This is a genomic window from Microbulbifer regidiadema (SeqCode), assembly GCF_052467605.1.
The window spans coordinates 919,578-977,248 of sequence record NZ_CP174316.1 but is presented as its reverse complement, the minus strand read 5'-3'; the positions used below and the strand labels follow the sequence as shown (position 1 = coordinate 977,248).

Annotated in this window: 47 protein-coding genes and 1 pseudogene (2 of these 48 cut by a window edge); 22 read left to right on the top strand and 26 right to left on the bottom strand. The window is 48.0% G+C overall.

Annotated features, from left to right (window positions below):
• On the bottom strand, positions 1–220 hold the start of the coding sequence (locus tag ACJJIF_RS04930) for a hypothetical protein (RefSeq protein WP_444931132.1). The gene continues 551 nt to the left of window position 1, outside the view; only the first 220 of its 771 coding nucleotides appear in the window; the start codon lies at positions 218–220; the stop codon falls past the left edge of the window.
• Between the two features lie 388 nt (positions 221–608).
• On the opposite strand from ACJJIF_RS04930, the gene ACJJIF_RS04925 reads away from it, so the two are divergent.
• A complete protein-coding gene (locus ACJJIF_RS04925; protein WP_444931131.1) occupies positions 609–1,454 on the top strand; it encodes a hypothetical protein in 846 nt (281 codons plus the stop codon).
• 158 nt (positions 1,455–1,612) lie between these two features.
• Here the strand turns inward: ACJJIF_RS04925 and ACJJIF_RS04920 are convergent, their stop codons facing one another.
• Positions 1,613–2,254 carry a hypothetical protein gene (locus ACJJIF_RS04920; RefSeq protein ID WP_444931130.1) on the bottom strand — a complete coding sequence of 214 codons (642 nt, stop codon included), beginning with the start codon at positions 2,252–2,254 and terminating at the stop codon, positions 1,613–1,615.
• Between the two features lie 291 nt (positions 2,255–2,545).
• The gene (locus ACJJIF_RS04915; protein WP_444931129.1) at positions 2,546–4,435 is read right to left on the bottom strand and encodes a potassium transporter Kup; all 1,890 of its coding nucleotides are present in this window, start codon (positions 4,433–4,435) and stop codon (positions 2,546–2,548) included.
• A 311-nt stretch (positions 4,436–4,746) separates the two neighbouring features.
• On the opposite strand from ACJJIF_RS04915, the gene ACJJIF_RS04910 reads away from it, so the two are divergent.
• Positions 4,747–6,387, top strand: a complete 1,641-nt coding sequence (locus tag ACJJIF_RS04910) for an acetolactate synthase large subunit (RefSeq protein WP_444931128.1) — start codon at positions 4,747–4,749, stop codon at positions 6,385–6,387.
• A 63-nt stretch (positions 6,388–6,450) separates the two neighbouring features.
• On the opposite strand, the gene ACJJIF_RS04905 is transcribed toward ACJJIF_RS04910, so the two are convergent.
• Positions 6,451–6,702 carry a hypothetical protein gene (locus tag ACJJIF_RS04905; protein ID WP_444931127.1) on the bottom strand — a complete coding sequence of 84 codons (252 nt, stop codon included), beginning with the start codon at positions 6,700–6,702 and terminating at the stop codon, positions 6,451–6,453.
• Positions 6,703–6,859: 157 nt separating this feature from the next.
• Between ACJJIF_RS04905 and norR the strand changes: the two genes are divergently transcribed.
• Entirely contained in the window at positions 6,860–8,455 is a 1,596-nt protein-coding gene (gene norR / locus ACJJIF_RS04900; RefSeq protein ID WP_444931126.1) for a nitric oxide reductase transcriptional regulator NorR, read from the top strand.
• Positions 8,456–8,675: 220 nt separating this feature from the next.
• Here norR and ACJJIF_RS04895 read toward each other — a convergent pair whose 3' ends face one another.
• Positions 8,676–10,862: a heavy metal translocating P-type ATPase gene (locus ACJJIF_RS04895; protein WP_444931125.1), complete on the bottom strand. Its 2,187-nt coding sequence runs from the start codon at positions 10,860–10,862 to the stop codon at positions 8,676–8,678.
• Between the two features lie 703 nt (positions 10,863–11,565).
• Between ACJJIF_RS04895 and ACJJIF_RS04890 the strand changes: the two genes are divergently transcribed.
• Positions 11,566–12,252, top strand: coding sequence for a metallophosphoesterase (locus tag ACJJIF_RS04890; RefSeq protein WP_444931124.1), 687 nt, complete (start codon positions 11,566–11,568; stop codon positions 12,250–12,252).
• A gap of 81 nt (positions 12,253–12,333) precedes the next feature.
• Here the strand turns inward: ACJJIF_RS04890 and ACJJIF_RS04885 are convergent, their stop codons facing one another.
• Entirely contained in the window at positions 12,334–13,509 is a 1,176-nt protein-coding gene (locus tag ACJJIF_RS04885) for a thiolase family protein (protein ID WP_444931123.1), read from the bottom strand.
• 363 nt (positions 13,510–13,872) lie between these two features.
• Positions 13,873–15,011 (bottom strand): IS3 family transposase gene (locus tag ACJJIF_RS04880; RefSeq protein WP_444931122.1). Its coding sequence is split into 2 segments (ribosomal slippage): positions 13,873–14,762 and positions 14,762–15,011, totalling 1,140 coding nucleotides; the frame shifts between segments, so codons are not numbered across the junction.
• Here ACJJIF_RS04880 and ACJJIF_RS04875 point away from each other — a divergent pair.
• From ACJJIF_RS04875 to ACJJIF_RS04850, 6 genes are all read left to right on the top strand, one after another.
• Complete coding sequence (locus tag ACJJIF_RS04875; RefSeq protein WP_444931121.1) at positions 14,993–15,229, top strand: LysR family transcriptional regulator; 237 nt, start codon at positions 14,993–14,995, stop codon at positions 15,227–15,229. The two genes, ACJJIF_RS04880 and ACJJIF_RS04875, sit on opposite strands and share 19 nt — an antisense overlap.
• A gap of 624 nt (positions 15,230–15,853) precedes the next feature.
• Positions 15,854–16,996 (top strand): ISAs1 family transposase, encoded by a 1,143-nt coding sequence (locus ACJJIF_RS04870; protein WP_444931120.1) that lies wholly within the window; start codon positions 15,854–15,856, stop codon positions 16,994–16,996.
• A gap of 162 nt (positions 16,997–17,158) precedes the next feature.
• Positions 17,159–18,235, top strand: coding sequence for a hypothetical protein (locus ACJJIF_RS04865; protein WP_444931119.1), 1,077 nt, complete (start codon positions 17,159–17,161; stop codon positions 18,233–18,235).
• Between the two features lie 53 nt (positions 18,236–18,288).
• Entirely contained in the window at positions 18,289–18,903 is a 615-nt protein-coding gene (locus ACJJIF_RS04860; RefSeq protein ID WP_444931118.1) for a hypothetical protein, read from the top strand.
• 110 nt (positions 18,904–19,013) lie between these two features.
• A complete protein-coding gene (locus ACJJIF_RS04855; protein ID WP_444931117.1) occupies positions 19,014–19,961 on the top strand; it encodes a hypothetical protein in 948 nt (315 codons plus the stop codon).
• Between the two features lie 101 nt (positions 19,962–20,062).
• Complete coding sequence (locus ACJJIF_RS04850; protein WP_444931116.1) at positions 20,063–20,479, top strand: hypothetical protein; 417 nt, start codon at positions 20,063–20,065, stop codon at positions 20,477–20,479.
• Positions 20,480–20,825: 346 nt separating this feature from the next.
• On the opposite strand, the gene ACJJIF_RS04845 is transcribed toward ACJJIF_RS04850, so the two are convergent.
• Complete coding sequence (locus ACJJIF_RS04845) at positions 20,826–21,812, bottom strand: transposase (RefSeq protein WP_444931115.1); 987 nt, start codon at positions 21,810–21,812, stop codon at positions 20,826–20,828.
• Between the two features lie 494 nt (positions 21,813–22,306).
• Between ACJJIF_RS04845 and ACJJIF_RS04840 the strand changes: the two genes are divergently transcribed.
• Positions 22,307–22,573: a hypothetical protein gene (locus ACJJIF_RS04840; protein ID WP_444931114.1), complete on the top strand. Its 267-nt coding sequence runs from the start codon at positions 22,307–22,309 to the stop codon at positions 22,571–22,573.
• Positions 22,574–22,644: 71 nt separating this feature from the next.
• On the opposite strand, the gene ACJJIF_RS04835 is transcribed toward ACJJIF_RS04840, so the two are convergent.
• The 3 genes from ACJJIF_RS04835 to ACJJIF_RS04825 are packed head-to-tail and all read right to left on the bottom strand — an operon-like array spanning position 22,645 to position 25,617.
• Entirely contained in the window at positions 22,645–23,991 is a 1,347-nt protein-coding gene (locus ACJJIF_RS04835) for a cytochrome P450 (RefSeq protein ID WP_444931113.1), read from the bottom strand.
• Positions 23,978–25,246, bottom strand: coding sequence for a methyltransferase family protein (locus tag ACJJIF_RS04830; RefSeq protein ID WP_444931112.1), 1,269 nt, complete (start codon positions 25,244–25,246; stop codon positions 23,978–23,980). Before ACJJIF_RS04830 ends, ACJJIF_RS04835 begins: the two co-directional genes overlap by 14 nt.
• Positions 25,243–25,617 carry a hypothetical protein gene (locus ACJJIF_RS04825; protein WP_444931111.1) on the bottom strand — a complete coding sequence of 125 codons (375 nt, stop codon included), beginning with the start codon at positions 25,615–25,617 and terminating at the stop codon, positions 25,243–25,245. The genes ACJJIF_RS04830 and ACJJIF_RS04825 overlap by 4 nt, the downstream gene beginning before the upstream one ends.
• Positions 25,618–26,220: 603 nt before the next feature.
• Between ACJJIF_RS04825 and ACJJIF_RS04820 the strand changes: the two genes are divergently transcribed.
• Positions 26,221–27,930: an alkaline phosphatase D family protein gene (locus ACJJIF_RS04820; protein WP_444931110.1), complete on the top strand. Its 1,710-nt coding sequence runs from the start codon at positions 26,221–26,223 to the stop codon at positions 27,928–27,930.
• Positions 27,931–28,253: 323 nt separating this feature from the next.
• Entirely contained in the window at positions 28,254–29,684 is a 1,431-nt protein-coding gene (locus ACJJIF_RS04815) for an aldehyde dehydrogenase family protein (RefSeq protein ID WP_444931109.1), read from the top strand.
• Positions 29,685–29,902: 218 nt separating this feature from the next.
• Here ACJJIF_RS04815 and ACJJIF_RS04810 read toward each other — a convergent pair whose 3' ends face one another.
• Entirely contained in the window at positions 29,903–30,205 is a 303-nt protein-coding gene (locus ACJJIF_RS04810) for a putative quinol monooxygenase (RefSeq protein ID WP_444931108.1), read from the bottom strand.
• A 108-nt stretch (positions 30,206–30,313) separates the two neighbouring features.
• Between ACJJIF_RS04810 and ACJJIF_RS04805 the strand changes: the two genes are divergently transcribed.
• The 3 genes and pseudogenes from ACJJIF_RS04805 to ACJJIF_RS04795 all read left to right on the top strand — a co-directional run bounded on the left by ACJJIF_RS04805 (position 30,314) and on the right by ACJJIF_RS04795 (position 31,318).
• Positions 30,314–30,643, top strand: a complete 330-nt coding sequence (locus ACJJIF_RS04805) for a type 1 glutamine amidotransferase family protein (protein WP_444931107.1) — start codon at positions 30,314–30,316, stop codon at positions 30,641–30,643.
• Positions 30,644–30,658: 15 nt separating this feature from the next.
• A pseudogene (locus ACJJIF_RS04800) lies at positions 30,659–30,868 on the top strand (type 1 glutamine amidotransferase family protein); the annotation flags it as partial.
• A 12-nt stretch (positions 30,869–30,880) separates the two neighbouring features.
• Positions 30,881–31,318, top strand: coding sequence for a helix-turn-helix domain-containing protein (locus ACJJIF_RS04795; protein ID WP_444932316.1), 438 nt, complete (start codon positions 30,881–30,883; stop codon positions 31,316–31,318).
• 269 nt (positions 31,319–31,587) lie between these two features.
• Here the strand turns inward: ACJJIF_RS04795 and ACJJIF_RS04790 are convergent, their stop codons facing one another.
• Positions 31,588–32,523 (bottom strand): LysR family transcriptional regulator, encoded by a 936-nt coding sequence (locus tag ACJJIF_RS04790; protein ID WP_444931106.1) that lies wholly within the window; start codon positions 32,521–32,523, stop codon positions 31,588–31,590.
• 109 nt (positions 32,524–32,632) lie between these two features.
• Here ACJJIF_RS04790 and ACJJIF_RS04785 point away from each other — a divergent pair, with 109 nt between their 5' ends.
• The 3 genes from ACJJIF_RS04785 to ACJJIF_RS04775 are packed head-to-tail and all read left to right on the top strand — an operon-like array spanning position 32,633 to position 35,530.
• Entirely contained in the window at positions 32,633–33,853 is a 1,221-nt protein-coding gene (locus ACJJIF_RS04785) for an argininosuccinate synthase-related protein (RefSeq protein ID WP_444931105.1), read from the top strand.
• A gap of 10 nt (positions 33,854–33,863) precedes the next feature.
• Positions 33,864–34,616: a 2OG-Fe dioxygenase family protein gene (locus ACJJIF_RS04780; RefSeq protein WP_444931104.1), complete on the top strand. Its 753-nt coding sequence runs from the start codon at positions 33,864–33,866 to the stop codon at positions 34,614–34,616.
• Positions 34,613–35,530: a DMT family transporter gene (locus ACJJIF_RS04775; RefSeq protein WP_444931103.1), complete on the top strand. Its 918-nt coding sequence runs from the start codon at positions 34,613–34,615 to the stop codon at positions 35,528–35,530. Before ACJJIF_RS04780 ends, ACJJIF_RS04775 begins: the two co-directional genes overlap by 4 nt.
• An 87-nt stretch (positions 35,531–35,617) precedes the next feature.
• On the opposite strand, the gene ACJJIF_RS04770 is transcribed toward ACJJIF_RS04775, so the two are convergent.
• The 7 genes from ACJJIF_RS04770 to ACJJIF_RS04740 form a co-directional block, all read right to left on the bottom strand.
• Entirely contained in the window at positions 35,618–35,989 is a 372-nt protein-coding gene (locus ACJJIF_RS04770) for a DJ-1/PfpI family protein (protein ID WP_444932315.1), read from the bottom strand.
• Between the two features lie 457 nt (positions 35,990–36,446).
• Positions 36,447–37,331 carry a homocysteine S-methyltransferase family protein gene (locus ACJJIF_RS04765; protein ID WP_444931102.1) on the bottom strand — a complete coding sequence of 295 codons (885 nt, stop codon included), beginning with the start codon at positions 37,329–37,331 and terminating at the stop codon, positions 36,447–36,449.
• A 720-nt stretch (positions 37,332–38,051) separates the two neighbouring features.
• Positions 38,052–38,477: a hypothetical protein gene (locus ACJJIF_RS04760; protein ID WP_444931101.1), complete on the bottom strand. Its 426-nt coding sequence runs from the start codon at positions 38,475–38,477 to the stop codon at positions 38,052–38,054.
• A gap of 458 nt (positions 38,478–38,935) precedes the next feature.
• Positions 38,936–40,324 carry an ATP-dependent RNA helicase DbpA gene (gene dbpA / locus ACJJIF_RS04755; protein ID WP_444931100.1) on the bottom strand — a complete coding sequence of 463 codons (1,389 nt, stop codon included), beginning with the start codon at positions 40,322–40,324 and terminating at the stop codon, positions 38,936–38,938.
• A 252-nt stretch (positions 40,325–40,576) separates the two neighbouring features.
• On the bottom strand, positions 40,577–43,711 hold the full coding sequence (locus ACJJIF_RS04750) for an efflux RND transporter permease subunit (RefSeq protein WP_444931099.1): 3,135 nt from the start codon (positions 43,709–43,711) through the stop codon (positions 40,577–40,579).
• Positions 43,705–45,243, bottom strand: coding sequence for an efflux RND transporter periplasmic adaptor subunit (locus tag ACJJIF_RS04745; RefSeq protein WP_444931098.1), 1,539 nt, complete (start codon positions 45,241–45,243; stop codon positions 43,705–43,707). Before ACJJIF_RS04745 ends, ACJJIF_RS04750 begins: the two co-directional genes overlap by 7 nt.
• A gap of 186 nt (positions 45,244–45,429) precedes the next feature.
• A complete protein-coding gene (locus tag ACJJIF_RS04740; protein WP_444931097.1) occupies positions 45,430–45,852 on the bottom strand; it encodes a hypothetical protein in 423 nt (140 codons plus the stop codon).
• 697 nt (positions 45,853–46,549) lie between these two features.
• Here ACJJIF_RS04740 and ACJJIF_RS04735 point away from each other — a divergent pair.
• Positions 46,550–47,107 carry a hypothetical protein gene (locus ACJJIF_RS04735; protein WP_444931096.1) on the top strand — a complete coding sequence of 186 codons (558 nt, stop codon included), beginning with the start codon at positions 46,550–46,552 and terminating at the stop codon, positions 47,105–47,107.
• Between the two features lie 225 nt (positions 47,108–47,332).
• On the opposite strand, the gene ACJJIF_RS04730 is transcribed toward ACJJIF_RS04735, so the two are convergent.
• The 4 genes from ACJJIF_RS04730 to ACJJIF_RS04715 form a co-directional block, all read right to left on the bottom strand.
• Positions 47,333–48,319 carry a zinc-dependent alcohol dehydrogenase family protein gene (locus tag ACJJIF_RS04730; protein ID WP_444931095.1) on the bottom strand — a complete coding sequence of 329 codons (987 nt, stop codon included), beginning with the start codon at positions 48,317–48,319 and terminating at the stop codon, positions 47,333–47,335.
• A gap of 101 nt (positions 48,320–48,420) precedes the next feature.
• The gene (locus ACJJIF_RS04725) at positions 48,421–49,266 is read right to left on the bottom strand and encodes an enoyl-CoA hydratase/isomerase family protein (protein WP_444931094.1); all 846 of its coding nucleotides are present in this window, start codon (positions 49,264–49,266) and stop codon (positions 48,421–48,423) included.
• A 63-nt stretch (positions 49,267–49,329) separates the two neighbouring features.
• Positions 49,330–50,151 carry an SDR family NAD(P)-dependent oxidoreductase gene (locus ACJJIF_RS04720; RefSeq protein ID WP_444931093.1) on the bottom strand — a complete coding sequence of 274 codons (822 nt, stop codon included), beginning with the start codon at positions 50,149–50,151 and terminating at the stop codon, positions 49,330–49,332.
• A 3-nt stretch (positions 50,152–50,154) separates the two neighbouring features.
• Positions 50,155–51,123 (bottom strand): LLM class oxidoreductase, encoded by a 969-nt coding sequence (locus ACJJIF_RS04715; RefSeq protein WP_444931092.1) that lies wholly within the window; start codon positions 51,121–51,123, stop codon positions 50,155–50,157.
• Between the two features lie 246 nt (positions 51,124–51,369).
• Between ACJJIF_RS04715 and ACJJIF_RS04710 the strand changes: the two genes are divergently transcribed.
• The gene (locus ACJJIF_RS04710) at positions 51,370–52,278 is read left to right on the top strand and encodes a LysR family transcriptional regulator (protein WP_444931091.1); all 909 of its coding nucleotides are present in this window, start codon (positions 51,370–51,372) and stop codon (positions 52,276–52,278) included.
• A 166-nt stretch (positions 52,279–52,444) separates the two neighbouring features.
• Here the strand turns inward: ACJJIF_RS04710 and ACJJIF_RS04705 are convergent, their stop codons facing one another.
• Together ACJJIF_RS04705 and ACJJIF_RS04700 are read right to left on the bottom strand one after the other, a co-directional pair.
• Complete coding sequence (locus ACJJIF_RS04705) at positions 52,445–55,441, bottom strand: di-heme oxidoredictase family protein (RefSeq protein WP_444931090.1); 2,997 nt, start codon at positions 55,439–55,441, stop codon at positions 52,445–52,447.
• A 343-nt stretch (positions 55,442–55,784) separates the two neighbouring features.
• Complete coding sequence (locus ACJJIF_RS04700) at positions 55,785–56,528, bottom strand: glutathione S-transferase family protein (RefSeq protein ID WP_444931089.1); 744 nt, start codon at positions 56,526–56,528, stop codon at positions 55,785–55,787.
• A 782-nt stretch (positions 56,529–57,310) separates the two neighbouring features.
• Here ACJJIF_RS04700 and ACJJIF_RS04695 point away from each other — a divergent pair.
• Positions 57,311–57,671 carry the 5' portion of an anthrax toxin-like adenylyl cyclase domain-containing protein gene (locus ACJJIF_RS04695; protein ID WP_444931088.1) on the top strand. It continues 890 nt past the right edge of the window, so only the first 361 of its 1,251 coding nucleotides appear in the window; the start codon lies at positions 57,311–57,313; its stop codon lies beyond the right edge, outside the window.

Sequence of the window (57,671 nt, the reverse complement as noted above, 5' to 3'; positions counted from 1 at the left end):
CGACTCCTCCCCAGGTGGTCATCGCTTTTCTGGAATACTTTTCTAGTTTTTCACTGGAAATCTCATGTAGAGGCACGCTAGTAAGAATTTTATTGTCTGCCTCTGAGACGCAACAGGGGCATCCCTCAATATGTGCCAACTGAGAATATCGCGCAAAAGTGTCGTATGCATTCTCGATTGCAGTTTGTAGTGCTAGAGGAAGCTTGCGATTTAAGCTCATAAGTTTTTCCGCTAGAAATCGTTATTTGATCACAGTGTAACGTAAAGTAGAAACAGAAACATACGTATAAGCCTGCGCTTGCATCTAGGGCTGCAATACAGCAATTGTGGCCTTCAGGGTCCGCTCTAGGGGTAAGGTAGAGGAAATGGGGATGACACAAATGATAATCAGGGTGAAAGTGATCAGGGTGATCGTGGTCAGAATAATTGATGTATAAGGGTTGTGAATAAGTTGTGCAAATGGAGGAGGGGGTTCATCAGATAGGGTTTGGAAAAGTCGGCTGGGTAGAGCTTCTTATTTTTAAGAGGTGTGTTACAGGCTAAGCGTTATAGCTGCCCTTGCTGGTAGTTGCCAATATGTTTTTATCATAACGCTGGAGGAATTGAGTATGCCTATTCTTAGTGATGATGTTCTCCTGACATTAGCGGGATATACCCCTACACGCGATGGGTATGATATAGCTGCGACAAATACAGGAACAATTTACGAATATGCCTGCTGGAATTGGACCTTGAGTGGAGGAGTGCTGGCGGTCAATGACCCGAAGAGTGCTCCATCTATCGTTGATGATTTGATTGTCTTTGATTGGCAGAATAATCAGGGCATTTATGCTCGTGGTGTTAATGGTGCACCTGCCGGTAATTATCCGGGCTCTGATCCTGATTTAACCATTATGAGGGATGGACTTGGGGCTGCACAAACTGTACGCGGCGGGCCCAATGTGCCATTCACTCCCGCTCAGAGTACGTTCGCCAGTGCTTTGGTCCGAGTAATGCTGCGTACTAACGGTATCACCCCGTCGGCAGTGGACGATGGACCTTATATCGTGGTCATGAAAAGTTCAGATTGGTGGAACACGGATCACTGGGCTATTGGTGTTAATGTACCGCCGAATAATCGCCGCATATATATTCAGACTGTTCCCAATGTGCCAGTGGCCCATAACTGTAATGTAGTGTGGGATGAAGACTTGCCAGATGTTACTGTCGGGGTTACCGGGCTTCTACAGGCGCATGTTGATGTTCTGAATCAAGTGCCTAAAGCGCCTTGCCGTACTTGTGGAGATATCCACGGGTGGACACCAAGTGTCATCAATAAGTGGCATCAGTGTACTCGATGCGGAGCTATCTATTGCCCTCAGCATGGAGCCGCTCTTGCAGGTAAAACGAGTACGTTAGATGAAACTCGCTCCTGTGGAGTGGAGGGGTGCGGGGGGCGTACTCGTCTTTGGTAAAAGGTAATTTAAGGCACTCAGTGTGTCGGGGTAAATTGACAAAAGGTAGGAGATGAAGCTCCTTTTATGCCGCCCTTATAAAGAGGGATGCTTTCAGCTGGAAGGGCAGGGAATTATATCGTTGGATAGGTCGCGATTACGGCGACCTATCCGTTTTTTTATTCTTCTATATGTATAGGATCTACACCCTTGTTCGCCAAAAGAGTCTGTAGGCGAGCATCCGGGAACTTCTCAGTTGGGGCATTCTCTGTGAAGTGTCCGGCTCCCCATAGCATCAAGCGGCCTGTCTCAACGTTGGTGCCAACTTTCAAGTAATTGGATATGGTGTCAGATGCAAATTCATCTCTTATTTCTATAGCGGTAGGTGAGGCAAGGGATAAGGCGCCACAATTCTTTTTGTTTAACTCCTCCTGAGTGTCCTGGTAGTCTTTGTCGCAGGCCAAGACTTGTACCCCCATTCCTATTGCTCTAGCGGTCAATTCCTTTAGGGAAGGTTCTGAATCTGTCGAGTTTAATAGTCTAAAGTAGCCACCTGTGTTTAAAATCTCTAATGCTTTTTCATAGGAAACTTTAAGGTCGAGCATTTCAGAGATTGCTGCATTTAGCTTTGCTCCGTACTCATTGGCAATGGCTCCATTATTTGAGTCGGCGCTGAACTGGTATTCAATAAAGAATATTTTCACTAGCCCACTATTAATGAGTTCCCGGGCATCTTCGCGAGCATTAGCTTGAGTATGGGTGTCTGCCAGTGCCACCAAGCAATTGGTTTGCAGCTTTTCTTTTAAGTCTGCTATTGACATTTTCTACCGGTTCTCCGTTGATATATGCAAAGTTATTAGACTACCTGAGGTTTATAAAACTCGTGAAATCAATATGATTTTGAGCGGATCGTGAAAGTAAAAACAGCCTTCCCTTCAGTGATCGCAGGCAATGAAAGCAAAAACTCCTGAGTATAATCATCATGAAAAATCTCCCCCGGTTTAGCGAGGGTGTAGCTTATAGGGCGCGCAGGGGTGAAAGTGGTGGAGATGTAAAGGGATGGGGTGCAAATTTTTTCAGAGGATTTTCAAAAACCAAGGTGGCGCGTGGCGTTAAATTTCTATGTTCTCCTGCACCTCGACCGTCCGATGAGCTGGGATGCGATAATAATTAATTGTACTGCTTGCATTTCGCACCATAGCGGCAAAAATGCGCTCTCGCCAATTTGCCATCTCACTATAGCCACGTTTAACGGGGAATATATTGTAGCGGCAAGTGAAAAAGGAGGCTTTATTGGGGTCTATATCTAACAAGTGCACCTTTTTAAGTTTGTTTAATGTTTTTTCAATATTGGGGCTTTCCATATAGCCATACCGCAATATCAACCTGAGGCACCCACCTCCCAAGTCACTCATAATTACACGATTTTTTAGCATGACTTTTGGTGTGTTAGCTGCTGTAACGGTAAGAAAAAGGTTGTTTTCATGTAGAACACTGTTGTGCCTTAAGTTATAAATCAAGGCGTGGGGAACATATAGCTGATTGGAACTGACAAAAATCGCTGTTCCCGGTACTCGCAGGGGAGGGTTTTCAAGTAGTGAGTGTAGGTAGGGTTCTAATTTGTAGTTTTTGCTTTCCATATAGCGGCCAATGGCTTTTTTGCCGTCGCGCCAGGTTACGATCAGCAAGGTAATAAACCCGGCAAGGCTAATAGAAAACCAACCGCCATGGCCTATCTTGGCCAAGTTGGAGAGCACAAAGGCAAAGTCAATAAGGGCGAAGCAAGATCCCGCGATAAGACAAATGGCCAGGTTGTATTTGAGGTGATGGCGATACACAACCGCAGCCATGCAGGAGGTGATGAGCATGGTACCACTGACTGAGACGCCATAGGCGCCGGCCAAGTGTGTGGAGCTGCCGAAGAGAACCGCTACGAGAATGACCGCTGACATTAACAAGTAGTTGACGCCAGGCATATAAACTTGCCCCGCTAGCGATGATGAGGTGTGGCGAACTGCGAAGCGGGGCATCATACCAAGCTGAGTGCCCTGTTTTACCAGAGAGAAAGTCCCGGAGATGCACGCCTGAGAGGCGATGCAGGTGGCTGCGGTTGCGAGAACAATCATCGGGTAGAGGGCCCACTCCGGGTACATCCGATAGAAGGGGTTATCTACCGCTGAAGTATCGCTTATCAGCAGTGCGCCCTGTCCCATGTAGTTCAGTACCAGGGCGGGGAATACTAGCCCTATCCAAACTATGCGTATAGGTGTGCGGCCGAAGTGGCCCATGTCGGTATACAGGGCCTCGCCCCCGGTAAATACGAGCAGTACGGCACCCAGAATCCAGAATGAGGCCATGCCGTGGTCACTGAGGAATCTCACGGCATGTAGGGGATTAATCGAGAGGAGGATAATGGGATTCTGTATCACCCAAAAAAGCCCTGTGATCAGTAAAATTAAAAACCAAATGGCGGTGATGGGGCCAAATAGTTTTCCCACGGTTTCGGTGCCAAAGCGCTGTACAAAAAACAATCCAAAGAGTACGCCGATAGAGATAGGAAGGATGAACGGTTTAAGTGTCCCGTTGACGATTTCCAGGCCTTCAATTGCGGAGAGAACGGAGATGGCCGGGGTAATAACCGCATCGCCAAAAAAAAGTGCGGCACCACAGATTCCGCTACCGATAATGAGCTTTCTCAGTGATTTCCGCCCCTCTGTTGCTTCGAGGGCTAGCGTCATCAGCGCCATGATTCCGCCTTCCCCCCGGTTGTCCAGGCGCATTACCAATATCACGTACTTAATAGTGACGATAAGGGTAAGTGCCCAGAACACCGCAGATACTCCACCGATAATGGTCTCGCTGTTGTGGGGGATTCCATATCTGGGGTGGAAGATCAGCTTGAAGGCATAGAGTGGACTGGTGCCGATATCACCAAAAACAACTCCGAGAGCCGCAAGTGAAAGAACCCAGTGTTTTTCAGCGCCTTCTGAGCGAGATTTCATTTGCAACTCTTATCATCCGGTGTCATACAACAGAGGCAGTGATTCACGGCTTACAAGGGCGCTCGCTGTCACGAAGTGAATAGGGGGTAGCGGTGCGCAAGCGATTGAATTTCCCTGAGGCTGATCTTAGCAATCCATAGCCAAGCCACCCTGTGAGCGGCGCTCCAGGGTGCAAACTGGCAGGCCTATAAGCTGGGTTGTGCGATAGAGGTGTCCGGGTAATTGAGCTTATAGCGCAAAGTCGTTACTAGAGCTGCGCTTTTAGCGCTAATCTGCACGCCAGAGGCGCGGAACTACAGGAACCTTTCCCCATGAAAGCATCAGACCTTTTTATTCGCGCCCTTGAGAGAGAGGGAGTGGAGTATATCTTCGCAATTCCGGGGGAGGAAAACCTGGATCTGTTGGAGTCTTTACGTGGTTCAAAAATTCAGTTGATAGTCACGCGCCATGAACAGGGTGCAGGCTTTATGGCTGCAACCTATGGCCGTCTTACCGGCAAGCCGGGTGTATGTATGTCGACACTGGGTCCCGGTGCCACGAACCTGGTGACCGCTGCGGCCTATGCCCAGCTCGGCGGCATGCCGATGGTGATGATTACCGGTCAAAAACCGATTAAGAGTTCCAAGCAGGGGCAGTTTCAGATTATTGATATCGTCGATATGATGCGACCGCTGACCAAATTTACCAAGACGATCGTGGGCGGTGATTATGTGCCAGCTCAGGTTCGCGAGGCCTTCCGACAATCGGAAGAGGAGCGGCCGGGAGCTACCCACTTGGAGTTCCCCGAGGATATTGCCCGCGAACAATCCAGTATGCCGGTATTGGAGCCCAGTTATATACGCCGACCGGTCGCAGAGGAAAAGGCGGTGCGCAAAGCCGCAGGGGCTATCGCCGCCGCGCGCAAGCCGCTGCTGTTGGTGGGAGCCGGTGCAAATCGCAAACTGACCGCTACGATGTTGCGCAAGTTTGTCGATAAGCTCGCTATTCCAGTAGTGACAACTCAGATGGGGAAGGGGGTGATTGATGAATCAGGCTCGCACTTTATCGGCAATACCGCACTTTCCGATGGGGACTTTGTACATCGGGCGATTGAGCAGGCCGATCTGATTATTAATGTGGGCCACGATGTTGTTGAAAAGCCCCCTTTCTTTATGCGCCCTGGTGGTCCGGAGGTTGTACATATCAACTTTAATTCCGCGCAGGTAGACCCGGTCTATTTTCCACAGATTGAGGTCGTGGGGGATATCGCCAACAGCTTATGGCAGCTCGACCAGCATCTGGAGCCCCAGGAACATTGGAGCTTTACCGACGCACGTCGCATCCGCACGGCACTTCAAAACCATATCCAGGAGAGTTCAAAGGACGCCACTTTCCCGATTTGCCCGCAGCGACTGGTGAAGGACTTGCGCGAGGTAATGCCGGAGAAGGGGATTATTGCCTTGGATAATGGCATGTTCAAAATATGGTTTGCCCGCAATTATCCCGCGTTGGCACCGAATACCGTACTGCTCGACAATGCTCTGGCAACTATGGGGGCGGGTTTGCCCTCGGCGATGGCCGCTAAGCTGGTGTATCCAGATCGGCGCGTTGTCGCTATTTGCGGGGATGGGGGCTTTATGATGAATTCCCAGGAGATTGAGACGGCGGTTCGTCTACAGCTCGATCTTATCGTACTTATTTTGCGCGATGATGCCTATGGAATGATCAAATGGAAGCAGGCGATGATGGAGTTTAATGATTTTGGCCTGGATTTTGGTAATCCCGATTTTGTCGATTATGCAAAATCCTATGGTGCCCATGGCCATAGGATCGCGGCCACCGACGAATTAAAACCGGTGATTGAAATGTGTTGCCGGACGGGGGGTGTCCACCTGGTCGATATCCCTATGGATTACAGTCAAAACGACCGTATTCTGAATCATGAAATCCGCGAGCTGTCGAGCAAGCTTTAAAGGTGTGAATTGAGACCGCAAGGCCCACAATTCACACGGTTAGCCAGAAGGGGAGGCGGTTGGTCAGCGAACCTCTAAATTGAGATTGTATTGCGCGACCACACGGCCTATATAGCCCAGCTTTAAAAATGTCGCACTGATTACCATAAAGATATGACCTGCGACCTGTATGGGAATGGAAAATAGGTGTGATAGTGGGTAGCAAATTACGATCGTTAGAATCAACAGCGGGACTGACAGCAGCAGGGTAAAGTTTCCGGCTTTTAGCAATAACTTGAAGCGCTTATGCAGGAGGGGATTTTCTGTATTCAGCATATCGGTCTCTAGTAGCAAACGGCGTCAAACTAACTAGAGCAACTGTTATGCCAACTATAAAAATCAATAAAAACAAAGGGTTATAAGCTGTTTGTAAGAATTGTATGTCAAATTGACCTATTTTTTATTCGTGTCATAATGACACAAAAAGAACTTTTTGACTGATACAGTTATGGTCGATACTAACGCAACTCTCTTACTTGAAGTGGCCCTGGATTTGGCCAACAGCCTTAACAACAGCGATCGCTTTGAGCGTTTGCTATCTACTATCCGCAAGGCGATCAAATGTGATGCGGTTGCCCTGCTCGGTCTCAACGGCGATACACTTAGCCCCCTTGCGGTACAGGGGCTTGCCCGGCGAACACTGGGGCGGCGGTTTGTGATTGAGGAGCACCCGCGACTTGCGCAGATTTGTGCCTCGGAACACCCCGTACGTTTCCCTTCAGACTGCCAGCTGCCAGACCCCTTTGACGGCCTGCTTTTAGATCGGGAGGGCGATCTTCCTGTGCACTCCTGCATGGGGCTGCCGCTCTATTCGGACAATCACCTGATTGGACTGGTAACAGTGGACAGTATGTCAGCAGATGCCTATGCCCGAATCAGTGATCGAACCCTGGAGTTAATAGCCGCATTGTCTGCGGCCACTTTGCGTACTGCCCTCGAACTCAAAGCGCTGTCGCACTCCGCTGAGCATGCTGAACAATTGGTGAGAGACCTAACCCAGCAGGCGCTGGAGCGCGATGGGGGTGAGTTGATTGGGGAGAGCACGGAAATGCAGGCGCTGCGCAGTGAAATAGAACTGGTCGCGGGGTCGGATTATAACGTGCTGATTCTCGGCGAGACGGGGGTGGGAAAGGAGTTGGTGGCCCGCACGGTTCACCGTTTATCGGCTCGTAAGGAAAAGCCGTTAGTCTATTTAAATTGCGCCTCCCTCACTGAAACCCTGGCGGAGGCGGAGCTCTTTGGCCATTCAAAAGGCGCCTTCACCGGTGCCGATCGCGAAAGGCCCGGTAAATTTTTACTGGCGAATGGGGGCACTATTTTCCTGGATGAGGTTGGTGAGCTGCCGCTTGTCGTACAGAGTAAATTGTTGCGGGTATTGCAAAGTGGTGAGATTCAGCCGGTGGGTAAGGATACGGTGCAACATGTGGATGTACGTATTGTAGCAGCGACCAATCGGGACCTGCGCAAGGGGATTGAAGGGGGGACTTTCCGCGCTGATCTTTACCACCGGCTCTCCGTATATCCTTTAGAGGTTCCGCCCCTGTGTCGCAGGGACAATGATGTTCTGCTGCTGGCCGATTATTTTTTGGAGCGCTCGCGCAGAAAACTGGGCTTTCGCCAGTTGCGCCTCAGTACAGAGGCCACCAACAAGCTAAAGCGGTACGCTTGGCCGGGTAATGTTCGCGAGCTGGAGCATATTATCAGCCGCGCAGCTCTTCGGGCCCGAAAAGGGAGTTCCCCAGAAGCTATCGTTGCAATTACCGCAACGCAAATTGAAATTCCGGATGATCAAGTTGTTCAAGTGGCGGCGAAAAAACCGGTAGCATTGCTGTCCGAGGCTATTGATCTCAGGGCGGAAACTGACAACTATCAGCGTGAACTTATTGGGCAAGCCCTGGCTGAGACCGATGGCAACTGGAGTAGAGCGGCAAAATTATTGTCAGCGGACCGGGGGAACCTGGTGCGTCTCGCCAAAAGGTTGGGAATTTACATTAAGAAAGAAGTTATTCGGGGCAAGCGGTCTATTTGAAGCAAGGAATGCAGTTTACACTCTAATTAGAGGGTTGTGCCCCTGGGCTACATCCATTCTATAACCCAAATGTTCTCATCGAGCTAAACGGGCAAGGTGGGCAGGTAAGAGCGATTTATATCGGAGATAATCAACCGGCAGAATTTATTAGTGCTGTGAATGATGCTGAGGATAGCTTGGCGACACCGCTCAGCAGCACTAATTAATACGTTGGGGTTAATTATTTTCTCATCACCCGGAGCCCATTAAAGACGACTAATAAACTGGTGCCCATATCGGCAAAAACAGCCATCCACATAGTTGCCTCCCCGGCAAAGGCAAGTGCGAGAAAGGCGGCTTTAATCCCCAGTGCCAGGATAATGTTTTGCCATAGGATATGAGCGGTGGAGCGGGATAGCTGAATAAAGGTGGCAATCTTGCCCAGATTGTCATCCATCAAGGCGACATCGGCGGTTTCTATTGCCGTATCGGTTCCTGTCGCGCCCATGGCAAAACCGATATCGGCGCGGGCTAGGGCGGGGGCATCGTTAATACCATCACCCACCATTCCAACCCGGCCCCTCCCTGCCAGAGCTTCGATTTCACGCAGTTTATCCTCCGGTAGTAGGTTGCCTTGGGCACGGTCGATGCCGACTTGCCCGGCAATAGCATCTGCGGTGTGCTGGTTGTCTCCGGTGAGCATCAGTGTTTTTACGCCCAGTCTGTGTAGGCTATCGATGGCCTGCCGGCTCGAGTCCTTTACGGTATCTGCAACGGCAAACATTGCCAGTACGGTGTGCTCTTGGATCAGCATTACGACCGTTTTTCCCTCTGCTTCGAGGGCTCGCAGCTGCTGTTCCAGATCAGCGGAGCAGGCGCCCAGCTCTTCAACAAGGCGGTGATTGCCCAGGTAGCAGGGCTCCCCGTGAATCCGACCCCTAACGCCGCGCCCGGCCAGGGCTTCAAAAGCCTCTATCTCCGCTAAGCGGTCGTGGGGGATCTGGGCGAACTCCAGCACGGCCTTGGATACCGGGTGATCTGAGCGCTCGGCGAGGCTGGCGGCTAATATTTGCACCTCCTCCGCAGGCATCGGCGCTATCATTTTGAAGTCTGTAACGGTAGGCCGGCCCTGAGTGAGGGTGCCGGTTTTATCTAGTGCCAGCCAGCGAAGGTGGCGTCCCTGCTCGAGATAGGCTCCGCCTTTTATCAAGATACCGTGGCGGGTTGCGGAGGCCAAGCCGCTGACAATGGTGACAGGTGTTGCGATCACCAGTGCGCAGGGGCAGGCGATAACCAGTAGTACGAGCGCGCGATAGACCCACTCCATCCAACTGCCGGCGAAAAACAGTGGTGGTATTAGCGCCGTTGCCAGGGCAACAGCAAATACCAGAGGCGTATACCAGCGGGCGAACTGATCGACAAAGCGCTGGGTGGGTGCGCGGCTGCCCTGTGCGGCCTCTACAGCGTGAATAATTCGGGCGAGTAGGGCATCGTTGGCTGCGGCGGTAGATTGGTACTCAAGTGCTCCGGACTCGTTGATACTGCCAGCGAAGAGTTCATCCCCGGGGCCTTTGTCGACGGGGAGGCTCTCCCCGGTAATTGGAGCTTGATTGACGGCTGAATTCCCGCGAGTGACCCTCCCATCCAAGGCGATTCGCTCCCCGGGGCGCACTCGGATCATTGCACCGAGGGGAACGGACTTGGCGGACATGGAAACCCACTCGCCATCTGGCCCCTGCACTGTGGCAGTCTCAGGGGCCAGGTTCATCAGTTCACGAATGGCATTGCGGGCGCGATCCAGGGATTTGGCTTCAATTAACTCCGCCAAAGTGAATAGCACCATCACCATTGCCGCTTCGGGCCAGTGGCCGATGAGGAGGGCGCCGGTAACCGCGATGGACATCAGCGCATTCATATTTAGGTTGCGATTGCTGAGTGCAATCCAGCCTTTTTTATAAGTCGTGAGTCCGCCGCCTGCGATAGCGGCCAAGGCCAGAACCATCACTAGCCAGTTGTGGCTCCCCAACAGCCAGGATGTGATCTCTGAAGCAATCGCTGCCAAGCCAGCGCCGCCCAGTAGCCACCAGTTCGCCTGGGTGCTGGGAGGGGCAGAATCTATATCTTTCTCGGTGGCCAGGCGCGCATCTAGATCTAGGGGACCAAGGGTGTTTAGGATTTTGCTTTCCAAGCCGGGGGCGTGGCGCACCTGTAAGATTCTCTGGACCAGATTAAAGTCCAGCTGGTAAATGCCCTGCATGCCGGAGAGCTTGGCGCGTATCAAGCCCTCTTCGGTGGGGCAGTCCATCTTGCTGATGGAGAACAGGGATAGATCCCCTTTGTCGCTGTTATTATTGATATTGTGAACCGGTGTTGTGGCTGCGGTTTGGGTAGCTCCGCCGCAGCCGCAACTGGAATCGCGCTTGACCATGATTCATTCTCGGATAGATCAGTCGGTGAGCCAGTATTACAGTCCCTACCTATAGTAACTATAGAGTCAAGTAGCCTCAATGTGAGAGCTGTGTCTTTATTGAGGCTCACTTTGGAGCGGGGTTCACACTCTGCGCGGCAAGGAGAGTATGGCTTGCAAAACTGATGAAATTGCCGGGATGCTCGCCTATAAGAATAGGTGGGGCTCCCTCTCAAACCTATCTGCCCTAAGAACAATTTTCGATTTTATTCCGGTACACCTCTAGAGCAGTTCCATGCTATTTGCCCGTGATATTCTTGCCTGCTGTAATCAAAGGAGCTCCTCGAAAACCACACAGATATCAATTGAAGACTTGATAAGTAGATCAAGCGGATAGACACGTAGTTGGAATCTCTAAAGTCATTGCGACAAAGCCTGCGATATTTCGCGAGCACTTATGGTTTTCTACTGTCATAATTGCCGCACAAACAGATGAAAATTACTAGAAACGCCCTGAGTAATTCTGTAATTATTCGGGGCCTTCCTAGCAGAGGTGGCTGTGGTAGCGTTAACAAAACTACGTATAACTTTTATCGTCTTATGTTGTATCGGCCTGTTGCTGGCCGCTTGGGCATTTTTTATCGAGCCGGCAAGCTTAAGAATTAAAGAAGATAGAGTTTTGGTGGAGACTTGGCCCGAGGCATGTAACGGGCTCAGGGTAGCCGTGCTTGCTGATCTGCATGTAGGGGCGCCTTATAAAGGCCGCAAGAGTTTGCGTGAATTAGTTATCGCCGTTAACAAAAGTAAGCCCGACCTTATTTTACTACCTGGAGACTTTGTTATTCAGGGAGTTGTTGGGGGCTCCTTTGTGACACCGGAAGATGCGGCACAAATCCTCAAAACACTCAGGGCGCCGATGGGGGTGTATGCGGTATTAGGCAATCACGACTGGTGGCTGGATGCCGCGCGTGTGGCCTCAGCATTTTCACAGCGCGGTATTCCCGTACTGGAGGATCGCTCCAGGTTGATCGCAGAGGGTAATTGCAAGCTCCGCCTTGTAGGTATCAGTGATTTTTGGGAGGGTCCCCACGATATTGCTAAGGCAATGAGCGATGTACAGGAGGGGGAGTCTGTGTTGGCTTTTACCCACAACCCGGACATATTCCCCCTGATTCCCGCCCGTGTTGCTCTAACCATTGCGGGGCACACCCATGGTGGACAGGTTTACTTGCCACTGATTGGGCGCCCAATTGTTCCCTCTCACTACGGAGAGCGTTTTGCCATCGGGCATAAAGTGGAGGAGGGAAAGCACCTCTATGTTAGCCCTGGGGTGGGAACCAGTATTTTACCGGTGCGCTTTCTGGTGCCACCAGAAGTGACGATACTGACGGTCTCCAAAGGCGTTCCCTAGCTGCTAGTGCCGCTAAAGCCTTTAGGCTGAAAAGGATTGTCACTACCTCGGCTTTGCTAAAAGTTGTCGTCTTGTTGTCAGTCAACGCTCTAGGTAGGCGGCTGTCGCCATGCCACCGGCAGTACAGACCCCAATGATCGCCCTGTGGGCGTCGCGCCGGCCCAATTCCAGTAGGGTTGAGCCTAAATAGCGGATACCCGACATGCCGTAGGGGTGTCCCAGTGCTATGGCGCCACCGTTGACATTGGTAATCTCCCAGGGGGTATTTAGTTCTGCTTGGTTGTAGAGGGTGGTTACGGCAAACGCCTCATGTAGCTCCCAAAGGTCGATCATGTCATGGCTCAGCTGGTGGTGTTTCATCAGCCGATTGACCGCTGGCGCTATCGCAATACTCATCTCTTTCGGCGCTATAGCCGCAAGTTGCATACCGCGAAATAGCCCCAGAATAGGCAGGTTTCTCTGTGCGGCCAATTCTGCATCCATCATTACTACAGCGGCGGCGCCATCGGACAGCTGTGATGCATTGCCGGCGGTCACCGTTCCTCCTGTGTTTACTGGCTCTAGGGCAGATAGAGCTTCCATTGTGGTGCTGGGGCGGGGACCTTCATCCTCTGCCAGGGTGACTTTCAGACGATTGATTTCGCCGCGCTCTCTATCTTTCACCGCCATCACGGTATCAAACGGTGTGATCTCCTCGGCAAACTTACCGGCCTTGCGAGCTTCCGCCACACGTTTTTGCGATTCAACAACATAGCGGTCTTGATCCTCCCGGCTGATATTGTATTGATCGGCGACATAGTCTGCCGTTTGAATCATGGTCCACCAAACTGCCGGTATTTTCTTTTGTAGCGGCTCATACACAAAGTGGTTCAGGTTCAAATTGAACTGTACCAGGCTGATACTCTCCACTCCCCCTGCGATCCCGATTTGCATTTCACCGGCGGCGATACGATTGGCCACAATGGAAGCGGCATTAAGCCCAGACCCGCAATACCGATTAATGGTAAAGCCCGGTATTTGAGAGCCAAATCCGGCAAATAGCGCCGCATTGCGGGCGATATTGTGCCCGGTAGCCCCCTCGGGTAAACCGCACCCCAATACAATATCCTCCACTTCTGGTGGCGTTAAACCCGCTTTATAGACCACCTCTCTCAACACGTGGGCAGCCATAGATATGCCGTGGGTTTCATTTAAGGCGCCCCGTCGGGCTTTGGCGATGGCGGTTCTACAATAGGCAATAATGGCGACATCTCTCATGGGTGTAGCTCACAGGGTCGGGTAGGGGATGTGTTTACATTAGATTAGATGAGAGCGCTTGCAGGGGCGGAGGCAGGTGTCCTATTTTTACGCCTGTCAGATTGATAGACCTTTAACTCAGTCCCTAAGTGCAATCGCGGTATGTTACCTTGATGTAGCATCCGTTTTACTGAGGTGTGTCCCTAAACTCCCTACTTTTGGCAGCTAAGATATTGAGAGTGCTAGCGCGATTCATATTGATCTGTCTAACTAAAGTCATCGTGTGACATCTCAGCACTCCCATGCGGAAACGCCCTTCTACTAATTTGCTCATCCCTTTTGGTGCGGCAGCCCTGTTGTGGTCAAGTCCAACCGGACACCTCTTTAAGCACATTTCTCAAATTCGATAGGGGTTACATCCCCCAATGTTGTGTGTATTCTGCATGAGTTGTAATAAGCAATATAGGCTCTCACATCTGCTGTCGCGTCCACCCTTGTTTCATAGAGATTTCCCGTTAGCCACTCTCGCTTCAGGCTGCTAAAAAACCGTTCTGTTGGTGCGTTGTCCCAGCAATTTCCTTTACGGCTCATTGAACATACCATTCCATGCTCCTTCAGCAACGCCTGATAGGTATGGCTGGCATACTGACTGCCTCGATCAGAGTGGTGTAGAAGGCCTTGCGGTGGTGTGCGTAAATTGACGGCCATCATCAGCGCACGACTCGCCAAAGCCGTTTCCATCTGGCGATCTAGGTGCCAACCAACTATCCGGCGTGAATAGAGATCAATTACTACCGCCAAGTACAACCATCCCTGTAGCGTCCAGATGTATGTAATATCCGTAGCCCAAACTTGATTTTTAGCACTCGGCGAAAAATCCCTATTCAGAAGATTCTCTGCAATGGGCAGTTGGTGTTTGCTATCTGTCGTCAACGCAAAACGCTTCTTGCGTTTTACTGCCAAACCTAGCTTTTTCATTAGCTTTCGGACTCGATAGCGCCCAATTTTAAAGCCCTCTCTGCGTAATAGCTTCATTAGTCGGCGGCTTCCCAAGCTCTGCCGAGATTCTGCAAATAAGGCCTTCAAGCGATGGCATAGTTGCCATGTTTGGCTATCTATTGAGCTATCACTGCGATGGCACCAATCGTAATAGCTGCTCTTTTTTACCTGCATTACTCGGCAAAGCATCCTAACTGGAAAGCTACTTTTCTGCTCTTTGATGAAGCTGTACTTTACTTCATTTCTTTCGCAAAGAAGGCGCTGGCCTTTTTTAGGATTTCCTTCTCCATCCGCAAGCGCTTGTTTTCACGTCGCAACCGATCCAATTCAGCGCGCTCGCCTGCATCCAACCTTACTCCGCTCTCTTCCTGCTTCAGCTCCTTTACCCAGCGTCGCAAGTTATTAGCAGTAGTCCCTACAGCCTCTGCGGCCTTAGAAATCGAATAGCCTTGTTCAGAGACAAGAGCTACAGCGTCTTTCTTGAACTCCGGCTTGAATTGCCGGCGTGTACCTTTTGTTGTCATACGTCACCTCACTTGGTAGTTTTACCATCTTAGCGAAGTGTCCGGAAGTATTAGACCACTACACCCCTCATCAGAGCTTTAAAAAAGCTGTGCAAGAACGTTTTGTAACGCCTTCATCCGTTGGTCACCAGATAAGGGTATTGGAGACTGAATTACAAACAAAGCTGTTTATTTGTCTGCACAGGACTATCGAGTTGACATCTATTGGTAGGGAATAGCACCAAAAAATTACCAGGGCATTACAGGAACTCTGCGAGGCAACAGCTGATTTGATGGCACAGGGTCGAGACGAGACACTTATCATTTACAGAGCTCCATTTCTGACGAATACGTTATTCGCACCCAGTATTAAAACCTTTAAAACACTGTACCTGAGACGGGAAATCAGTATTGAACCTGAATCAACTCGTGCTTGTATAAAATTGAGGCAGCTACAAATTACCATTCGACATGATAAGCAGCTGAACGATGACTTGTGTTATCGGGAAATCTGTAAAGTTCAGGTTTCGCTGGTTTGCGTGCCGGGCTATCTCAAAAAAGACCGGATAAGCCAGATTCAACTGCCAGGGGATAAACTGGGGTGCATAAGTGGCTAGAGGATTGGGGGGGCAACAGGGTTCAGCGAGACGTTAACTTGTGATGACTTGGAGCCTACATTTGAGATGACTAAACAGGGATTAGGCATCGTAATGGGGTACTTCTCCGCGCTTACTCCCAAGATCAGATCGGGAAAACTCGAATTTATAGTGTCCCGCGAGATAGGATGAACAGGGCAGGGCAAACGCACTACAAACGGGGTAAAATAGGCGATAATGACCACTAAATTGAAGTATTAGTAAAAAATGACCGAAAGTTACACCAATCTTGCCCAGTCACTGTCACAGTTGAAAGACCATCGTCGCCAGAATCGTAATATTCGGCATGAGTTTATCGATATCCTGATTATCGCCTTATGTGGCATGCTAAGTGGAGCTGATGATTGGGACGCTATCGAAGCTTTTGGGAAGGAAAGAATCAGTTGGCTCAAGCGCTTCCTGTCGTTGCCCAACGGCATCCCCTCTCACGATACCTTTGCACGCTTGTTTGCGCAGATTGATCCGGATGCTTTTTTGGATACTTTTATCCATTGGGTAAACACTCAGCGAACGTATCATAATAAAGAAATCATTGCGGTTGACGGAAAGACATTACGCCGCTCTCATGACCGTAAAAACGGTCAGTCAGCAATTCACATGGTCAGCGCTTGGGCGAGTGAGAATGGCCTAATACTTGGTCAGCGTAGCGTTGATGAGAAATCGAATGAGATCACTGCCATCCCGGAATTACTGGATACATTGGTACTGGATAATTGCCTGATTACCATTGATGCAATGGGTTGCCAGACAGCCATCGCCGATAAAATTATCGCAAAAAATGCTGATTACCTGCTCGCCGTTAAGGACAATCAATCAGTTTTAAAAGCAGGTATCGAAGCCACGCTAAGTAACCGCAAGCCCAAATCCTATCAATGCCCGGAGATTGATTTTCATCAGTGTGAAGGTTCAAATCGGGACCGCTATGAGGTTCGCCGATGCTGGACAACACAATCCTTGACCCAATTGGCAAACGCTGAAAAGTGGTCGTCATTAAAGACGATCGCGTTGGTCGAGACCGAGTGCCGACACCACGGCGAGTCTGTGATAGAGCGACGCTACTACATATCGAGTGATACTTTGAGTGCCCTGGCCTGTAGTGACTCTGTCCGAAAACACTGGTCAATTGAAAATAGTCTGCATTGGGTACTGGATATTGCTTTTAGGGCGGATGATTGCCGTGTGCGCAGTGGTAACGGTGCGGAGAATCTATCCAGACTTAGGCAGTTTGCCCTCAATTTACTGAAGCAGGATAAGTCCACAAAAATGGGGCTAAAAAATAAGCGTATGAAAGCGGCATGGAGCACCGACTATCTAGCCCAATTAATTGGTATTGAATTACCTGATTCGTAGTGCGATTGCCCTGACTACGGACAGCTTCAGGAAAGCTGGGGACGTGGGCCGCAAGCGGCAGAAGCGGTTGAGTCCAATAACGTGATCTCCGCTCGGGAGCAGGCTCTACTTGAGCAAAGAAATGCACAGCAGCACAACGGGCTGAATGGAGTCGTGAGTAGTATGTCGACGGGCCGGGAAGGTACTTTAGAGACGGTCGATCTCACCGTAGCGTCCATCAGTTCTGCAGAAAAACTTAATAGAAGTGATTACTGGTCCACCGGCCGTGTGATACAGCGTGAAACGAGTGTTATGATGCACTCGGCGCAATTTAATGCTGCTCTGGATGCGAAAACTGCTCAACGTAGTGCTCAGATAGCCGCTCAGCAAGACTACGCTGAGCTGAGTTTTGCAGAGCAATATCAACTGGCGACTCCTACAAATACATGGACCGATGCTGGTTTGATTGCACCTGGTGGGACTGATTTTTCTGATGAGATATCTAATTTAGAGAGTTACATAGGCTCAGTTGATACTTTTGGAGGGCAAGAGGTATTAATAGATGAGCCAAATATTTTTGGATATGTACATGGAAAGTTAGAGCAAAGTGTAACTGGACTTGAGAATTGGCTTGATGAATACAATCAGCCAGGCTCTATTTCTATGGGTGGATCAGCTGATTTTCAATTTTTGAAAATTGCTTCGAATGCTGAAGGAATGTTTGGGTTGGACTCAAATGGAAAATTCTTTGTTTCTTCGGGCTTTGAATTTGGTGTGGCATTAAATACTATTGGTTTTGCCGCTGGTGCAGAGACTAATATCGCCCTAGCTGATTTGGAATTCGAAGGTTATGCAGCAGAAGGTGGAGAGGCATTGATCACTAGTGCCGAATTGGGTGTTAAAGATGAGTTGGTCAAAAAAATCTTAGGGGAAAAAATTGGGAAGCTGCTTAAAGGAAAAGGATTAGATGCGGTGGTGGGGTATGAGAATAGTATTCTGCAGGGGAGGGATTATGAGGGCGGCCCTCTGAAAGCTATGAGGCGTGCTGATGCAATAACGGTTGGAGTATCCGGAGGATTCACTTTTGAAGATGATTCAAAAAGTAATGATGAGTTAAAAAATAGATTCGGCGATCTAGTTTCAGATATTGATATAACTAAGCAGTATGTACCATGGTCAGAAAATACTGATAATACATTGATTGGTAAGGCAGTCTACGCATTGGCTGTACAAACGCCTAAAAATATTATCAAAAATTAGACGATAAAAGATGCGGTTAAAAATATGATGGGAATTGATGGTGGAGAATGGGTGTGGAAGTAGGTGGTTACGAAAGTTACTTGGTTAGTCGTAATGTTTGGCTGATAGTAATGGCTGCAGTTGTAGCTATTACTCTATCGTGTTTTCTGTACTTTTTTTTTGTTCAGTCTAAATCGGATAAGCTTTGGAAGCTTTGGCCAGTAAAATTTTTAATCGGTGTTCTTGGGGCTTTAACTGCGCTGTTTTTTGTAATCCTGATCGTTGATTATTTTTCGGTAAATCATTACAGGGACCTACTCAAACTGAGAGCAGGTGAAGTTCGATACACAGAGGGTATTCCGCATTACAGTACAATTCCATTTTCTAGAAAGTCTCCTGACGGACCTCAGATGGTTGTTGCTAGTCTTGGTGGGGTATTCTTTTCCGTATACAGATCGCCCCCCCCTTGTATAAATAATAGGCTCAGTTCTAGAGGGAAATCCTCTCTCTTGTTGAAGGATACAACTATTTATAGAGCTTGGTACGTTGAACGAAAGAGAGATGGGCCCCTTAAAGACTTGCAAGGTTTTGAAGCATGTTTGATCAAGCTTGATATTATCCAAGCAACAGAATCTAGCAATCACCTAGGACACCCAGTGCAATCTAGGACATCCAGTGCGCCGAGATAAATCGGCAAAAGATTGGAGGTGAAAGCCCTCTACCCGGTAAGAGGGCACAAACTAGGACATCCATAGATTCGCAATCTAGGACACCCACAGATTAGCAGAGGGCTATCTGATTGATTAGCTATCTAGGACACCCACAGATTAGCAAAAGCAAGGTTGCCGCTGCAAAAGCTGCTCAACAGCAGAACTTGGCTAATGGATTGATCGCAGGAGAATACAAGCCAGGTAAATATGGGCAGATGGCTCTGAATATGATTTCGGAGATGCAGTCTGAGCATGATAATGCGATATTTTATCGCTCAGTCGCGCTCGCACGTGAAGGGAAGCGCTTAGATGGAACTAGTTTATATGGTCCGTGGCGGGATGGTTATATCACTGCTCCCCCTGCGCATTCTGAAGGGGTGGCTGATGCAATTTATAGCGCAGCTTCAGTTCAGACAGCGCTAGATAGTTCTATGAAATCTACAGAATTCGTTGCTAAAATCATCGGAAGTATCCCTGATAGAACGACTCTAAGCTTGAAGGGGAATGTATATCGAATGCCAAGTATCCCTACTTTATTTGAGATGCCAACAATAAGCTCAAGTTATGACGCTACTTTAAAGAACGTTCCTAGAGTGACACTTGATTTTACTGGAATTTCTGAAACTGTGACGGGGGCAAGAAAAGTTGCGAGTACCCTGGGGGCGGTTGGTGAAAGAGTAATTAAACCGATATCACTTGGTGTTGCTGGTGTGTCATTTTTTTATGATAGCTATGCATATTACCAAACTGGAAATGCAAAATATGCAGCAAGAGCTGCAAATACTGCCCTTTGGGTAAGTGCTGATGCTGCGGTTGGAGCGGCAATGGTTGCATTGGGCCCTATAGGCTGGATAGGAGGAGCGGCCTATTTTACATATCGAGCATATGACTCTTTCTCAAGTGATGGGTTAGATGATGCTAGTCAGCGGCTTATTCAGGAGGCCTGGAATAAGCGTCCTGAAAATGAATTTTCCGAAGCAGATCTACGTCTGAGAGATGAGGCTAGAGTGAGATATAATTTTATGGGGTATAAGTGATAGGTAGTTAATAGTGCTTGAATGGCTTTGTGTGCCCCGAAAAGTTGGGATGTATTGAAGTTTTATTTTTGTTGAGAGATTGGAAGTTTTTAAGGTTGAATGTGGAAATGAAGTTATTTTTATTGAGACTGCTGTGGATTACTCATGGTCCTCTGTTTAGGGTGGCTGAGTATCTGGGTGGGGTAATCTATCAGGTTCTCATTATTGTTGGGATTATCTATACTTCAATCATTTATCTTTTTTTGCATTGTTTATTGTTTATTGCTGGTATAGATTTGGGTTCGCTCGGCATTGAGGAGCCTTACGTTCTTATTGGTGTTTGGTTTTGTGTTTGGCTTTTTGAGGTATATATATTCAGGGGTGAGAGTCAGAGAAGGTTAAAAGATGGGGCTAAAAAAAATAAGAAGCTAAACCAATTGGCGGAGGAGTGTATGTCACGTGGGTATGCTCTTATGTGGTGGTCTTTAATTATAGTGCTATGTATCTCGGTGCCTGTGGGTATAATTTCAGCCCAGTAGGGGAGGTTCTGAGGAGAGGTTCTGGACACCCATAGATAGAAAATCTTGGGTGATCTAGCACAACAATCTAGGACGCCCACAGATTAGAGAGAGAGAACAATCTAGGACACCCACAGAACAATCTAGGAACAATCTAGGACACCCACAGAACAATCTAGGAACAATCTAGGACACCCACAGATTAGAGAGGGCTGCTGGTGATAGAGCTAGCGCCCATCTCTGACGGCTTGTTCTTTCTGCTTGAGGGAGTGGGGGCGATGAAACCTTGAGGAGTTGAGGTTGAAGCTCGAAAGTGGTGCTTGTAGATAGAAAGTGGGAGTAGCGGTATCGAGAGATTGGATAGGAATTAGCAGGAAGCTGAAGAGAGGAAGTGTTGACAGTCGCCTATACCGTGTACCCAGCGCTTGTTGAGCCGGATACAGGCCAGTCGAACAGTCTCTACTGAACCTACCAAGCCCTTAAAACGACTTTCAAAGTTTCGGTTGAGGTAAAGCCAGTGTTTGGGAGCGATACCTAATCGTTTCAGAATGGGTGGCGTTTCTTTGGTAATCAGGCCCCGTTTTCTGGGGTCCAAATGTCGACCGCTCCAGTCTACCAGTTCCAAATAGTGATCTAGCTGAAAAGGTAGGCCTTTAGGCATGTTTAGACGCTCACCACCTACCAGGGGCAGCAAGCTTTTGGGTTGTTCACCGGAGATTGCCGCACGAATACGCTGTTGAATTGATGTGTAATCAGAATCTTCAGGAGTCTTGGCAATATTGGCACGGATGGGGTTGAGGTCGATGTAGACCATGCAGGCGGCGAGGGCTCTTTCATCTAGTAAAGCTTGGGATTTGAAGCGCCCCTCCCAGAAGCGGCCGGTGCAATGGTCTTCGGCATTGGCCTGGCGAGCGACAGCCTCATTCAGGCAGCGCATAAACCAGCTGATATCCATAAGGCGCTCCCGCCATAATGTGACGACTTCATTGAGCTTGTTCGTCTCACTGTAATCGAGTGTATCACCTCGCAAGTAGCGTAGCGCGAGAGTGGAAACTTTGAAGAGCTTTTGCCAGCGGAGAATGACTTCAGTGTTAGGCCAGCTGAGAGCGGTCTCTCTGTCGATATAGAGTACGACATGGTAGTGATTGCTCATTACAGCATAAGCAGCGATATCAAGGGCAAAGATTTCACTCAGCTTATGCATCCGTGATTCAATCCACTCGCGGCGATATTCATAGTCAATGCCAGACTCTCTATCTCTACCACAGAGAAAAGCTCTGCGTACACAGCGGGACACACAATGGTAGTAGGGTGTGGCATCTAGGGAAATCTGGGTGCTACGAGGTAGGGTCATTAATCTGTTGCTGTGTGTATTTTTATACAGTATTTAGCTGCAGACTTTTAGTTGTGTCAATACGCATGGCGTATATAGCTACAGTTTTGCTGAGATGTGTCCCTAATTTCCCTACTTTTGGTAGCTAAGATATTGAGAGTGCTAGCGCGATTCATATTGATCGGTCTAACTAAAGTCATCGTATGACATCTCAGCACTCCCATGCGGAAACGCCCTTCTACTTTTTTGAAAGTGTCCCGCTAGACAGGATGAACTGGGCAAGAGCCGTATACACCTCACCCTGTTTTCCATATTGCCGTAGGCTCCGTACTCTGTGGTCCTGGAGTTCTTGTGCCTGAATATCGATGATAATGTCTGAAAATACAGCGGAGTGGGGCTTCACTTCGAAAGCGTGAAGTCATCACTAGCAAGAACAACTATAGAGGTGAACTAATAGGGGAAAACAGAACTTTATCGGGGAATGCGCCAGACTAAAACCAATTAGGAGAAATACTATGGAGTCAGCTATTAAAGTCCAGGCAGTGAATCGTTTTGCGATTTTTGCTAATCGAGTCCACTTAATGAATGGCGGTGTAGAGAGTTATAGAGGTAGTGCTGAAACCCAGGAAGAGGCGATAGAGTTAGCGATAGATATTGCTAAGAAATCAAGAAAATCTGAGTTTTTCTCCTGGTTGCAAATTTTTGACCGGGTTACAGAGAAGTATACGGTGTACTCTATAACGCTGGACGGATCATTGAAGGAAAGGGAGCGCTCGCAATAAATATAAGCGGCTCTCAGCCCCCACCTTTGGAGAACCCCTGTCAGAGAAGTCTGCTTCCCTGCGGGCTTTGTTTAAATACGATTAGAGAATAGAAGGCTAATATCTTGGTGGGGCCTTAGTGAAAATCGAGCAGTTTCCTCAAATGACCCCGCTGTTGTCGATAGGGATAGTTTTTGTAATACCATTGCAGCTGTCAGTGCAACTTCCATCATGCCAAATGATTGCCCAATACATATGCGCGGCCCGGCCCCAAAAGGGAAATAGGCATACTTTGGCCATGATTCGCCGCCAAGGAATCTCTCTGGACAAAATTGGTTGGCATCTTTAAACCAGCGGCTATCTCTTTGGGTTACATAGGGTAAGATTTGTACTAAGTCCCCCTTTTTGATCAAAGCTTCACCAATATCGACATCTTCTGTCGCCTGTCTGCAAAACAAGGCATAGGCCGCAGGGTGGAGACGTAGAGTCTCTTTAATTGCAGCATTTAAATAGGGCAGGTTTTTCAGATCCTGATAGCTGACTTGAGAGCTTCCCACTGCACGGTCCAGTTCATTGTGAACTTTATGCTGTATTTCTGGATGCTTGGCTAGCAGTATGAAAAGCCATGAGAGTGTCGCTCCGCTTGTTTCATGTCCTGCAATTAATAAAGAAATAACATCTTCCTCAATAGCCGTTGAGTTGTTGTCGTGATGTCTTATCAGGGTTGATAGTAAGTCTGGTTCTTCACTGGACCTTTGCTCTATCCGGTCTGAAACAATTTTTTGAATAAAGTTCGCCATAATTTCAATCACTTTTTTCTTTCGGCGATTTGCCGGAGTGGGAATGAAATTGGGTATTGTGAAGGGAGAGGTTGTCTCTCTGTAGGCGATTTCGGATAAACAGTTTACAGCTTCACTGATGGGCTGGGAGGTCGCGCCTAAACTTTTACCAAAAAGTGTCTTGCAAGCAATAGCCAAGGAAAAATTGGCCATTTCATTATCAATAAGGCACTTATGGCTTCCTTCTGTATCGACTTTAGAGATTAGGCTTTGGGTGAATTCCTGAGCAAGATTACAAACAACTTCGGCATAGTTAGGGATTCTTTGCTGGGCAAATGAGGGTAGTACTTTTCGCCTTCGGTTCTTCCATGATTTTCCTTCGGCAATCAATAGACTATTGCCATTCCATTGTTTTAGGATATTCATAATTTTTTCAAAACGAATAAATGAGTTTGCTTTTGTGGCTAATACACTCTCTATGTGGCTGGGATGAAATATAAACCAGCAGCGATATGGGCCTAGCCGAATCCTTACGGCATCACCGTAGCTGAGTTGCAGGTTCTGATAATAGGTAAGAGCATTGTTTTTGATATGGTAAAGGGTGTCAATGCCAAGAAAAAGAGAGCTGGGGTGCGTGTTTCGTATATCAAGAGGGGTCATTTTCTGCATAACTCTCAGTATTGCTTGGGGATTGATGTAGGGCGTTGAGTGGCAGTAAAAGAAGTAACAAGCCCGAGGCTAGTAGCGCATATATAAAATTTATATGGAATAATGGATATATAAATGCTTCTGCTGAGTTGAAACTTAATCCACTTCTTGAATCCTGGTATAGGGCGCCTGCATGTCTATGTTCAATAAGGCTGATCCCTATAGGCTTTCTCTTTTTGAGCCACCCTATATATGTAGAGTGCCAAGGGCATTCAGTATCCCAGTATAGTTTTGACTTACCCTTAAACCAGGGTTTCCACCTCGGTAGCCACTCTGGAACATTGCTCTTGTATTCTGGCCACCCATCAGGGAAGCGAACTAGTAGGTCATTCCTGTGGTGCCATCGTACTAAACCCATTACAAAAACTACAGCCATGCCTGCCGCTAATGCTATAAAAACATTCTGTAGAAAAATTCCAATAACTACCCAGGATGCCGCCGTGCAGAGTTGCATCGGGTTTGTAATATATGAGTACAGGCCGCTAGTGACAAGGTGCTTTGTTCTATCCAGTGGAATTGGTGTTCCCTCACCATAAACAACAAACATATGCACGGCACTTAATCCCAAAATGATACATGGAAGAAGCAAGGAAGCCATAGCTATTATTTTTGCTGTTGGCCAGTAATCCAGCCCCCAGCTTCCACCCATTGCATGCATAATTAGTGTCGGTACTATAAAAAAGGCTAAGGAACCGTATGCAAAAGCCAACAATATAGCTCTTTGTGCTAGGTTGATATCGGAACTGGTCCACCTTGCCAGGTACATTGCCGGGGTGTGTACGAAGAGGAAAACCAATATTACGCCTAGTATCCAATAGTCGCCGGCAATAACTAAAGGATCGAGGGATTTGAGTAGCAGTACTTGCAGCGATATAAAAATAGCGGTAAAAAACCAGGGGTTTACTTTGGGGAATGCTAAAAAGGTTGCTGGTCCAAATAGAAAAGATCCGGCAAACCATAGGTCGGCAGGCATTCCCAGTAGTTTTAGAGTTTCGCTTCCGTAACTCCACATCCCCAATCTAATCGCTAGCGTGTGCGCGGGTAGCAGTAAGGCAAGGCTGTATAGAAATGAAAATAAACTGCCTACGAGTATGCGGTTTTCACTTTTACGCCTCCAGAAAAAGTAGAATGTACATAGTAGCGGTAGCAAAAATAGGTTCGCCCTAAGTAAAATGAGTAAATCACCGTGAACTTCTATATCGATCATTTTATGAGCGCTTTTTCGATGGAGGCGGAAATATTGCTGGGTACTTTAGTTTTGAATAGCTCTACAACCAGGAAAACAACTGGAAATCCGAGAAGTAAGTGTAGAGATAGGGGAGGGATAGAGATAATAAGTAGCAGTTGAATCATACAGCCAAGACGCATGAGCAAACCTTCTTTGGTTTTGGCTTTGCTCATTAATGCTAAAGCAAGGATTAGTGTCGAGGGGAATATAACCATGAAAGGATATGATTCTAAACCAGAGCTGTTTCCTTCGCTCCAAAGCTCTAGGGCTAAATATAATCTAAGGATTAAAATGAATAGTGTGATAGCTAAAAGTGAAACAACTAGTTTGGGGTGAAGAGAATACTTCAATTTTACTCTTCCTTAAGTAATCGTGCGGATGGAATTTTACACTATTTTCGTATGAGGGTCACGTAACCCAGGCTTGGTGAGTAGTAGTTGATAGGTCTGCATATAATTTCAGGGCATATCTTGCAGCTTACTATTCATTGAGGGTGTTTCGACACCCTCTTGATCAATTAGTACCATTGTGCCTGCACGAAAAATAGAAGGCCTGCTTCTGCTGGGTAGGATCAGTTATCAGTTGTCCGTTTTCAAGTCGAGGGTTATTCTGGATGTGTCGCTTTAAGGGAAGGTAAGAAATGAAATTTTGATTGAACGCATTGTGAAGTGATACTGATAATTAAAGGGTCTCCCGGAAAACGGTTTTTTCAGCATGTTTTACTTGCCTGGATGCAGAAATGATTATAGATTTCAGCTAACTTTCCATTAGTCAAGCTCTGGCTCGAAGTGATAAATTTATTTTTAGGTTAATTTTATCTGTTAATGCCTTTCAAGCTATTTAGCATCTAAATCGCTGCAAATATAAAAGTCAAACTTCTTTATTGGTACGTTTTTCTATAGAATCCGCTTCCTTTCCGATTCTTCATACGTACAATAATAGGAAGTTGATTTATGACCATCTCCCGCCGCACGTTTGTCCAGGCTATGGGTGTTGCACTTCTAACCCCCTTTACCGTCCGCTCACTCGCTAATACGGATAGTGAAACCTATGCTCGGTTTGTCTTGGGGAGTAGCATATCTGCCGACCAAATCGATAATGATGGTACTGTTTTTGATTTGTCTGTGGCCTCGGGTGATCCCAGCCAAACAGGCGTGGTTCTGTGGACGCATATCAACCCCGATTCCTATGTAGCCGGGCAGACCCTGTATGTGGATGTTGCGTTGGATGAGGAATTCACTCAGACAATCCTCAGTGCGGAGGTCAATGCCAGTGATATCACGGCAGACCGGGATTACACCGTTAATATTGATCTAGAGGGTTATCTATCTTCTGATCAGCGTTACTACTATCGATTCAAATACGGTAGTTTGAGCAGTCGTACTGGCCGCTGCCATACACTTCCCAGCGGTAGCTTGGAGAATATCAAGATGGCGGTGGTTACCTGTCAGGATTACACCACAGGTTACTACAACGCCTACAACCATATAGCGGATGAAGATGTACATTGTGTACTGCACTTGGGGGATTTCATTTATGAATATGCCGAGTATGAAGGTTTTGAAAGCTCTGTAGTACATCCATTATCCTTGCCTTCTGGTGGCTCGGTTGCGATGGATCTTGAAGATTATCGCCATATCTATAAGGAGTATCGCAAGGATAAGAACCTGCAACGGGCAATGGAGATGCACTCATTTATCATCACCTGGGATGATCATGAAACTGCTGACAATGCCTATTGGGATTATGACCGGGATACCCTGGGTGTGCCGTCACACCCCTATCAGACTGGCGATAATGACCCTGACCAGTTGCGCCAGTTGCGTCGCGATGCTCAGCAAGCCTGGATTGAATACGTGCCTGCGCGGGTAAAAGTTGATGAATCTGCAAGCCACGCTTTTGACTACTTGCAGATATACCGGTCATTCCAGTTCGGGGACTTGGTCGATCTCTATATGACTGACAGCCGTACCTATAGAACCCAGGAGCCGTGTACAGACGGAACTAGCTGGGAAAATTACTGGTGCACCGATTACGAAAAAAGTAGCCAGACGATGTTGGGCACGACCCAGCGCGATTGGTTGATCGATGGGATTGTAAACTCTAATGCCCGCTGGAAAGTGTGGGGCAACCAAACTCTGCTGGCGCAACTGGCTGGGACTATTTTGGGGCGCTCACTTGTGTACGCCAACTACGATGCCTGGGATGGCTATCAGTGGGAGCGGGAAAAAATCCTATCATCGGTTAAAGACAGCAATGTCGATAACTTTGTGGTGCTGACAGGGGACCTGCACTCCAGTATCGCCTCGTACCTGAAGGTGGATTTCAGCAAAATTAGCAACTGGAACTACGATAACCTGGTTGGTGTTGAGCTGATGACACCATCTATATCTTCTCCCAATATGAACGATACGATTGAGAAAGGTATTGATGTTGGCAGTGTCTTTACGTCATTGCTAAACGGTGGGGTTCAGGTCAACAACCCGCATATCAAAGATTTTGTTAGCAATATCTATGGGTATGCTGTGATTGAGTTCAATGTCGATGAATTGAACTGGACCGTATACAACATCGATAAGAAAAGTGATGACCCGGATACTGAAAAGACCGTTTATAAGACGTTTAACTATGAGCCCGTCGGCATGTGGTTGACTGAGAAGTAATCAGTTTCGCTCGGTATAAGAAGTCGCGGGGCTCTAGCCCCCGACTTCACAAAGCTCCCTAAACCTCCCCCTTCGTCGTTTTCCCTGACTACTGCGGCCAGGGGAGTCATCCTCTGTCGATAGGGCTAAGGCCAGTCGCGACACCTGTAGCCTTTAAAGCTTGTAGAGATCTTTCGGTATTACTCACAGGCGTTCCTAATACGCCAGTGAATGCACAGTTGATATATGTCTGCGAGTTATCTATACCCGATGATAGATGCAAAGCAGTATCTGGCGTCAGGGCATTCTCGCTAGTCCCAGCCATCAAATAAAAGGATATTTCTGTGCTGCAAGAAACTTACCCTTACTACCTGGCTAATGAAGCTGTACATGCCAATGCTGATTTGGAAGTCACCGACAAGTACTCGGGCAGGGTGGCTGCCCGGGTCGCAATGGCTGATGCAACAGTTATCGATAGCGCGATTGATTGGGCGCTACTGGCTGAGAAACCTATGGCAAATTTGCCTGCTTATATTCGCCAGGAAGTGCTACAGCACTGCGTACTACGCTTTCGTGAAAGGTTTGAAGAGTTGGCTGAGGCGCTATGTATTGAAGCGGGCAAACCCATTCACGACTCACGGGGTGAAGTGCTGCGCTTAATCGATACATTCCAAGTGGCCGCTGAAGAGGCCGTGCGTATCAATGGTGAAATTATCAACCTTGAAATCTCCAAGCGCTCCCGGGGTTATCGCGGCTATATCCGGCGGGTACCGGTTGGAGCCTGCTCATTTATATCGCCGTTTAACTTTCCTTTGAACCTCGCCGCTCACAAGGTGGCACCGGCTATCGCCGCTGGATGCCCCTTTGTGCTTAAGCCCGCAAGCCGGACACCGATAGGAGCATTGATCATTGCCGAAGTACTGGCGGAAACGCGGTTACCCAAAGGGGCATTTTCGGTGTTGCCATGTCATCGTGCGGGGGCAGATCTGTTTACACTGGACGATCGATTCAAGCTACTCAGTTTTACCGGTTCTCCCTCTGTCGGTTGGGATCTAAAAGCTAGGGCAGGGCGTAAAAAAGTCATTTTGGAATTGGGCGGGAATGCGGCCTGTATTATTGACCGAGATACCGATCTCGATGATGCCGTAGAGCGCCTGATTTTTGGCGCCTTCTACCAGTCTGGTCAGAGCTGTATCGGTGTGCAGAGAATCTATGGCCACTGTAGCCTATATGAGGATTTAAAGTGCCGCTTAGTGGCGCGGACCAAAAAGTTGAAGAAGGGTGATCCCCGCCTGGAAGATACTTTTATCGGCCCGATGATTTCCGAGGGAGAGGCCACCCGTTTGCACAATTGGGTGGAGGAGGGGATTCAGGCTGGAGGAACCCTGCTGTGTGGAGGCTCGCGGGATGGCGCCATGCTCGATCCAACGCTATTGGAAAATGTGCCTCACGATTGCGCCATTGTGCAACAGGAAGCCTTTGGTCCTGTTGCTATCTTAGAGTCTTTCGACAGTTTTGATGATGTTTTGGAAAAGGTGAATGATAGCGCTTTTGGTCTCCAGGCAGGCATATTTACCCGCGATCTTTACAGAGCCCAGCAAGCTTGGGATACCTTGGAGGTCGGCGGCGTGGTTATTGGCGATGTTCCCAGCTGGCGGGTGGATAATATGCCCTATGGCGGTGTTAAGGACTCCGGCCTTGGTCGGGAGGGGGTGCGCTGGGCGATTGCAGATATGACCGAGGAGCGGCTGATGGTGGTGCGAACTCCAGGGTAAGAGGCGGGAGTTGTACGGCCGCCCGTTTCTACGCAATAACACTATCTAAGGGGTAGTCGGTTCAAATAGGTTTGCGGTGAAGATGGCTAGGGCTGTGGCAACGGCAATCACTCTTTTAGGTGCCGGTGAAGTTTTTCCATTGCCTAGGGGCCGGCGTTGGTCCCCTGAATAAAGACGATAGGGGTATTCAAAGCCGGCTCCTGGTTTTTAAGGCCTCGTTAGACCTTGGATGCGAGGATATCCGCAGTCATAATCTGGGGTTCTGAGGCGAGCAGCTCATCGGCTTTGCCAAGCAGTGCTGCCGCGATCTTGCCGTTTAAATGCGCAGTCAGGCCGTCTTCATCGCCAAACGTGTCAAAAATCGCGAAGCGCGTAGCGTTGATTTGTACGGCATACCAGCTGAGGGTTCCTTGCTCCTCTACAGCTAATGGAAGGGCTGAGGTAAGTAGTGCTTTTACCTCATCGGCTTTGTCTGCTTTGGCATCAATCAGAGCCACGATGGCCAGCTTAGCTTCAGTCATTGTTTTCTCTCACGTTGTTTGATGAAGGGTATCCTGGGGGAAGCATAGGCTTGACCATCAGTGTCCAAAAAGACAATGATCAGACAAAATTCGCCACTTTGAGGATTTATGGCTCAGATCGTTATCTTGTCTATGTCTGGGGTTTTGCCATCGGCTTTGGCTGGCGTTCAGGATATGTTTGCCCTGGGCAGCCTTCGCTTATCTGAAAGCCAACACTCCCTGGCCCCCGCCTATAAGCAACCCTGGTCCCCTGAAATCGTAGTTGCCAGCGCTGATGGCTCTGACATCACAGATGGGCAGGGCAGGCGCTTTGTGGTAAACCATGGGCTATCTCAGTTACCCAGTTGTGAAGCAGTGATAATCCCCGGGTTTATGCCCAATCAATTTGGTGTACCCCCTGAACAGTTGCTGGATAAATCGACACACGAATGGTTGTGAACACAGTATAGGCAGGGAGCGATCATCGCAGGTTCTTGTAGTGGTGTCTTGGCACTAGGTGAGGCGGGTTTGTTAAATGGACGGCAATGCACGACGACATGGTGGTTGCACAATGAGCTGAAATCTCGCTTTAGCAATGCCTGCCCGCTATGGGCCAGTGGATTACTGGTGGATCATAAAATTGTAACAGCGGGAGGCCCTTTATCTTGGGTAGATGTGACTCTGCAAGTGATCAAGATGCTAGCCGGTGATGAAGTTGCAACCAAAGTTGCTGATCTTGCCGTTGTGGACTCCCACCCGCGCTCGCAAACTTTACATGTACCAAAAGGCTATCAGGTATCCAAAGAACAGTTTTTAGTCGATGCTGAAAATGTGGTTCGGCAGTATTTTGGCCAGCAGTTAAATAGTCAACAATTGGCGGCAGAGCTGTCGGTTTCAGAGCGAACATTACACCGGCGCCTAAAGCAGTTGACGGGTTATGCTCCTAAACAATTTATCGATAGTGTACGAATGGAGTATGCAAAGAGCCTGTTATTACAGTCGGGGCAAAAAATTTCCGGCGTTGCCCAAATATTAGGCTATACGGATGATGCGGTTTTCCGGCGAGTGTTTAAATTTCATGTTGGTATGAGTCCGAGCCAGTTTAGGCAGAAATGCCACAAGTTATTAATGTAAAGGTTTTTAGGGTGCGGAGCTTTTGGGGGAATTTATTTTAGTTAATCTGCTGCTAAATGGTGGAAAATCTTTCTAAAACTTCATCACGTTTGGTGAGATAAACTTTCACAAGGTTCTATTTGATGTAGGAGAGATTTCAAATTTTAGCCAACTAAAAGTCTCGTGGCTCTATCAAATTATCTGGGTTGTATTCAGAGTATTGCGCCGACTGTATCAAGTTATACACTATCTTGATGGTTCTGCTCGCCTTTTTGGGGTCGAAATAGAAGTTAAGCCATGGTACTGGAATTCTCGCGCTGCTGAAAATGTAATTGCACAAAGTCAATAAACTTTCGAATTGGAACTGGCATAAAGCTTGTCTGAGCGTACTGTAGAATCACGTTCCCCTGATAATTTCCAGAAATATGCCAATCTGGCAGTATCTGGATTAACTCGCCTGACTCTATTTCAGATTGAACGGTAAAATCTGGGAAAGTGCTGATGCCCATGTCTCGTAAAACCGCAGCTTTTCGAATTTCTGTATGATTTACTGCAAAACGGCTTTGAGTATTTACTAAGATTTTCTGGTTGGATTTTGTGAATCGCCATTTAGTGTCATCAACTTGCTCTCCGAGTGATATGCATTGATGGGAGATTAATTCTTTTGGATGAGTTGGATGGCCGTGGTCTTCCAGATATTTCTGGCTTGCACATATGATCAAATTAGCGCGCGTTAGCGTTTTTGATATTAGTCCCTCCAGTGGTTGATCGGTCAACCTAAATATCACATCAATTTCTTCTCCGATTGGGTCGATAAAATGGTCTGCAACTCGGAGCTTTACGGATATTCCTGGATAGGAGTCTAAAAACTCCAGGATAATTGGGGAGAGCACTTGCTTTGAAAATGCTTTAGGTGCGGCAATCCGAATCACACCTGTTGCAGTATTTAACATGCTTTGAGCAGCATGTACGGCTGTCCGTGCAGAATCAAGCATTTCCTTGCACTGCACGTACACATCTGCCCCAACGGTACTTAGTTTTACCTTCCTGGTGGTTCGTTCAAGCAGCTTTGTTTGCAGCCTCCTTTCTAGTCGATTTATGGATCGACTAACCGATGATGCAGCCATTCCTAGCTTTATTCCGGCTTGAGAGAAGCTCTCTTCATCTGCCACCGTGACGAATACAGCCATTTCCGGCAATAGTGGTATTAGATCATTATTGTTCATAACGCAACAATCCTTTGCGTTTGGAGTGGATTGTGCCGGGGAAAATACAAGCTATGATGCGCCATGTCAATTTGTTGTCAGTAATCATTTGTGTACAGGGAATTTACACGTGAAGAAAATTAGAAGTATTGAGGATGTCAAGCAGCTATCGGGAGAAGTAGGCCACATCTTAACACTGTTTAGTGGTGGTCTGGATAGCACGTACATTTTAGAAATTCTCAAAGATATGGATGTTAAGGTCACTGCGTTGGCAATTGATATGGGGGATGGCATTGATGTCTCATTTCTAAACCATATTGCTGATCATTACGGTATTGATTTGATTATTGAAGATGGACGTCAGTCATTTATTGACCATTCCATTTTTACAGCAGTACAAGCGCAAGCCCTCTATATGGGTGATTACCCTGTAAGCTCTTCATTATCACGTCCAGTTATAGTGAAGCATGCTGTTTTGGTAGCCGAGCGCCTTCAGTGTGACGCTATCGTGCATACAGCAAACCAATCACAGAATAGTTTACGGCGACTTAATGGGGCGTTAGAGCGAAGTGGGTTTAATGGTTACTACGGGTCTCCATATGAATATTCGGCTATTTCCCGCGATAAAAAAATTGCCGGATTATCCATTTCCGGGCTGTTTGAATTTAAAGGTAGAAATGTAAGTGGCGATTCGAATTTGTGGTGTCGCGAATTTGAATCCGGTGTTTTAGATAACCCTGAAGATTTTAATTTGTGTGAATCACTATTCCATTGGTCACTGTGGAACCCGGAGCAACAGCTGACTGATCAAAATCATCGGTTATCAATAACTTTTCGTCGAGGAGTGCCGATAAAAGTAAATGGTGAAACTATGAGCCTACTGAAAATGATAATGTTCTTAAATCAGCATGTTGGAAGCTACCAGATTGGACGCTACATAGGCTTTGATCACCTTGAATATGACGAAAAAGTGTTGGAAGTTCGCGAGGCTCCAGCTGCACACGCTTTAATGGCAGCTTATCGCCACCTTGAAGTTACTATTTTAGAAACAGAAGTTTTAAGAGCTAAATCGGCCCAGAGTCTCGCTTGGACCAACGAGGCTGTAGAGGGTAGGTGGGGTAGTATGCTTCAACAGGCAGCCCGGGCATTTATTTGCCATACAGCAGAAGCGATAACTGGAACAGTAGTTTTCTCTTTGTCGAAAGGTCAAATGTTAATGAGCGGGATTTATGCAGATAATCCTCGATACCTTAAAGATCGTGACGCATGGGAGACTCAAATTGCGCATGAGCGCAGCCAGCGTTCTTTAGTGCTTGATGAGCAAAGAGTAGACGTCGCCGTTAGTGCGTAAGGATAAAAGAATGAGTGAATCTACAAAAAGAAAGTTAGCTTCTATTTTTGAAGAGGATATAAGGTCCCTGAAACATAATCATTTTACAATGATTGAGGGAGGCTACATGCGCTCAATGTTGGGTTGCTCTATAGAAGAGGAGCATAAATTCGCGGAACAATGGGATGAGCTTACTGTAGATAAGTATATGGGAGATGGTGGGAAATATCGATTTCGTCGATATGGACAATTTGTGAAGGCTGAGAAATCAAATTTCCTACAGTTGTTACCCCATGAGCCATATGTGCAGAGTAAGGAGATTAATTACTTAAATGGCGGTATAGAAAGAATATTTGATCCACTTACAGAATTCTTTGTCCAATCACCAGTATTAGAGCGAACGCTACTACTATTGGCTGATCTTTATGATAAAACCTTAGGCTGTAAAAATGGCTGGAATATACGTTTGCATCCTTACCGCGTTCGAACTACCCCAAATCAACTTGGACTGCCTGCTCCCGAAGGGTTGCATAGAGATGGCGTTACATTCATAGCGTCAATGATGCTGCAGCGTATCAATGCTATAGGGGGAGTGACTACATTAACTGACAATAAACGCAAGAGGTTGGCATCAATTGAGCTTAAAAACCGTTTCGATATTGTTCTTGCAAATGATGCTGAAACATTGCATGACGTAAGTTCAGTTATGCCGGCTAGTACCTCTGGCTCAGGTTACCGGGACGTATTAGTCATCGCATTTACTTTGCTGGACAGTCAACTATGAATACAACACGATTAACTTGGATTGCCCGTGTAGGTTTTCCTTGGACAGAGCTGTCACTATTGTTGGTGGCTGTGTTTTGGGGGACAAGCTATGGCCTTACAAAGAGTGCACTCGTGTTCACCAGTGTATTTATGTTCTTGGCAATCCGGTTTCTGCTGACTTTTTTGGTTCTGTTGATGCCAACTTTACAAGATTTCAAGAGCGGACGAAATCGTGATTGGAAAGCTGCGCTTCCAACAGGCACTATACTGTTATTGATTTTCTGTTGTGAGGTGTTTGGTGTTTCACAAACAACTGCAACTAACGCTGCTGTGCTTATCAGCTTGTCCGCGATCTTCACTGTTTTTGTGGAAGCTTGGGTTAATAAGAAGAGGGTCAGTGCTGTTTATTTGGGGTTTGCTTTAGTAAGTGTTGTGGGTGTTGCGCTATTAACACTTGAAGGGTCCTTTTCAGTGTTTTCAAATTTTGGTGATCTACTCATTCTGGCAGCAGCTCTATTGCGGGCTTTAATGGTAACAGCAACCAAGTATTTCACAGAGGGAAAGAAAATAACAACCCTGAGTTTAACTGCATTACAGTCATTAGTGGTCGGGCTTGGCGCATTATTTGTTGTGTTGGCTAGGCATAAAATGAACTTGACAGGCTTGCTACCAGCTTCAGTCAATTTTTGGTTGATCATTTGTTATCTGGTAATTTTTTGTACGCTATTTGCTTTTTTTGTGCAGAACTATGCAGTTAGAAGATTAGCTCCATCTAAGGTCTCTCTGTTAATGGGAAGTGAGCCATTATTTGGCGCTTTGTTTGCAGTTGTTTGGTTGGGAGAAGAGTTGACGTTGTTGCAGTGGGGGGGGGCTACAGTAATCTTGGTAAGTGTAATGCTAGTGACTTTAAAGAAGACTGAAGGTTCAGCGTAAGTCAGGCTAAATCCAGCTACAAGCACATCACCGCTTAGCAGTGTGTCCGCTGTTCATGAATAGGATTCAAATAGGTATTGAACGAGACTATTTGGGGGGAAGGCAAGCATTAACCGTATCCGCAATTGTCTGCGAACTTTCTTTCCCAAATAAGCATGTGACGAGTTCAGAAGCAAACTCTATAGCGGTACCTGGTGATTGGCTGGCAACTAAGTTCCGGTCGGTCACCACTCCCTGATCACTGATTTCCTTTACATATTGACCAAGTTCGCCACGAAATGTCTTATAGTAAGTAGCTGTAAAATTGGTTATTAACCCTTTCCGGCCAAGAACTATCACTGGAGCGGTACAGATCGCTCCTAACCAGCGGCCCGATTCAAGTTGCTCTCGGATGAGCTTTATTAGAGAGGCTGAGTTATGCATGCGCTCGGCACCTTCCTTTCCGCCAGGGAGGGCTATCAGATCCCAAGTAGTGCCGTTTAACGGACGATCGCCACCTTTAGGGCACCCACGATATCCTCAGGGTGGACCTTTTGCTTCTTATCACCATCGATTTGTAGGGTGGCAATCGGTGTCTGGAAAGGGGATGCTTAATTTGCTGGTCGGTGGCGTTGTATCTGGAGCGGATAGTGGGGCAGATTCACACGAAGCCGCTTGCTCAGCAGCGCAACCGCACTTAATAGCACGGCCGGTCCGGTTGGTATGTACTTCCGGACCTTTGGCGATATCCAGACCGCGAACTGTCACATCGGTGGCCACTAGAATTGAGGCGATCAGGCAATTGTGAGTCTCAGTGTTGCTCCCTTTCCCCTATTCATAATTCCAGCAGCCCAGCTAATGCCGTTTGCAATGATAGCCAATCCAAGAGAGTGGCTGCCCAGGGTAGTCGTAGGCGGAAAGACGCAGGCTAAATTTGTTAGTTGTGATTATTTATGATGTATTCTAGGTGCCTTGCATCAGTGCCGCAGCAGCCGCCCAATATATTGAACCCGCTATTCTGATTTAAGTGAAGCATAAGATTACCCCATTCCGATATGCTGTCGGAGTGCGTTGTTTTGCTGTTTTCTAGTTCATTGTGCGTTAGTGATGAAGCATTGGCTTGTATGCCGATTAGTCTGCCAGGTAATTGACTTGAAGCGTTTAGAAAAGAAGGATGAGAACAATTAATAAAGTACCCAGAAGGTTTAGGCGAAATCTGATGATCAATATGTGAAATTGCTTCTTGAATGGTATGGCCATCTAAAAGGCGACCATCTGAGCCAATGACAAAGCTAATAAAATATGGCTTAGAGTGCTTTGACATTAGAGATGCAATGCCAAGTGCCTCTGGTACAGCTGGTAGGGTTACTCCCATGAGGTAGTCAGCATTAGAGGCTCCGAGCTTATCAATTTGCCAACGATGATAAGAAATAGATTCTTTGTAAGTTAGGCCTTGTTCTGGTTTGTAGCAGTCATTTTTACAGCCGACTAGGCCTCCTACATATACATTTCCCTCTTTTGGCAAGATATTCGAAAGAAAATTAACAGCGTCTTCATTGATAGACGTAGGCGCCTTGGCTAGAGAAACTCTCTCTGAGCTGGCCCTCCATGTGGGAGTTGCAAGCAAAAGAGGGAGTTTTGCATCAATTGCAAGGTTTATGTATTCACTGTAGATTCGTTTAAGGCTTTCAGCACCAGTTTTGCTATAGATTAATTTAGCATGATCGACATGACAGCAAAGGCTTATATCTTTGATACGCCTGACTCTTTCGAGTATGGCCGCTTCAGTAAGAATCAACTTTTCTGAAAGAATTCCTTGCATGATGCTCTCCGGTGTAAGCTGTCGGACGCCGAAGGCGCGAAGTGACTTGTTATGAATTACCGCGCACCTTGCTTTTTACTCCAGTTAGCTCCAAGGGTGCGAGATACATTTTCGAGGTTTTTAATATAACTGAAGTGACTAAAAATGTCACCACTACAAAGCCAATTAGATTAAATCTTGCATCTTCTAGAAGCGTCAGAGCCGCTTGAAGTATCAAAAAATATAGGAAGCCCGCTCCAATAATATGCACAAATTTGAACTAGCCACGAACCTTAAAGATAGATACACAGTTCCGGCAGATAAAAGTTGTCGAGAACAATGGAATTTCCAGAGCCCTTCTCTTACACTCTGAGCAAGTTCGTTTAAGTACTCGTAATTTCAACGGATTCATAACAGTGCCAGCTTACCTTGTGCGCACTTTTTGTAAAAAGTGTACAAGATGAGCCGTCCCGCAAGGGACCAAAGGCCCGTAGTAACCTGCTTGTATTTGTTAAGCATGGTTTTCCTCGATCATTCTACGGAGTGAATGGCTACCAGGCTCTTCACCCCACTCTTTGAGTAAAAAACTATTACATTTATCCCATTCAGCCTGCACACCTTGCACCGAAAACGACTGGTTCTGATAAGAAGCTGACCCGATACTCAAAAGAGGGTGGCCAAAAATACTTGACCACTACAGGTGGTGTGGGGCCGGTAGTTAGAAGCTACCGGCTACCCGATTTATATGCTTGACTCACTAATCTCATAAAAACTACACACAACCCTCAAACGACCACCAAAAAAACTGATCTGATGGAGAGTTTTATTTTTAACTTTTTCTATTTTCATGTTTATTGAAGAATGAGGATCATCAAGATCCACCACACTCCAGTTATTTTCATTTTCTTTCACAAAGGCTATAAGGTCCTCTGGATTGTCAGTTGATCCAGAACCAGCTGTATTACTTGGAGCATTGTCCAGCAATATATCAAAGTCCATTTCAAAGATTATATTAGAACATTCCGAAAATTTTACTTCCTTGCGCTTCCCGGTATATCTATCTTCGAATCTCACTATGATTACTGACCCATCTTTACTGTCAGAGGCTAGCTTGGTTTCCACTCCCGCTAATGTATGTTCATAAAATTGATATGGCTCTAGCTTCATATTTAAATCCTAACCGCACTCATTTAACGTTGCATAAGGAGCATCTTTTAACTCTAGGTGAATATCATTATAAAGAGCAGCTGAGAACTCAACTATATCCTTTAACTTGTCATTGTATTCAGTGTGTTTCATGTGGCGCCGAGTATTCATAACATTTATACAGTAATGATTCTAACCGCAATTATCCTGATTGCTATCTCAGAATCAACTTTTCCGAAAAAATCAAAATATTATTTTAAAATTACTGGGTTTAACTTATTTGTTTCGACCGTGCAAACCGCAGAAAAGATCACTTTGACTACTATCCCATTTCTTATATCACCCTGTAACCCTCTGACTCGCAACCGATTTTTTATATTTCTGGTCGGCTCTCAAAATAACGGTCAGGGTGAACATAAAACCTGAAGATAGCGCAAAAAGGATGATCCCCTGGCGTTGCCAGGGGATACTCACTCAGCTTATCCTCGAATACGCCGCACCCGGAATTTGCGTCCTTTCAACTTCCCGTTCTCAATTTTCTTCAGTGCTTGTGATGCCATATTACGCTTAATCGCGACATAGGCCGTCATATCCAGTACGTTGATCTTGCCAACATCTTTCCCGTTAATCGGGCGCTCGCCGCCGGTCAGCGCGCCGAGGATATCGCCGGGGCGGACTTTCTGTTTCTTGCCGCCGTCGATCTGAAGGGTGGCCATCGGTGCCTGGAACGGGGGTTCGCTCAATATGCTGGCCGGTGGCGGTGTGTCTGGATCGGACAGGGGGTCCTGAGTCAGGTCCATACGCAGCAGTTTGTGGCCTTCCTTTTCGGCAAAGAAGGAGTAAGCACAACCGCGCTCACCGGCACGGCCAGTGCGTCCGATACGGTGGGTGTGAACCTCGGGGTCTTTGGCGATATGAAAGTTGATAACCGCATCCAGCTTGTCGATATCCAGCCCGCGTGCCGCTACATCAGTGGCCACCAGAATAGAGGCGCTGCCATTGGCGAAGCGAATCAGCGTTTCGTTGCGCTGGCGCTGCTCCATATCCCCATGCAGGGCAAGAACATTGAAACCTGCCTGCTTCAGGTCATCGGCGACCTCGTCGGTTTCGCGTTTGGTGTTACAGAAAATCAGGGTGTTGACGGGCTTATCATTTAGAAGAATACGCCGTGTCATCTCCAGGCGATCATCGAAACTCTCGGTTCGGTAGAAGCGCTGTTCGATCACCTCGTCGCTGTGGGCGGAATCCACTTTAACCATCACCGGTTTTTGCATCACTCGGGCACTGAGCTGCTCGATTTCATCGGGATAGGTGGCGCTAAATAGTAGCGACTGTCGCCCGGCTGGCACCTGCGCCAGAATGGTGTCGATAACGTCCTGAAACCCCATATCGAGCATCCGGTCGGCTTCGTCAAAGACCAGCGTATCGACATGCTCAAGGGACAGGGTTCCTTTGCGCAAGTGTTCCTCTATGCGCCCGGGGGTGCCAACGATGATATGGGCCCCATGTGCGAGGGAACCGATCTGTGGGCCAAAGGGCATACCGCCGCAGAGAGTCAAAATCTTTATGTTGTGAATTGCTCGTGCCAGTCGGCGCAGCTCCTGGGCAACCTGATCGGCCAGTTCCCGGGTCGGACACAAAATTAGCGATTGAATTCGAAATCGGCTGACATTGAGCCGGTGCAGCACCCCCAAACCGAAGGCTGCGGTTTTGCCGGAGCCGGTCTTGGCCTGGGCGATAACGTCCTTACCTTCAAGGATAATCGGGAGCGTCTTGGCCTGGACCTCGGTCATGGATTTGTAGTTGAGTGACGCCAGGTTTTTCAGCAGGGCGGGGTTTAGGGGCAGATCGGTAAAAGGTGTGGTCAAGGTGAATCCTGGAGTCGTTAAATGTCAAATACACGTATCACACAACTGACTAGCAAAATGGATTTCACCTTCGTAGCCGTTGTTATCACTGCAATTTTGCAATCTGGGTAATACAAATTTCGGCTGGAATTTTAACAGTTAACCCTTGAGAAGCCTATGAATCCGCTTTCCCAGCCCTAGGTGCTCTTACCTGGAGTGCTGTTTAATAAGAGGCACCGGGCAAAATATACCCAGTGCCCTCACTTTCTGATCTCAGCTCTGGTTACCTTCGCGAGCCTTCCACTGATAAAACACTCCGGGCATTACGAACAACACAAATAATAGTGTGGTTATGGTGCCGCCCACCATCGGGGCTGCAATCCGTTTCATCACGTCTGCGCCAGTGCCATCGGAAACCATCACGGGTATCAATGAAATTAATAGTGTCAGGCTGGTCATGAGCATTGGGCGAATACGGCCAGCTGCCGCTTGGGCAACGGTTACAGTATTGCCGTGCTCCGATTTACCTCCGGCGGCGGATAAGTAGTGCAGCATCAGCAGGCCCATCTCTGCGGCGAGGCCAGCCATGGCAATCATGCCGACCCAGACAGCGACGCTCAGTTTGTAGTCGAGCAGGTACAACAGCCAGAAGGCGCCGATCAGTGCCATTGGCATGGCGGTGAGTACAAATAGGGTGTCGGATAGCCTGCCTCGATGCAGATACAGCAGGAAGCACACAGCCAGCAAGGTTAGGGGGACTAACCATTGCAGGCGGGACTTGGCGCGCTCCAGATATTGGTATTGGCCGGCCCAGGCGATTCGCTGGCCTGGAACCAGATTAACCTGGTCGGCGACAACCTGTTTTGCACGGCTGACATAATCGGCAACGCCGACGTCGCCTTTCAAGTCGACAAATACCAAGCCCACTAACTGCCCATCTTCATTGCGAATCATCGGGGGACCGGTGCGAAAATCCAAATTGGCCAGCTGGTTGAGGGGCACCTGGGAGCCATCAGAGGCGGGGACCAGAATTTGTTCCAGCTGTTCGGGGGTGTCCCGATAGTCGCGGGCATAGCGCACCAGTACATCGTAGCGTTCGCGCCCTTCGATAGTTTGGGTGGCCGCCAGACCGCCGGCTGCTGCGGCAATCACATCCTCAATATCCTGTACATTTAAGCCGTGGCGGGAGGCCCGCGCGCGATCGATATCAAAGTCCAGGAAGTAGCCTCCGGTTAGGCGTTCGGCAAAGACGCTTCGGGTGTGCCCTGCGGTGCGTTGGTCACTGCGCAGTGCTTCTTCGATAGCCAAAGCCGTCTGTTCGATTTCTGCCAGGTTATCTCCAAACACTTTAATGCCGAGTTGGCTACGAATGCCGGTAGCGAGCATCTCGGTGCGGGTTTGGATGGGCATCCACCAAATATTCGGCATACCGGGATAGCGCAGTTGTTCATCCATTTCCGCTAGCAAGTCATCCCAAGTCATACCGGGGCGCCACTCACTTTTCGGCTTTAGAGTGATGACTGTTTCTACCATTGAGAGCGGTGCCGGATCGGTGGCGCTATTGGAGCGGCCAATCTTGCCAAATACCCGTTCCACTTCGGGAAAGCTCTTTAGCTCCGTATCCATTTGTTGCAGAACCTTACCCGCTTCGGTAACCGACATGCCGGGTAGGGCGGTGGGCATATACAGGATACTGCCCTCGTTGAGCGGCGGCATAAATTCACCGCCCAATTTGCTGATGGGGTAGGCTGCGGACACCAGGGCCATTATCGCGAGCGCGGCTACAACTTTACGTTGACGCACGCAGAAATGAATCACCGGTTGCAACGTATAGATTAAGGCGCGGGATATCGGGTTTTCCCCGCTGCGAATTTTGCTGCGCATCAATAGCACAGCGAGCGCGGGTATCAGGGTGATTGCCAGCAGGGCGGCAAAGGCCATGCTGTAGGTTTTGGTGTAGGCGAGGGGTTTAAATAGGCGGCCCTCGGTAGCTTCCAATGCGAACACCGGCAGGAAGGAAACCGTAATAATAATCAGGGAGAAGAAAATACTCGGCCCCACTTCCTGCATCGCCCGAACGATTAGTGTTCCCCTCTCGCTTGGAGATAGCGCTTTATCGCCACTGGCTGCCAGCCTTTTGTGGATGTTATCCACCATCACCACAGCCGCATCCACCATAGCGCCAATGGCTACGGCAATACCTCCCAAAGACATAATATTGGCAGTGAGTCCTTGTAGGGACAGTGGAATAAAGGCCAATAAGACGGCGATCGGTAGCGTGATTACCGCCACCAGTGCAGAGCGGGCGTGGAGCAGAAAAATAGCGATCACAGCGGCGACCACTAGCATCTCTTCAATCAGGGTATTTTTGAGATTGTCGATCGCGCTATTAATTAATTGTGAGCGATCGTAGGTTACTACCAGTTCGACGCCTTCCGGTAAGCCCGCGCGGATTTGCTCGATACGCTCCTTGACTCTCTCAATCACTTTGAGGGCATTTTCACCGTAGCGCATCACCACAATGCCACCTACGGTCTGGCCCTCACCGTCCAGTTCGGCAATGCCGCGCTGCATCGCGGGCCCGAGGGTAATATCGGCAACCTGATCCAACGTTACCGGGATCTTTGCCGCATTGACCCCGATCACCACCTCTTCGAGATCGTCAATGCTGCGGATATAGCCGCGACCCCGCACCATATGTTCGTGGCCTGCGATTTCCAGTACCCGCCCTCCGGTGTCGTTGTTGCTGCGACGGATAGCCTCGACCACTCTGCCCAGTGGAACCTTAAACATCTGCAAGCGATGGGGGTCGATTTGGACCTGGTACTCTTTTTCGTAGCCGCCAATGGAGGCGACTTCGGCAACGCCCTCGACAGAAGTGAGCCAATAGCGCAACTTGAAATCCTGTAACGCGCGCAGTTCTTGCAGGTCGTTGTTACCGCTTCGATCAATAAGTGCGTACTGGAATACCCAGCCGACTCCGGTGGCATCTGGGCCAAGCTTTGGTTGAACGCTTTCCGGGAGCTGGTCGGCTACCTGGTTGAGGTACTCCAGAACCCGTGAGCGGGCCCAGTAAATATCCGTGCCGTCTTCGAAGATGGCGTAGACAAAGCTGAGTCCGAAAAAGCTCTGCCCCCGCACATATTTGACTTTGGGCAGCCCTAACATTGCGGTGGAAAGCGGGTAGGTGATTTGATCTTCGACCAGGTCAGGGCTTCGCCCCGGCCAGTCTGTCATCACAATCACCTGGGCGTCAGACAGGTCCGGAATAGCATCCAGGGGGACACTGGTTAGCGCCCGGTATCCCGCCAGGGCGGCGATCGCCATAAGGATCAAAGTGATCCCCGGCTTACCGGCACAGGCCGCAATAATTCGGGCAATCAGCCCTTTGGGTTCGGAATTTACCACTGCTGCACCCCCGATTTTAGGCGGCTCTCTGCCGCGATCAGGAATACTCCAGAGGTGACAATTTTATCGCCGGCCTGGAGGCCAGAACGGATAACAATCCTGTCGCTGTCGCCATAACCGGTGCGTACCTGTACGGGCTCCAGACGGCCCTGGCCCAGGTCGCGGAAAACAATGCGCTTCTTGCCGGAAATCAGTACTGAATCCCTCGGCACTACCAAAAGGTTCCCGAGTTTGGCTCTTAACATAATGTCCGCAAACAGCCCCGGGCGCAGTTCACCATCGGTATTGGGCAGGGTGACACGCAGCCGTGCACTGCGGTTATTGTGATTAAGGAAGGGATCAATCTGGGTGAGGGTGGCTGGGATTTCCTCATGGTAGACGTTGGTTAAACGCACTTTGGCCGGCATGCCTTTTTCTATCAGTGGCAACTGATCTTCGTAGGCGTGGGCTTCAATCCAAACCTGGCTGAGGTCGGCTATACGCAGCAGGTTGTCGCCCTTTTCAAATGCAGAGCCCGCGACAATATTCTTCTCAATAATCACACCACTGGCGGGGGCAAAAATCGGGATATAGTCCTGCGCTTTTTGCTGTTCAACCAGCCAGTCGATTTGCTCTTCAGAGAGACCCCACAATAGTAGACGCCTACGGGCTGCTTTCTCCAGGGCATCGCCACGGCGGCGCGCTTTTAGATACTCGTCTTGGACTGCGAGCAACTCCGGGCTGTAAACAGAAAACAGTACTTCGCCACGTTTAACCTGCTTGCCTTCAAAGTCTGCATCCAGCTCACCAATCCAGCCGTCGAAGCGCAGGCTGATATCCCGCAAGCGGGTTTCGTCGTAGGTGACCTGGCCGTGTAGGTGAATAGGCAGGGTGAAAGGTTGCCGCTCGACGATACCGGTTTTGATACCAATGGCCTGGCGCCGGCTGCTATCCACGACGATGCTGCCACTTTGCAGCTCATCGTGGCTCACCGGTTGCAGATTCATACCGCAAATAGGGCAGCTACCAGCCTCGGCAGCTCTGACCGAGGGGTGCATCGAGCAGGTGTAGTAGGCGGTTTCAGAAGCCTCGGGGGCGGACTTCAGGCGCAGGCCTTTGCGATTGGTGCTCATATCAAAGGCCAAATCAACATGTTTATCGTGGCCTGTCGCTACGTCTACCACCATGGGCCAGGAGCCCACCATTGAAAGCTCAATTTCACCGATAAAAATACCGGGGCTGGATTCGCTGATATCCGCTACAGCACGCATAGCTGGCATGGCTCCCATGGCGGGCATCTCGGCGACTGCGCGAACTTCAGCTCCAGTTACCGGCTTATTCTCAGTATTGCGAACCTCAATCCGAATCTGGTTTACGCCGACTTGTGGTTGCTGTGGGTCGACGGAGACGGCGATTTGGAAGGGGCCCGTCTGCACAAAATCGGGATTTGAGACCTCTGCTTGCGCGGTGGTTTTTTTCCAGTAAAAGGCCGCCCCGGCAGTCGTCAACAACAGGGTAATAGCGATGAGGATCAATGTTTTTGGCTGGGTCATAGCGCGCGCTCCCGATAGAAGGTAAGGGGCGCTTGCACGCAATACGCATGATTTACGAGCTGGCTACCAATAGCAGCTGTAACTTGTTGGGTAGTCAAAAGGTTCACTCCTAGAACAATCTTTCTGAAGCCCGCCAGCAACGTTGGGCAGGGGGCATATTTCGCTAATCAGAGAGATGGGGAGTGATCAAATACGCAGGCGCAGGGTGGCAAGCCAGGTTCGGTTGCCGGGGTGGAAATCCGTTGTAGTGAGGGGAAGTTCGCGGGTATTGGCAGGTGGAGCCAGAATTTGTGGCCACTGGTAAGTGGGTGGCGGCGCCAACTGAAGAAGTTCCAGGTTCAGGTGTGCTGCGGTGAGGGCAACTTGATGGTCATCAAGGGAAGTCTTCAGGGAGACCTGGGCATCATAGCTACAGCAGTTTTCATCTTCAGGGTCCGTCCCCTTAGCCATATCATCGCAGCAACACTCCGTTGCTGGCTCAGGGGCCTCCATCATTTCGCAGGCGAGCACGGTCTGCACCTGCAATATCAGCAGGAGCAGGGCCGCCATGGCTATCAGCTTGGCGCGAAATGTAGAGGAGTAGCTTTTCATCACGATTAAATCATACACCAGAGGCCGCTTGTCCGACAAAGATTGCTTTTGCTATATGAGCCATGGAGCTGGGGCTTTCTTTGGTCGCAATTACGGCATCTGTTCACGTCAAGTTTGAGTAACAAAAGTCCTCTTGGTGTGAAATTCATCTGGGGGATCACCCTGAGAGAAGGGCGTCACTTAATCTGCTTAGGTACCTATTCTGTCGCCTATTGGTAAAGTTGTGGGTTGAGCTTTATGAACCTGGTATGGGGGTGGCTAAGGCCCAAAGCTGGATTTTCTACAAAAAGAAGAAAGTGACTGAGTAAGTAGGATTTTGCAGAGTGGTTAAGATGTCTCCATTATCTATACCCGGTTTAGAAATAGTACAGATACGCTTACCCATATAGTGGAAACTGATTGGACGATAGGTCTTTTCAGTCTATTCGTTAGTGATGATCAGGAAGCTTTACTGAGATATGGTTTATTCAAAGCTTCCACAGCGATAGGGTGCGATAGTTACAATCTGAGACGGGCAGTTAACGTATGGGTGGGGGAGCCTTTGCGGAAACAGCAATAGAACGGCTCCTTAACTCCCGGGTTGATTCAGCTGTAAATAAATGTAGCTATCCTTCCGATCAATGTGCCTACAATAATTCTTTATTATACTTATATTAAGGTATTTATCGTCATAATCGACCGCGTGGCATGGTCTTCACTTTAAATGGTGGGTGCAATGACTGTAACAAGGATTTGTTGTTGGCTTGTCGCGCTCTTCTATTCTTTATCCCTTGTGGCGGATGAATACATTATTCAGAGCGAGGACTATGACCCCTTTACCCAGATGACAGAACTCTGGCTGAAAGGTGATATTTCCAAGCTACAGATAAGAGATTTGGCACTACAAGGTCGCTATCAAAACGACTCCGTAGCCAACAGTGCTCATGTTTCCTTTTTTCTTGATGAAATGCATGTGGTTGCTAGGGGTAGTTCTGTATCGGGTCGCTCGGCTCAGGTATCAATTCAAGTTGACGAGTCAATTTTTGATTTGGATTATGATCTGGTGTCTATGCATATGATGATTAATGGACATGGACATGGCCTGTCGAGCAAACAGAAATTTCTTTTGGTGGCATTTATGTATCGCCTGGCAGCAGAGGGCTGGAGTAAGTCCTCCGGGGCCGATGAAATGGAGAAGCACCTTATTTACCGAACACTCAATTACTTATCTGAAATGCCGCCGAACTATAAAATGTGGGTGGTTGCCAAGGAAATACACTATCCCCTTCATTAGGTTTTTAAGTTTAAGCTTGAATGGCTACGGTAATTCTTCTTTGGATTTGACCACAATAGATCGTACCCACCAAGGCAAGAAATATTGTGGCCGAGCACCAATGGCAATCCTTAAAGAGGGTAAAATATCAGAAAGGGCATAAATAATTCAGTGTAAACGAAACTTAGCCTTACATAAATATTCCTGAAAACTGGTAGCTGTTAATTCAAATTTGAGTTACTACAGTTAAACACTCACAACTATTTTTCCCATGGCTTTCCCGCTTGCCAGCCGTTCATGCGCTTTGCCGATATCAGCCAAATCATATAAGGTTTCGTCAAGTACAGGCTTGAGATCCCCAGCTTCAGCAATGGTTTTTAGTGCGGTCAAAATACGCCCATGTTCCTCTCGGTGATAGTTGTGCAGCATTGGGATTAGCATAAATATGACATGTAGAGATAAGCCTTTGAAGTGAGCGGGTGTTAGGTCAAGCTCTATCATAGAGACCGTCGTAGCGACTTGGCCATTGAGCCGTGCAGCCTCAAAAGAGTTTGCCATATTTGCACCACCGACTGAGTCGAATACTATATCGAAGCCCGCTCCGTTGGTGTGTTTTTGCACATAGGATTCGACGGATTCAGTCCGGTAGTTAATAGGCGTTGCCCCCAGCCGTTCAATTAAAGCCATTTGCGGATCGCCAGAACCCGTTGAATAGACCTTCGCACCAAAGTGGTGTGCCAGTTGTATCGCCACATGGCCGACACCGCCTGAGCCACCATGGACAAGAACACTTTGTCCAGGTTTAACTCCTGCACGCTGGAGACCTTCGTAGGCTGTAATACCTACTAATGGCAAAGCTGCCGCTTCACGCATAGTCAGATTCTTGGGTTTCAGGGCAACCAGGTTGGCATCTGCAACAATATACTCGGCCAGTGTTCCCGGTAAATCAGCCAGCCCGCCTGCGCAGCCGTAGACTTCATCGCCGACTTGATAACCGGTCACATCTTCACCAACCTCTTCGACAACGCCGGCGAAATCCATACCCAATAATGCCGGTGCTTGGGGTGAAAGGGGGAGCTTAGCTCCCATTTGCCGAATCATGGTATCTACGATATTGACGCTGGTTGCAGAAATTTTTACCAGCAGATGCCCGGTTTTAATGGTCGGCTTGGGTAATTCAACGGCTTCGAATACGTCTGGATCACCAAAGGTATTTACGATCATTGCTCTCATTGTGATTCTCGCAAAAGTATATTTCTTACTCGGCTTGGCCGAACTGTTGAAGGTAGGCCGGGTGTCGCCGTCTATAAATTGAGCGATACCCGCCGGGACGTTTAGTTTATTTTTTGTACATCCATCACCAGTTCACTCCAGTTCCGCTGGTTTTTAATATCGTGCTCCAAGCCCTGTTCATCTGCGATAGAAAAGCGCTTCAGGGCAGGTGTTTTACTGGTTGCCTGATACAACCAATAGGCTTCTGCTTTTAGCGCTTCATCAATAGGTTTATCGATAGATTCATAGACCGCTTGCTTGCAGGCATTGATGGATTCTGCCGGGAACTGGGCAATTCTCTTTGCCAGATTATCGACATACTCGCCAATTTCATCTGGGTCGAGAGCCTTGTTGATGGTGCCGAGCCGTTCTGCTTCGTCCGCATCGAAGTCACGGGCGCTGAGAATAATTTCCAGTGCTTTGCCCAGTCCTGTCTGGCGAGCCATCCTTGACGCTCCACCACCACAGGGTAGGATGCCCATCCCCACTTCCATTTGCATAAATTTAAATTTGCCACGGGCGGCGAAGCGCATATCGAGCGCGAGAGCCAGTTCATGGCCACCGCCCCGGGCGAAGCCCTCTAATTTGGCGATGGTTGCCTGGGGCACCTTGCTCATACGCTCACAGATAGCCTGCAAATCCAGAAGCTGTGCTTCTTCGCGAGATACAGCTTCATCGGACATATCTTTTAATAGCTCAGTATCGTAATGGCACACCCAGATTTCTGGATTGGCTGACTGAAATACCACCACTTTGGTTTCCCGATCTCGCTCCAGCCGCATCGCCAGGCTGTTTAAGTCAGCTAACATTTCCTGCCCTTGAACATTCACCGGACCAAAGTCAAAGGTTACAGTTAGGATTCCATTGCCCTGTTTAGTCGTAAAGGTGGTAAAACCTTCGTATTTCATGGTGACTTCCTTTTAGTTGAGTGAAGTTAACCGCGCTAGCCTATTGGTAGGCTAAGACTGGTTTTAAGCGTTATTCTCAATACTGAACTTGTTGAGAATGTTTTCAATCTCAACGGTGAGTGCTTTTCTCTTTTTCTCGTCTAGTGCATCTGGGTGTGGTTGAGACCAGTTGCCTAAATCGTTGTCAAAATACTTGCCGCTAGCGTTTGAAAATTCATCATCGAGTGCCGCTCGAACCAATATATTGGCACCGATACGGAGGTCTTTTCCCTGTGTGCCGTAAGCATCTTTCACCATCTTGCTACCCAGAAATGATGCCGGGTTGATTGCAATAAATGACGGAGCTTTGTCCCCAAGTATCTGTGCGAGTTGAAAAGTCCACATAGTGAGAGCCAGCTTACTTTGCGCATAGGCGTCGCTGTCAGATAATGATTGGTGACCTTTGAATGCCTTAAGATTTACAGCTGCTTGCGCCGCAGAGGATAGGTTGATGATGCGGCCTTCGCTATTAAATAGTGGCAACAACTGTTTCGTTAACAAATAGGGAGCAATGACGTTTACGATAAATCGGACGTCGTAACCGCTATCGGTTGTTGAATTTTGCAGTTTAAATACACCGGCATTATTAATAAGGATATCAATATTGGAATGGCGCTCGCTTATTTGGGAGGCGAGCGCTATTACTTCAGATAAATCGGATAAATCTGCTCGAAATATCTCTATATGTGCTTCGGCAAAGTTTTTCTTTATGACCTCCCTTGCATTCTCAAGTTTCGTATCGCTGCGGCCATGCAAGAGTAAACTATGACCTTTTGCGGCAAGTAGCTTTGCGGTTTCTAGGCCGATACCGTCAGTACCGCCGGTCAATAAAATGGTTTTTGGCATTTGTTAGTCCTTTCCATGAAAATGTGGGAGAATTATGTCTGAAATTTTTCTCAGGGTTTTCTCGATATTTGCCTTATTAAATCGGAGATTCAGAGCAATATGGTTAACCCCAATCTCTTCTCGCGACTTTAGATATTCGTATAATTGATTAATACCGAGTCGATATCCCAGGTGTATGGGTTGCGGTAGGGCATCTGGATCATGGGTTATATCAATATAGAGAGGCTCCATAACCGGCTTACTCTCACTAGCGTTATTCCTCAAGTGGCTAATAAAGTGCTCTTGTATGGCAGCTGGCTGGGGGAAGGTAATCCAACCATCTCCGTTATTGGCTAACCAATCAGGTGACTGCTGAGAGGAACCGGTTATCAGTAGTGGTAGATGTGCCTCTGTCGGCTTGGGCAACATATCCAGGTCGCCGCAAACTGCTCCAAAGGCGTTTTGAAACTGAGGGTGGCTCTCTGCTAAATGGCGAATGTATTGATAACTCTCTCGAAATCGTTGTCCTCTCTCGGAGTATGAAATATTCATTGCGGGGTACTCTTCTGGACGATCCCCGCTGGCGATCCCAAGAATTAGACGCCCGCCACAGAGTTGGTCAACAGAAGCTGCCGCTTTTGCTGTGTGGGCTGGGTGGCGCAAGGGCAGAATAATACTGGCTACGCCGAGGGCGATTTTTGTTGTCTTACCTGCAAGGAGCCCGAGATAAACGAATGGATCAAAGATTTGGCCGGCATCGCCAAATGAAGGCACATTGAATGGAACGTCCCTTAGCCAAATCGCGCCAAACCCCAGCCTCTCTGCGAGTTGAACCCGCTCAATATGATTGAGCAATGTTGGGGCCGTGTTCATGCTGTAGTTTTCAATGGGAGCCACAAGACCAATGGAAAGTTGCTCCGCTTTGAATATGGCGTTGTAACCGTTATTGAGACGAGGGAAGCCGCTGTATCGATCTCTGTAGCTGGAGTGCAAGGCGATACCCCCTATACAGCGCTGGTAGAGGGTAATGGGTTGTCAAAATCGCTGTTAAGGCACTGTGACGGATATCTGTTTGCACCGCCGTTTAGCAATAGTCTTACACTCATCTTTAATCTCCGGCAAAGTCTAGGTTAGTCACTGACTGACCCTGGTTCTTTATGCGACTGAAGCCTAATGCATTGGAAATTGCATATAAATGACGTATAAAAGGAATTAGAATTCGGATTTTGGAGATAATGGATGGATACAGATGGAGTCAGGCTATTCGTACTAGCCGCTGAAATGCTCAATATAAGCGCTGCGGGGCGAAGGCTTGGACTAGCCCCCTCTGTAGCCAGCGCCCGCTTGTCCAAACTCGAAGTCCAGCTTGGGGCAGACCTTTTCCATCGATCTACCCGGAAGGTTGCATTATCCATTGAGGGTGAGGAGTTTCTCCCTTTTGCCAGAGAGATCATCGCCCAAGAGGATGCCGCCCTGGCTGCTCTGGGCCGTGGGAATTCCGCTGTGAGCGGAACATTAAGGTTTGCGGCCTCAAGCTCTTTCGTCCAACGCTTTATAGCGCCAATCCTGCCTGAATTTCTAGAAAGGTATCCAGACGTCAATGTAGAGTTGAAGTTGTCGGACGTACAAGTCGGCCTAATTGAGGGGGGCTTTGATTTGGCGCTGCGTAATTATGCCGTTGAAGACAGCAGTTTAATCGGGAGAAAGCTAGCGGATGACAAGAGAGTTCTGTGTGCGGCTCCCGCTTACTTAGATAAATATGGTGTTCCGGAAAAGCCCGAGGATCTTGCTGGGCATCAGCTTTTGGCTTTTATCAACTCAAAACCCAGAAAACTGATCTCTGCAAGTGATCAGAGTGTTTACGCATTTCCCCCTCCAAATAGTCAGTCCCGAGTGATTTGTGATGATGGTGCCAGTATGCGGATAGCTGCAAAGGCGGGAGTCGGTATCTGTATGAGTTCTATTTGGAATATTCAGCCAGAAATTGTACAGGGTTCATTAGTCAGGGTGTTACCTGAATACCATATAGAGGATCAATCGGCCATTTGGCTCGTATACCCCAAGTCCAATGTATTGACTGCAAAAGTACGAGTGTTTATTGACTATCTGATTGAAAAAATTGGAAGTCCTCCGGTTTGGGAGCGGTAGGTCGGTTGAGGTACAGGGATACCAAGAGAAATCGACTCTCTTTTTACAAATGTCTTCCCGATGAAATGCCCAGAGCTTACCTGATTATTGGTATTGCTGTTGGAGAACTGAATTTGTCTGATGGCCCGATAAACAGCCGAGGTGCCAGCCCCGGCTGTTTTCAATTTTATAAAGAGTTGAGGAATGCTTTGACTGTGCTTCTTTCTTCAGGAGTCAGAGATTCATAGTGATTTTTACTACTATTGGCCTCCCCGCCGTGCCATAGGATAGCTTCGTCCAGGCTTTTCGCTCTGCCATCGTGAAGATAGCTAACCTTTCCGGGGTTTCCATCTTCACCCTGTACATAAGTTAAGCTGCCTAGGCCCCATAGGGGAGGGGTTCGCCACATTGAGGAGGTGATTGCTCCCTCCTCAATGCTGTCAGCAAGTCCGGGGCCCATATCGTGGAGTAGGAGGTCGGTATAGGGGTGAATTGTTTGACTTCTCAGCTCGGCCAAAGGGTGGTTTTCACCGGTTTGCAGCGTTGGTAGGTGGCATGCTGAGCATTCCATTTGTTCAAAAATTGCTCTGCCTTGCTCAATTAAACTGGTATCTACGCTGTGCTCCGGGGATACACGAATACCTTCTGGGTAGCCGCTGGTTAGGCTCCGTTGGGCCGGTACACCCAGTAGCGATAGATATTGCGTAAGTCTTTCCAGTTCAGTTTCCGATACATCTATTTCAGAGCTGGTCGTATTACAGGGAGCGGGTGATTTTTGACAGTCGATAGATTGGAAGACAGGAGAGGTGACTCCCATATCCAGCAGCAAAGCTTCACTTACTTGGTGCCTCATACTACTCTTGCTGGCTTTCCAACCAAAGCGTCCCAGTCTGGTTTCTCCTGTTTCCGGGTCGTTGACCCAGTGGGCTACACCGCGAATGCCATCTCCGTTGACATCGTTAGGGTCTTGCCGGGCAAGAATGGTGGATTCTGGAACCGCTTCCAATAATCCCATACCAATTACCTGGGGTGCTTGGCGAACTGAGTAAGCCGCTGGAGTATTCCCGCTGAATTGATAAACCGGAGTGTGCAATTGGACTTGCTCTCCATCAGGAAATTGGTGAATACGGGTTTGATAGCCGGAAACAACGACAGTTTGTGACTCAACAGCGTCTGTGGATAGTTGTTGAATATTCAAGCCATAAACCGGATCGGGATTGCCGTCAGCTTGGCGGGTCAAAATCGCATAAGTGTTAAGAGGTTCTCCAATCACTGCTGTCTTACTACGTCCATTCTGGATGTGGCAGCCAATGCAGCGCTCCTCGTTATAACGCCCATCAATCTGGCCTGTGTGGGCTGCAAAAACTGGATTTTGGTCGGGAAACTCTGAGTGAATACCTGAAATAAAGGATGTGTGGAAAAGGCGGCGCCCTTCAACAAACCTCTGGGTGTTTTCAATACCGATATTGTTAGCCATTTGCTGGAACATTCGGTGGGGCTCTTCCGAGTAATTGTAAGAAATACTAGTGTCACCACCGAGTAGCGTGTGTTCCGGTAAGGGTTCGGAGTCAAGGTTTGGCTCTATACCATACCAAGGGCTCAGTCCTTCACCAACCACATATAGTTGTTCGAAAGAGTAGTAACGCTCTCCACCGCCATCGGTAACCGGAGCCAATAAACGCGGTGCCGGTGCCAGTTCAATTTTGTCGCCGATCTTTAGGGGACTGTGGGGGGCTGTTCTCCAGTTCGCAGTAATATTCATCATGCACTCGCGCCTCACAGAATGACAAAGCGGTTGGTCTCCCTCAAATGCATTGTTAAAGCCATAGTTCAGTGACCAGCCAAAGTCTCTGACATTCGGATCGAGGATATTTCGGAAAAGGCTAAAGGTTGTCCCGTAGAAACTCCCCTGATTTACGTGCAGCCAAAACTCTACTTTGTCCCCACCAGCGGGAATGTTATCCCGTATCTCCAGTCCAAAGGTACGGTTCTGGAAGTAAAAAGGAGGGAAGGTTAGATAGCGGCCGGGTCCGCTATCAGGCTCATCCCAAGCTTCGCCTCTTTCTCGGGCGTGGCGCTCGGTAGGCCTGGCCCCCATCAGTGTTACGAGGGTTCCATCGGGCTCCGTATATTGGGTCTGTTCGATCACCTCTGTATCGATGGCAAACAGCGGTGTGTAATCGGGAATAGGGTAGTCGGGATCAATAGGCTTATCCGTCACAGGGTCCTGCGGATCTGTAGGTGTTTCTGGCTCGGGATCAGGCTCAGAGCTCGAACCCCAAATTTCAATTTCAAAAATTGAGTAGCCGTAACCATTATTGTTGCTTAACTCTGTGCCTAAAATACGTACATAACGATAATCCCCGCTGATATCCAGCATGTCCGTTCTGCTGCCAAAAACGCCATCGGTATACTGTGTGAGGCTTGTCCAATTCTGGTTATCATTCGACCCCTGGACGGTATAATTCTTTGCGTTAGCAGCTTCCCAGTGAATTACCATTTGTTTTAGTGTACTTTGGGATTTTAAATCTACCGTGATCCAGCTGGGAGATATCTGATGCTGAGATTCCCACCGAGTGCCCATTTCTCCATCAGTGGCACCGCTGGCGCTGTGCAATTCGCTGCTGGCGAAAGTGTATTTTCCTATCGCGAGGTTTTGTTCACCGGGCAGTCCCGGATTTGGTGTTCCGATCTCTCCGAGTACTTGAATCTCTCGAATGGAGAACCCCCAGTGATTACCCTCGCTTCGCTTTATCGCCATTACTTTTAAGTAGCGATAACTTACCGCGATATTAATTGTGTCGCGGCGTTCACCAAAAACACCCGCAGAGTGCTGGGAGAGAAGGTCCCACTGAAGGTTATCATTCGACCCGTGAACCTCATAGATCGCGGGGTTGGCCGACTCCCAGTCAATGAGTAGCTGTTCAATAGTACTCACTGCCCCTAAGTCAACCACTATCCAGCTGGGCTCTATGTTGTGTGCAGATTCCCAGCGTGTTGCGTGAACGCCATCAACGGCAAAAGCTGCGGAACTTATTTGGCTGCTCGCATAGGTTTGCTTTTCAAACGCAATATTTTCGGCAGCTGTTGATAGCTCAGGAATTGTCGAAATTACCAATAGAAAAAGAAGTAAAATACTTCTTGAATAGAATTTAGGGCTGGCAGGGATCAAGTACATAATCATAATTCCATTCCTCTTATGTTGGAGTCTGGCCTCGCCGTGGCCACAGTGGCTATGGTATGTCAAATTAATCTTATGTAATCTTTTGCACTAAATAACCCGCTTGTACGATCAGCTTCTGGTTTCCTTTAAGCTGGAAAATGCGAACATACAGCGGATTCATAAAGGCCTTTGCCCCTGAAGCTCAATGAGTTGGAATTTTTTAGTAAGCACCCAGATAGTATTTTCGCAGTTTTTACGACCTTTATGGGGAAAATTGCTAAAATGGAATAATGGGCGGAAAAATATCTGCAAACTAAAGGGTGCTTTTCTTTTGCAATAACCTGAATTATTCCTTGGTTGGGATTTAGTTTAATAAATTCTCCTCTATTCTTTCGCATATTTCTTCCAGGTGAAATCCACCTTGTTGCTCAAGTCCTCGTGAAAGCTTCAATAATGAATCCGGATATTGCGCAATATAGTTTTGCTGGGTAATGCTATCTCTTTGCTTAAATCTTTCATACCAGGCGTTTAGCTTCTTGAAGCGACGGGGTAGCCTGACATCATAAAATTCATCCAGAAACATGATCAATGGAAATGTGACACAGTCGGCAATAGAGGGAGAGTTTCCGTAAATAAATTCGTGACTGCCATTGATTGCGGTCTCTAAAACATCTAGCCGTTTGATGAAATAGTAGGCTCCACTGTATCCGGCGTCTTTAAACTGTAGCTCTCTCTCTTGAAAAATCGGGCTAATATTATGGTTCCATATTGCCAGAATCGTATTTGCTTCATCTGCCATTGTGGTTAATCTAATAACTTTGGCATAGTCGATAGCAGTTTTCCCTATCATGCTTGGGTTTGGGAATACTTTCTCCAGGTAGTGAATGATCGCGAGAGATTCAGTAATTGCGTTTTCTTCATCGATTTTAAGAATTGGAAGTTTGCCATAAGGGTTGAGTTCTAATACCTCTGGCGGCGGCCACTTCTTCTCGACTTTGGGATCATACTCTCTGGACTTGATATTCAACCCTTTCTCTGCAAGGTAGATATGTATCCTGCGTGGATAGAGCGCCCAGGAAAAGTTATATATTTCTAAATTTTCTGTCATTTCCATCACCTTTATTGACATAAAGCGTCAAAGACTACTGTTGAAAACTCAATATCTGGCAACATTAGAAGTTACATGAGTGTGTGCAGTCATGCAACTTTTAATGTTACTTATGGCGTTTTTATACAGGAGAAGGTGTAGTAGCTAGGTGTTTGTGATTCACGATGGGGGCAGTGCAGAGCGTGTGTTATAGAGATCTTCGATCTCTAGTAGTTGCCTCAATCAATTAAATATTCCGGATTGGGAGGCCCTGAGTAATTCCGTAATACTTCTGCGGACCTGGAAGGCGCGTAGGTGGAGCGCATGGTCTTTAGCCCTTTGTAAGAGCTGCAATACGGCATTGTAGCCTTCAAGGTCCGCCCTATGGAACTGGTAGAACCGCATTGTGAATTTTTGGGAGACCTGGATATTCCTGCGAAGCTGCGCCTTGATTGAGAGCCGCTCTGAAAATCAGGGCATTATGTAATTATTCAAAGGCCCCTCAAATGACCAAAATCTAAAAAGGTTCGACCAGAAACTAAAGATTGAGATTTAAATTCCATATAAGTTACAGCTTTAGAGGGTGGGCGAGTTTGGGGTCTGCGCGGTATTTTAGCTGGCGCAGTCTACTTATATGATTTTTTGTTGCGTGTGAAATCAGAGAGTTGTCGATCCTGCGATTTTAAATCGCTTATTTATAGTCGCCGTAACCTCTTGGTTTAATAGTTTAACTAAAGATAAATTTTTCTGATTACTTACGTTTTCATCTACATATAAAGAACGTCAAAACAGGAAGTTGATATATGGAGCTGGTATTTAACAATGCCGTATTACGCCAAAACCTTATAGGTTGCCCTGCCAGCCATGCTGACGCCTTCAAAGAGACTGCTGCATCTCACCGTTGCGTTATTATTGTTCGTGCCACAGGACCAACCTGTACTCAATTGCTTGAGCAGGGATATGATACAAAAGGCTTTAGAATTCACGGGAAATCCTGCGACTGGGGACCGATGGCGGGCTTTGTTTTGCGGGACCCTCGTTTAAATAAGCACGGGATGAGAAAAGCCGCCTATAACCGAGGGCAGCACAGTGAGGCTTTTAGCGATGTAAACTCTGGCGCAGGCTGGACTGCATCGACAACACCTCTTTGCTTGCATCAAGAAA

Bases quoted from the DNA above. Each gene is read 5' to 3' on its own strand.
- ACJJIF_RS04925 (WP_444931131.1), top strand. From the start codon at position 609: ATGCCTATTCTTAGTGATGATGTTCTCCTGACATTAGCGGGATATACC.
- ACJJIF_RS04920 (WP_444931130.1), bottom strand. From the start codon at position 2,254: ATGTCAATAGCAGACTTAAAAGAAAAGCTGCAAACCAATTGCTTGGTG.
- ACJJIF_RS04915 (WP_444931129.1), bottom strand. From the start codon at position 4,435: ATGAAATCTCGCTCAGAAGGCGCTGAAAAACACTGGGTTCTTTCACTT.
- ACJJIF_RS04910 (WP_444931128.1), top strand. From the start codon at position 4,747: ATGAAAGCATCAGACCTTTTTATTCGCGCCCTTGAGAGAGAGGGAGTG.
- ACJJIF_RS04905 (WP_444931127.1), bottom strand. From the start codon at position 6,702: ATGCTGAATACAGAAAATCCCCTCCTGCATAAGCGCTTCAAGTTATTG.
- ACJJIF_RS04895 (WP_444931125.1), bottom strand. From the start codon at position 10,862: ATGGTCAAGCGCGATTCCAGTTGCGGCTGCGGCGGAGCTACCCAAACC.
- ACJJIF_RS04885 (WP_444931123.1), bottom strand. From the start codon at position 13,509: ATGAGAGATGTCGCCATTATTGCCTATTGTAGAACCGCCATCGCCAAA.
- ACJJIF_RS04870 (WP_444931120.1), top strand. From the start codon at position 15,854: ATGACCGAAAGTTACACCAATCTTGCCCAGTCACTGTCACAGTTGAAA.
- ACJJIF_RS04865 (WP_444931119.1), top strand. From the start codon at position 17,159: ATGTCGACGGGCCGGGAAGGTACTTTAGAGACGGTCGATCTCACCGTA.
- ACJJIF_RS04845 (WP_444931115.1), bottom strand. From the start codon at position 21,812: ATGACCCTACCTCGTAGCACCCAGATTTCCCTAGATGCCACACCCTAC.
- ACJJIF_RS04840 (WP_444931114.1), top strand. From the start codon at position 22,307: ATGGAGTCAGCTATTAAAGTCCAGGCAGTGAATCGTTTTGCGATTTTT.
- ACJJIF_RS04835 (WP_444931113.1), bottom strand. From the start codon at position 23,991: ATGACCCCTCTTGATATACGAAACACGCACCCCAGCTCTCTTTTTCTT.
- ACJJIF_RS04830 (WP_444931112.1), bottom strand. From the start codon at position 25,246: ATGATCGATATAGAAGTTCACGGTGATTTACTCATTTTACTTAGGGCG.
- ACJJIF_RS04820 (WP_444931110.1), top strand. From the start codon at position 26,221: ATGACCATCTCCCGCCGCACGTTTGTCCAGGCTATGGGTGTTGCACTT.
- ACJJIF_RS04810 (WP_444931108.1), bottom strand. From the start codon at position 30,205: ATGACTGAAGCTAAGCTGGCCATCGTGGCTCTGATTGATGCCAAAGCA.
- ACJJIF_RS04805 (WP_444931107.1), top strand. From the start codon at position 30,314: ATGGCTCAGATCGTTATCTTGTCTATGTCTGGGGTTTTGCCATCGGCT.
- ACJJIF_RS04795 (WP_444932316.1), top strand. From the start codon at position 30,881: ATGCTAGCCGGTGATGAAGTTGCAACCAAAGTTGCTGATCTTGCCGTT.
- ACJJIF_RS04790 (WP_444931106.1), bottom strand. From the start codon at position 32,523: ATGAACAATAATGATCTAATACCACTATTGCCGGAAATGGCTGTATTC.
- ACJJIF_RS04780 (WP_444931104.1), top strand. From the start codon at position 33,864: ATGAGTGAATCTACAAAAAGAAAGTTAGCTTCTATTTTTGAAGAGGAT.
- ACJJIF_RS04775 (WP_444931103.1), top strand. From the start codon at position 34,613: ATGAATACAACACGATTAACTTGGATTGCCCGTGTAGGTTTTCCTTGG.
- ACJJIF_RS04765 (WP_444931102.1), bottom strand. From the start codon at position 37,331: ATGCAAGGAATTCTTTCAGAAAAGTTGATTCTTACTGAAGCGGCCATA.
- ACJJIF_RS04760 (WP_444931101.1), bottom strand. From the start codon at position 38,477: ATGAAGCTAGAGCCATATCAATTTTATGAACATACATTAGCGGGAGTG.
- ACJJIF_RS04745 (WP_444931098.1), bottom strand. From the start codon at position 45,243: ATGACCCAGCCAAAAACATTGATCCTCATCGCTATTACCCTGTTGTTG.
- ACJJIF_RS04735 (WP_444931096.1), top strand. From the start codon at position 46,550: ATGACTGTAACAAGGATTTGTTGTTGGCTTGTCGCGCTCTTCTATTCT.
- ACJJIF_RS04730 (WP_444931095.1), bottom strand. From the start codon at position 48,319: ATGAGAGCAATGATCGTAAATACCTTTGGTGATCCAGACGTATTCGAA.
- ACJJIF_RS04725 (WP_444931094.1), bottom strand. From the start codon at position 49,266: ATGAAATACGAAGGTTTTACCACCTTTACGACTAAACAGGGCAATGGA.
- ACJJIF_RS04720 (WP_444931093.1), bottom strand. From the start codon at position 50,151: ATGCCAAAAACCATTTTATTGACCGGCGGTACTGACGGTATCGGCCTA.
- ACJJIF_RS04710 (WP_444931091.1), top strand. From the start codon at position 51,370: ATGGATACAGATGGAGTCAGGCTATTCGTACTAGCCGCTGAAATGCTC.
- ACJJIF_RS04705 (WP_444931090.1), bottom strand. From the start codon at position 55,441: ATGATTATGTACTTGATCCCTGCCAGCCCTAAATTCTATTCAAGAAGT.
- ACJJIF_RS04700 (WP_444931089.1), bottom strand. From the start codon at position 56,528: ATGACAGAAAATTTAGAAATATATAACTTTTCCTGGGCGCTCTATCCA.